The sequence below is a fragment of the Pseudobutyrivibrio ruminis AD2017 genome (genome assembly GCF_000424305.1).
GTDB lineage: Bacteria > Bacillota > Clostridia > Lachnospirales > Lachnospiraceae > Pseudobutyrivibrio > Pseudobutyrivibrio ruminis_B.
Map to the genome: position 1 here is coordinate 57,672 of NZ_AUJQ01000008.1, position 57,671 is coordinate 115,342.

The window sequence follows — 57,671 nt, forward strand, 5'->3', positions numbered from 1 at the left end:
ACCTCATGCATATTCTAATACATAAGTTTTAAGAATGTTTATTTTTCATAATCATTTAACAATATTCTAAAATATAGTAGTATAATTTCGTTTGATATATCTTTCTACCAAAGGAGAATACTATGAAATACAAAAATTATATCTTTGATTTATACGGAACACTTATAGACATACATACTGACGAGAATGAAATGATGCTTTGGGAGTTTATGGTAGATTACCTTAAAGAACATTTCGGTACTATTACAATTCCTGAAAAGCTTAAAGATGATTATATTAGAATTTGCGCGGAAGAAACTGATAAGCTTGCTGCAAAAAATGGCAGTTGCTACCCTGAAATTAAGATTGAATGGGTATGGCAACGATTAATTGGCTGTGATTGCAGTGATGATGAAATGCGTGCCCTTTGCGTAGCTTTTAGAGAGAAGTCCCGCAAGAAGCTTATTTGCTATAAGAACGTTCACAAGGTTCTATCTGAAATCAAATCATCTGGCAGCCATATTTATCTTCTTTCAAACGCACAGCGTCTTTTCACTGAAAAGGAACTGGATGATACAGGCCTCACTGAATATTTTGATGATATATTTATTTCTTCTGATATGGGAATAAAAAAGCCCGAGGCTGCCTTCATTAATAGCTTAATGAAAAAGCATGGGCTCATAAAATCTGAAACTGTTATGGTTGGAAATGAAATCAAGGCTGACATCGGCTCTGCCATCGCTGTTGGTGTAGATGGCATCTATCTAAACACCTACCACCACACCCCTGAGGAGCTAGACGCTGATTTGGCTGCTTGCAACTATGATAATTCTAATATAGAGCTTACTATCATTAATGATGGGGATGATTGCTTTAAATCGGTGATTTAATATCTCTTTTATACTACTATTTTGGCGCTGATATGCTGTACTATTCAGCTTCACTACTATCTATTTGAGCTTTTTCTTACACAGATAGTAGTTGTTAATATATTCACTACTATCTAATTCAATTTATAGTGTATAGGTTATTTTCTGTTACATTCTATCCACGATACAGCAAAATCTACCAATTCACGTTGGTTCATCAGCTTTATGTCAGCATTGCCCACTTTTACCTTACATGTAGTACAGGCTACTTCAAATGCCCTTCCTATATCTTTGAAGTCCTCTCCATCAACATACAATGTTTCATAAGCTTTCCAGACACGAACACCATTCTCCATGACTGCACTGTGTTCAATGCAGGTATGTTTGCTTGAGTATTCTGCACGCGCATCCGCTAAATGAATGGAAGTATTCTTATCATAATCAACTCCAATCAGTAAAACTTTCCCATCGAGTTTATAAAGCCTACCAATTGGTGATGAGTCGCCAAATATATTCGAAAGATCATGGTTCTCAGTTAAATACTTAGCATTCTTTCCCCAAGCCGCAACAGATCTAGCTGGATGGTCACTCCTTAATGTTCCAGGCCATGAACGGAACATTTCGGCAACCGCACCCATAGTGTTTGTCGGAGTAATCGCCTTATCATATGCCGGCCAGTTTTCGCGTATTGTATCCCAGTCAGCCTCATCTGCATCCCAATGAACTCCTGTTTCCGGATCAAGGTTTTTCCATGACTGTGTAGGCATCATAATAGTTCCATTCTGCCCCACAACATCAATCAAAGCTTCAATAATAGTCTGTGCACCACCACATACATATCCAATCTGTCCAAGTGATGTATGTACCATTACTGAATCACCATTCTGGAGCCCAACGCTTTTTAATGCACTTACTATATCTGATTTAATGATAGTCTTCATAATACTCTCCCCTGTTAGACATTTTAAACTGAGATATTATCTTACAACCAGCCGATTCTTGTCTTAAGAATTCGTTTTCTTAAGCTGTTGTCTAAATAATATATGTTTTCTTTTTCCTCATTTGCTACAATACAGCTATCATCCTATCCATATTTTCGACAAAGAGCCTTGTTAAATGCATAATGCGATACTCTCAATAACAGCATATCCACGATTCCAATTATTGAATGTGGTCAGGCACTTTGATTTCAAATTATCAATAATTCAAACAATAATCTAACTCCACATCCTTACCTATATGCTCAGGAGACCATGGGATATAATAATCTACAGGTACCCCTTTATGCGCAAGCCCTTTGCCATAATCAATTCTTTTGTCTCTAGACGTCGGATAAACAAATCTAAAATCATCAAAGGAAACCACATTACAATTTGAAAAATCTGTAATTCCCATAGTAGGTCTTCCAACTAAAGTCACTTTAGGAGAACATGACATAACCTCTGCGAATGCATCCCCAGAAGAACCACAGCTTTCATCCGTAATAATCAATACCTTTTCAGGACCTTTTTTCCCTATAATTCCACTTGCAAATTCGTCATCGTCATCAAGAAATCCTTTGCCCATATTTTCAGTGTTATTTGCAATCATTGTATTTAACATTGCTGTCATTTCTTCTGGTATATCCCCAACCAAATATTTTTTTAGATTCTCGATTCGAGCTTTACAATTTCTAACAGAATAATTAATTTCAATAGGATATTCTGGCTTATAATAGTCTGTAACGAATTCTCCTTCTGGAAAACAATACTCCAGGAGCGGTACAAATGCAGAATCTGCACCTCCACCATTTCCACGGACATCCACAATAAGTTTTTTACATTTTTCCAGAATGCACTTACATTTGCTTAATAACTGATTTATCGCATCCAAATCAGCAAAATCTGCAAATCTTAGATAAAGCGTATCATCATATTCTTCAAAAGAATAACATTCCGTCTCTGTCCCCTTTGTATTATGAATAATAGAAATATCTTCTTTTGAATCATCTGGATGAATAACAGTTAAAACGTTGTAAAACTTTAGCACTGCAGACCAAATTTTCCCTTCACGCTCCGCTATTTCCCCCATAAAAAATGTTTTTTCTCTTTGAAATAATTCTTTTATTGAAAAACCATCAATTGCAACTATTTTATCTCCCGAGACAAGCCCCGTATCTTTATTTGCCTTTATCACGTATAGTACATCGTCCTGCCTCATCACTGAAAAACCAATTTTTTCAAGACTGAAATCTGTAAATAAAAGATGTGCTTCTACACCAAAAGTAGCCAGATATTCCTGTACCAGATGTAAAAAATCCTTTCGATCCATGTCATCAGATATCTGGCTTTCATATTCCTGAGAATTACCCGTTCCGTAATCTTTACAGGTTGCGGAATCTTCTCGCATAATTTCTACTATTTCTTTAAATATTTCTTTATTAGTCATCATTTACTATGTTCAATTTTCCCTCCAATTAATTTGCATACCCAATTTACTTTATAACCTGCAATTTATAAATGCTGCATCCATCCCAATTCTTGCTCTGTAACATCCGCTTGATCTGAGCAATATTCCAAGAAATCTTCATACCCATGCATCGATGATTTATAATCCTTAGCATGATAATAATTATAGTTTACGGGAATAAGTATAGTCTCCGCCCTTTTGGAGTTCCTGTGTCCGAATAAGCATCTCTGGAATATCTTTATTCATACAAAAGACTCCTACAAACTTGGATTCTATCAAGTTCTTTATTCATTTTAGAGGTTTACAATGGTAATTCACCATTGTTTACGGCAATATCATGAGTTCTCCACATTTTTTCCGTAGACGCCTTACAAAAAAATCGCATAGTGTGTATTATCTTAGTCTTATAATGCACATCCTTCATAAAATGAGTATCATATATCAAATCATACACACCAGATGCCTGAAATGCTAGTAAATTCCTACGGAAAAACAAGCTTATCTATAAGTTTTTACCGTAATACACTAATAATTCTTAAATACAGTTTATGCGTTATGCCACAACTACCTTTTTTAGATAGATTTCATAGTGTCAAGTTGCCACTTCTACAAAAAAGCCTGGCAAGTTTAACGTTGCCGCTGTCTTTTAACACTATAAATTCATTCCAACTAAAAATACCCCTGATATTACCAAAAGAACTATAACAATCTTTTTTACAATTCTTTCATCCAAGATTTTTGAACTCTCCATTCCAGCAAACAATCCAATAATCATGAACGGAATAAGGATTACTGTTTGTTTCAATGAATTAAGCGTAAATACTCCAAGCAAATAATATGTAAAGATTCTTACAGTATTTTCAACAATAAAAACCGCGCTTATATTGGCTTTAAATTCATCCGTTGAATTAGTCACTCGCCCAACATAGGCAGCAAGCAACGCTCCTATCCCAAACAGGCCACATAATATACCAGACAGTACGCCAATGATACCTAGTAAAAGATTAGAATCCTTTGCATTTGTACGTTGATATTCTCTAAAAAACATTTCAACAGCTATAAGAATAACAACGATTCCAAAGAACACTTTTAAATGCCTAACATCAACACTCTTTAGAAGGATTGCTCCAGGAATACTACCACCCAAAACCAACAATGCTAAAGGAATATAGACTTTTCTCTCAAGCTTATTACGATTCTTCCAAGTCAATATTAGATTTGTCGGATACCCAAGTAATAATTCCACTGGCGATATATTAACGTTTGCCACTCCAAATCCTAAAATAGATGTAAAGACTAATGTATTTGCAAAACCACAAAGTCCCTTTATAAAAAACGCACACAGCGTGGCAATTATCCACAAAATCAAGCAATAATCCCCCTTATAAATCCAAGCTTATCATGTGTTTTCAAGTCGTGCCCCATCGTCATTTCTACTTGGTTATCGCTTTAACTTTTTAATGAAATTTACAATCAGTATTATTATCCCAATCCACAGTACAATATTTCCGACTGTCCATAGAACATTTACTAAATTTAAATTTATCACTATTTACACCTCTGGTTGTCCTTCTGCAATCCACTTTTCTGCTTCTTCTCTATTAAAAAATGTAATTACATTCTTATCTGGATATTTGGAAAATAGTTCCATCAACTTTGGTTTGTTCTTATGCTCGTAGTTCTGAACCAGTTCTACAAGTTCTGGATCAAGCTCGCTTTCTGTCCATGGCATATCAGGACGCTCCTGACCTACTCTTCCGATAATTCCATCCATGCAAACATTTTCTCCATAATCCAGGAAAAAGATGGTATCGCAAGCTTTAATACGGTTTTCATATGTTCTGCTGTAATCACCATCTATAATCCAAGTGTCACGCTTCACAACATCAGCAAGACTCGCATCAAACTCGTCTCTTGAAATATGTGTCCTGTCAGCATTCCACCAAATATTATCAAGATGATATAAAGGAAGCTTAGTCTTCTTCTGAAGTTTTATGGAGAATGTACTTTTCCCGCTGCCGGAGCAGCCTAAAACTAATACTTTCTTCATTCTATCCTCCTTTATGAATTGTAAATTTGATAGTATCAAGGTCCTATTATACCAAATATACTTTTTCCACAAAAGTACTATAGTGTCCTTTCTTCTTATAGATTTCCCAATCCTCTTTGTCTTATTTCCTCTAATTGCTCTGCGCTAAGCGTCCCTGCCTTGTAAAGCTTTAGATATTCATTTTCAATTGAGGAATCAAAAATAAGAAGATCATCAGTATTAATGGTGACTCTGACACCATTCTCTACTAACGTCTTGATTGGATGTGATTTATAATCCTTTACAAAACCCAGAATTACATTGCTGCTAGGGCAGACATTAACCTGTATCTGATTATCAGCAAGAAATCTCATGGTTTCTTTGGATGTTGATGCATTAATTCCATGATGAACTACTGACAGGCCTAAAGTCTCTACAGCCTTTCTAACATCCTCAGCCGAACCCGTTTCTCCAACATGCATCTTCTTAGTTAAATGGTACTTCTCAGCTTTCCTATATAGCGGCAAAAATGCTTCAAATGGCTGAACATTTTCTCCTGCACATATATCAATTGCCTTGAAGTATCCTGAACTAGCATATTTATCCAGTTCATCCGCCTCTTCTTCCACATTTCCAAAGGAGGGATATGTGAGCTCTGCTTCAAAGATACTATCAGGACAGTAGGTTTTATGAAAACCTTCAATAAGTTCTTGGAACTCTTGTACTGTTCCTACCTGATCAACTTCAGCGGTACCGAAGTTCATTACAAGACGAGTTATATTATTTCGCCTGGCCTCAGCAAAAGCACCTTCCCACCTAAGAAGCATATTTTCATAGCCATCACATACAGGTTTTATATTTGACCTGAACCAATTCTGCATACCTTCCAAGCCATCAAGGTGCTGTGGAGTCTCTGGAATACCAACCAAAAGTCGCTCTGCAAGCCACGCTCTTCTGCACCCCTTGGTCGAGTGATTATGGAGGTCACTTTTAGGTGCCGATAATAGTTTATTTATATTATTTTCTTTTAAGCCTTCCACAAAAATATTCTCCACACCAATCCTCCCTTTGAGTTTTTTCGGTATTGCAGTATTGTAACAAAAACAGATACTCCTCGTAAATAAATATACGAAAAAAAAGACCCGGCACAAATGTACCGAGCCTTTGAAATCTGCCATTGCAGATTGATTATCTCTTTGAGAACATTTTGAGGTGTTGAAGTGCCGGATTTGAAGCATTTTCACCTCAAGTTGCTGTTTACCTGCTGCGTACGATAGAAAGCTCAGGGCTACTGTATGCGGCTGATCACTCTATACTTTCTTTTGCACTGTTGATAAGACCAAGAAGGCCCGCCTCCTTGATGAGAGCTATACCCTTGAATTCATCTCCGAGGACGATCAGATTGTCGCCTGTTTTAATATCGAAGAGTTTTCTTGCCTTGGCAGGAATAACAATCTGACCCTTATCTCCCACTTTGACCATTCCAAAGATATGCTTTCCTTTCGGCGGTATAACACATCCCAGGTTGTCCGAATCATTCTTTTCATATGATATAAGGTCGTCCATGGTTACACCAAAAAGGTCAGCCAGCATCTTACATCTCTCTATATCCGGCAGCGACTCTCCTGTCTCATATTTTGAAAGCGTCTGTCTTGATACGCCTATCTTCTCCGCAATATCCTCCTGTGACAAGTTATTAAGCTTTCTCAATTCCATAAGATTATCTGCAAAACTCATTCTTTCTTCTCCTTTTTTATTCCCAGAACACACCACCTTATGAAAGGTATGCGGCTCATGATTTCATACAGAAGGTATGAACCTGCGAATGCTGCTAATGTAACCAACAGGTATACGATGACAGGGGCAAGGAACGGACATAATGTATGCAGATACCATCCGCTGACCGCTATCATCAGATAATGGAATACATAGAGCCCCCATGATTTCTGGCACATCCACTTTGAGAAAGCATTCTTAAAATTGCCCCATTTTTTCATGAAGGCAAGTATACCGAGAGTTCCAAACCATGCGTATACATTGCACATGATTGTATCCAGAACCACGTGATCCGGATATGGCTGACCTTTATATAAAATCACGAAGGCTATGCAGGATGCGAGAGCAAGGATGCTTAATAGCAGCCAATTTTTGCCAAGTCTATCCATCACGACCTCATGAGACAGTACAAAGTAGCCGATCAAAAAGCCCAGTCCGTAGATACCGAATCTGTATACCACTATTATCGGTGTGTTAAGTATCTGCGCCGCTCCATATACGGGTATGACAAGAAGTATAAGTATCAAAAGATTGGCTTTGCCACAGATATTATAGAATCTGTCTTTTTCAATCCTTCTGATCAGTACCAGCATTAGGCTAAAGAGCCAGAGCATCTGAATGTACCACAGAGGACCTGAGCCGCTGACTGCCATTATCAGGAAAAGAATTGGCCCCGGTACGTTGTTCATGGAACCAAATGCACCTGCCATCAGCATGTTGTAGTAGCCAAGAACCCAACCGAAAACCAGAAGGCCGATTGTTGATGGCACAAGATATTTTCTCGTTCTTACTCTGATGAATTCCTTTTCTGTTCGTTTAATTAGTTCATAGCGGGCTGACATACCGGATACCACAAACAGAAGTAACATGAACCAGGGATATACAATATACTGATATGTATCCTGGGGCTGATGTTCACTGAAAGGTCCGATGATTCCATGCTGTATTACGCCGTTAAATATGTAAATTACATGATAGATGACAACTAGCACTACTGTTATCCAACGAATATTATCCAAGTATATCTTTCTCATATTTATACCACCTTTGTTAAATATTATAACATTTTTCTTAATCATAAAAAAATAAGCTCCGCCTGTCTACCAAGCGAAGCTTACACATTTTGCTTTTTTTTGTTAAATGTGGTTGCGAAAGCATTATTACTGTCGCGCTATGAATACGAAAAAGGGATTGCTCCCCAGCAAGTAAACTTGCGGAAGCAATCCCTTTTTGTATTCGCATCGCTTGTAGAAACGCGCAGATTATCTCTTTGAGAACTGAGGTGCGCGACGAGCAGCCTTTAAGCCGTACTTCTTACGCTCCTTCATACGTGGATCTCTTGTAAGGAATCCAGCAGCCTTAAGTGTAGGTCTGTACTCAGCATCTACCTCAAGGAGTGCACGTGAGATACCGTGTCTGATAGCACCAGCCTGGCCAGTGTATCCGCCACCCTTTACGTTAACGATAACATCAAACTTATCTACAGTACCTGTAGCTACAAGTGGCTGACGAACAACTACCTTTAATGTCTCAAGACCAAGGTACTCGTCGATATCTCTCTTATTTATTGTAATCTTGCCTGTGCCAGGTACAAGATATACTCTAGCAACTGAAGACTTTCTTCTACCAGTTCCATAATACTTGTTTGTATTCTTAGCCATGATCTACCTCCTATTAAAATGTAAGCACTTCTGGCTTCTGTGCCTGATGCTTGTGATCTGGTCCAGCATAAACGAAAAGCTTTGTATACATCTGACGACCAAGTGGTCCCTTTGGAAGCATGCCCTTAACAGCGTGCTCGATAACTCTCTCAGGATGTGTATTAAGCATTTCCTTAAGAGTTGTCTCTTTCATACCACCAACGTAATCAGAGTGATTATAGTAAACCTTCTGATCAAGCTTCTTACCTGTAACCTTAATCTTCTCTGCATTAACTACGATAACATAGTCACCACAATCAGCGTGTGGAGTGAAGACTGGCTTATTCTTACCTCTTAAAACCTTTGCAACTTCTGCTGAGAGGCGACCAAGTGTCTGTCCCTCTGCATCAACTACATACCATTTTCTCTCAAGCTGAGATGGGTTTGGCATATAAGTATTCATGAGAATTCCTCCTTAAATAAATCTGTAAAAGATTCCTGCCGGTGATGTCCGGGCACCTGCACGGAATGTTATAGTAAACTTGTCTCTGGGCTAATAGACACAAGTCTCCTTACTACATCAACCGTTACATTGTACTATAGGAATATTGTTACGTCAACACAAAAATTGTATTTTGAAGTAACAAAAAATACCCTTGGTGTACAAAGTAACCAAGGGTATTTTAACATCATCTGCTATTCAATTTCAATGGAAATATTATCAACTGAGCCAACTCCATTAAAGCCGAACTCTACACTTCCACCATTTCCAATAGATGTGTTCCAATCTACTGGTGTAATAACATAATAGTCGCCAGATTCCTTAAGATTTACATTCCAAATTGAATCAATCTTTACCTGGCTCTTTTTGATTTTTGCAGTCCATCCGTTTACCTGATGGCCTGTAGAATTAGAAACCTTTACAGATGCTGTGTAGCCTGAGCCCCAGCTGTTTACTGTAGCAGTTGCCTCAAGCCCCTTTGTGCTTACAGATGGTGTAGGTGCTGGAGCTGGTGTTGGCTGAACAGTTGGATTTTCTGTCTGGGCAGCTGAAGCTGGGCCCTGACATGGCTCAAATATCCATTCCTGATTTGGGTTGCCATAATACTTCCACTGGCATACATTGGTTCCATCAGCGGTCTTGTGTTCATATACATCGATATACTTTGTAGCGTTTGAAACAAAGGTACCAATTGTATAAACTCCAGATTTCTTTGTATTCTTTACTACGTATTTTTGAGCATCATTCGCATAAGCATGATATATGCCAATGTTTGCTCCATCTTCATTTTTGCCATAGGCAATATCAAGCATAAAGTTTCCAAGGCCAGACTTTAATGTGATATATCCGTCAGATGTGTTTTCAACATACCACTTCTGTCCATCAGCGCCTGTTCCCCTGAAGATGCATACGTTTGTACCGGCTTCTGCCTTGTCGCCCTCAACAGTCAGATATCTCTGAGAATTTGTATTCTTCAAATAATACCAGCCGTTATCAATGTGAGCTGTGCTATTGTTATTGACATTCTCTGTGCTAGGCGCTGGTGCTGGGGTAGGTGTTTCTTCTACAGGGAAGAACTGCCAATGGTTGAAGTTCATCAACGAACCGCCATTGCCCTTAAATGCAAAATACAAATCGTGGCGTCCGCTGACATTATTTACATCACAGTATTCTGTAACATATTTCTGCCAGTTGCCTGTGTTAGGAACCTTGATTGTACCTACAATTCTTCCTGTAAGTGAATCAAGGTGAAGCTCAATTGTTCCGCCGCCTACTGGTGATGCAACTCTTGCTGCGAATGCCTTAGCGCCCTTGCCAAAATCAACGTTTCTTACTTTAATCCAATCATTGTTTTCGATGAAGGCTACATTCTGCGTACCCTCGCCGCAAGCCTCTGTTTTAACACCGCTAGAGAAGCAGATTGTTTCAGCCTCTACCCTTGTGTATGGGTTAAGAGTTGCTATTGGATTTGGTCCAGATGTAGACATCTTAATGGTTGGGAAGCTTCCATCTGGATTGTACTTGAACTCCTCCACTGCTACTGAACGAGCAAATCCGCTACCACCTGGAAGTGCTCCATTGTGATAGAAGAAATATGAGTGTCCCTTGAAATCTACAACACCACAATGATTTGTGAAGCTTCTGCCTTCTGTTGGCATTATTACGCCTCTGTAGGTCCATGGACCAGTTGGTGATGTACTTGTAGAATATGCGATGTGCTCTGGGATACCATTACCTGAGAAAAGCATATAGTAAAGGTTACCTCTCTTGTAGAACCATGGTCCCTCCTCATATGCACTGGCACGTCCAGGATATGGTCCAAAGCTCGCCGTTGATGTGTAAACTCTGTTGATTCCACCTGAATATGAAATCATATTTGGATTAAGTTTTACGTAGCATAAATTTGGATTTCCAAAATAGAGATATGCCTGTCCGTTTGAATCCACATAAACTGTTGGGTCGATGAAGCCATAACCCTGGCAAAGTGGATGTCCTATTGCATCCTTGAATGGACCTGTTGGACTATCGGATACAGCCACTCCGATAGAATTGCCACCCTGTTTTGCAATGACAGGAACATAATAATAGAATTTGCCGCCTCGTTCTACGACTTGGCCAGCCCAGGCATCAGACTTTGCCCAGCTGAAGGTGTTAAGTGAACAAACAGTTCCATGGTCTGTCCAGTTAACCATGTCCTTTGTTGAGTAGCAGTGCCAGTCTCTCATGTCGTAGTACTTGGCTCCGTCCTCATCATGACCGGTGTACACATACAGTGTGTCCTTGTACACCATTGGTGCGGGATCTGTGGAATAGATTGTTTGCACAATCGGATTATCAGCCTTTGCCACAGATGGATTAGCCCCAGCAAGAATAATTGCTGCGGCTAGTACCCCCACTATCCCCCTCATTTTTTTCATTTCTTTTCTCCCTTTCTCTCCCCTTATTTTTATTCATAACTCTCCTAGCGCCAATTATACCATAATGTTATTATTATGTGGTTCTATATAAAATATTTTTCATAATAAAAGAGCTTCCAGTAGTTGGAAGCTCTGCTTTATTCTTCGTATTCAATTCCTATCATGGTAAGGCCGTGGGCTGGGGCTGTTGGGCCAGCAAGCTCGCGGTTGCGACCACGTAAAATTTCAAGCATGTACATTGGTTCCATTTCACCGGCACCTACTTTGATAAGTGTACCTGCAATGATTCGAACCATGTTGTAAAGGAAGCCATCTCCTGTCAGGCGGATGTGAATTACATCATCTTCCTTGTATACCTTAGCGGTGTAGATTGTACGAACACGGGATTTTACCTGTGCCTTAACAGATGAGAATGATGTGAAGTCATGCTGACCGATTAAATAGGCAGCTGCTTCATTCATCTTATCTACATCTAAGTCGTAATAGTAATGGAAAGTATCCTTGCGCTTGGTTGGGTCTGGCATCTTGCGGTTTAAAATCTTGTATTCGTATGTCTTGCGGCAAGCAGCATATCTAGGATGAAAATCATCCTCCACCTGGCATGAATACTGAACAACAATATCATCAGGCAAACGCTGATTAAGAGCGAAGCTGATTTTATCAGCTGGCATTCTGGAATTAGTATCAAAAACTGCTACATTACCAAGTGAATGTACGCCTGCATCTGTACGGCTTGCGCCCATAATAGATATAGGCTCCTGCAAAAGATCTGTAAGAGCCTCGTTTAATTTCTGTTCTATTGTTACTCCGTTTGGCTGAATCTGCCAGCCGCTATAGTTTGACCCATCGTAGGCCACTACTATCATTACTCTCATATTATAAAACTACCTTTACTGCATAAAAAATGATTATGTATGCTACTATACAAATGTACGCCCTTTGGTCAAGTGAGCTGTATTTAAGTGGGCGCATCTTAGTTCTGCCCTCACCACCATTATAGCATCTTGCTTCCATTGCGTATGACAAATCGTTGGCACGTCTGAAGGCTGATACGAAAAGTGGAACCAAAAGTGGAACCATGTTTTTAGCCTTCTTGATAAGACCACCTGATTCAAAATCAGCACCGCGGGCCATCTGAGCCTTCATGATTTTATCTGTCTCCTCAATAAGAATTGGAATAAATCTAAGAGCTATCGACATCATCATTGAAATCTCATGAACTGGAACGTTAGCCTTTTTCATAAAGCCTAAGGATTTCTCCAAACCATCTGTAAGCTGATTTGGTGTAGTGGTAAGTGTCATTAATGATGTACCGATGATAAGAAGAATCATACGGCTAGTCATAAGCACTGCGTTCTTAAGTCCCACATCACTGATTGTTAAAAAACCAAATGAAAAGATGGTGATACCAGGTGTCAAAAACAAGTTGAACAAGCCTGCGATTATCAATAAAACTACAATGGACCTAAGCCCCTTAACCATAAAAGAAAATGGCACATGGCTCATTTTTATAATTCCAAAAAGTGTAACTAAAACTATTGCAAATAAAACAACATTATCCACAGAAAACAAAGTTATAATGAAAACTAATGTGGAAAACAGCTTCACTCTAGGGTCCAATGAGTGGAGAATAGACTTTGCTGGATAATATTGTCCTAATGTTATTTCTCTAAGCATATTTATAAATTCCTTTTTAAGTCAAATCCAAAACTGGTATCTGCTATTAATTCAACGCCTTTAAAATAGAATCTCTGGCCTCTGTAACTGTAGTTGCTGTTGCATCTACATCAAAGCCTGCATCTATTAAATCGTTCATTACGTATGTAACCTGAGGAGCTGCAAGTCCCATTTTTTCAAGCTCCTTGTAGTGAGCGAAAACTTCCTTTGGTGTACCATCAAATGCAGGCTGTCCTGCATCCATAACGATGATTCTGTCAACGTAGTTAGCAACATCCTCCATTGAATGTGATACAAGGATAACTGTATCGCCGCGTTTTTCGTGCATGTCCTTGATAAGACCTAAGATATCATCACGACCCTTAGGGTCAAGACCTGCTGTTGGCTCATCCAAAATAAGAACTGCTGGCTTCATGGCGATAACACCGGCAATAGCTGCACGACGCTTCTGTCCACCTGAAAGCTCAAATGGTGATGCCAGATATAATTCCTCTGGAAGCTTAACCAAAGTAAGTGCTTCGTAAGCACGCTTTATCTGTTCCTTTTCATCCAATCCCTGATTCTTAGAACCGAACTGAACATCCTTGAATACTGTAGTTTCAAAAAGCTGATGCTCAGGGTACTGGAATACCATCCCAACCTGAGTACGCAAATCCTTTATATCAAATTCCTTATCGTAGATATCCTGTCCACGATAATAGATATGGCCCTCTGTAGCTTTGATAAGTCCGTTCAAATGCTGAACAAGTGTAGACTTACCACTACCTGTGTGGCCGATAACACCGATGAACTCGCCCTCTTTTATTGAAAGGCTAACATCGTCTAAGGCTGTAACCTCGTAGGCTGTTCCTGGTGAATACTTATATGATACATGGTCAAGAATAAGCACATTGTCACCAAATGACTTTTTGTCTTCTGGCTGTGATGCAACTGGTGTCTGACCTGCTGATAGCTTGCGTAAGTTTAATTTTGTAAGAGCCTCTAACAGTTCCTTTCTTGTAAGGATACATTCAGGAATCTGAAGACCTGATTTTCTAAGCTCATGTGCTAACAGTGTAACCTGTGGCACATCAAGGCTGTGCTCCTTTAGAAGCTCAACATCCTTGAAAATCTCTCTTGGGGTGCCTTCCATGAAGACCTTACCCTTTTCCATTACAAATACATAATCGGAATCAACAACCTCTTCCATGTAATGTGTAATGAGAATAACTGTAATTCCCTTTTCACGGTTAAGAGTGTGAACTGCTCTAAGCACGTCTGCTCTTCCATCTGGGTCAAGCATGGCTGTTGGCTCATCCAAAATAATGCACTTTGGCTCCATGGCCATAACGCCTGCGATGGCAACACGCTGCTTTTGACCACCTGAAAGCTTGTTAGGTGAATGACTTCTGTATTTTTGCATTCCAACCATCTTAAGAGATTTGTCTACGCGAACAAGGATTTCTTCAGTTGGCACGCCGATATTTTCTGGGCCGAAGGCCACATCCTCATCTACAACAGAAGCAATTATTTGGTTGTCAGGGTTTTGGAAAACCATGCCGGCTGTTTGACGAACTGCAAATGTATACTCGTCATCAGAGGTATTCATTTCATCAACCCAAATAGTGCCCTCCGATGGAGTTAACAGAGCATTAATATGCTTTGCGAAAGTAGATTTACCAGAACCGTTATGTCCTAAAATGGATATAAACTGTCCTGGCTCTACATTAAGATTAACGTGGTCGAGGGCAGTGTGAATGCTTTCAACATTGCCCTCTTCGTCACGTCTTATATATTCATGTACTAAATCTTTAGATCTGATAATTGACATTGGTACCCACTATTCCTTCCAGTTGAGTCTATGTAAATTACCCTCGGTCTCTAAATCGAGGAAGTCGTTTTGTCTCAGTGCCTCGTATAAAACTACGGCAACTGAATTTGATAAATTAAGGGATCTGATATCATGTCCCATTGGTATACGAACACAATTCTCCTCATTCTCAACAAGGATTTCTTCAGGGATTCCTGCTGATTCCTTGCCAAACATTATGTAGCAGTCTGGTTCGTAATGAACATCTGTATGTTTTCTTTTGGCTTTTGTGGTAGCCATATAAACCTTAGCATCTGGATTCTTTGCCTTGAAGTCTTCCCAGTCATCATAACGGAAAACCTCTAGCTTATCCCAGTAATCCATGCCGGCACGCTTTACTGTCTTATCCGTAAGCACGAAACCTAGTGGCTCAATCAAATGAAGACGAGTTCCTGTAGCGCAGCATGTTCGCCCAATATTCCCCGTATTTGCAGGAATTTCAGGCTCATGTAATACAATATTTAACATTTTAAAACCTCTAATCTGTGTACAGAACGTTACGGCGACAATAAATTATACTCTTCCTTCGACTACATGTCTCATACAGAGTATAATTCATTGTCTCCTACATTCTGCTCTATACGTTTTTTTTATCAACTACGTCTTATAAACCTAACGAACAAAATCATCATAAACCTAACGAACATAATTCAGTTAACAATCTATTAGTGTTCCGAACGAGACATTCTAGTCGAGAGAGGAATTCTAATAGATTGTTAACGTAGAATTATGCACACAGCCTACGCTGATTTGTGCTCAGCCTACGATTTACGTAGTTCCTCCACAAATTCTTCGATGCGGTCCATGGCGCGCTTTAGGCTTTCAAGGGAGTATGCGTAGGAAATACGCACGTTGCCCTCTCCGCTTTCGCCGAAGGCTGTGCCTGGAACCACGGCAACCTCTTTCTCACGAAGGAGGCGTGTACAGAATTCTTCTGAAGTCATTCCAAATTCTGTGATTGACGGGAAAATATAGAAAGCTCCATATGGTTCGAAGCATTTGATTCCCATTTTCTTAAAGCGATTAAGGAGATAACGGCGTCTGTCATTATATTCCTCTCGCATGTGAGCTACATCCTCATCGCAGTCACGGATGGCTGTTACTGCAGCATACTGACTGGTGGTAGGTGCACACATAATAGCAAACTGATGAATCTTTGTCATCTGTTTTACGATTTCTTCCGGTGCACAAACATATCCAAGTCTCCATCCTGTCATGGCATGGCTCTTTGAGAAGCCATTGATATAGATGGTGCGCTCCTTCATACCTGGGAAGCTAGCAATTGAAACATGTCCTTCGCCAGTGTATGTAAGCTCGCCGTAGATTTCATCTGTAAGAACAAACAAATCGTACTTTTTAACAAGCTCTACGATTGGCTCTAAATCTTCCTTTTCCATAACAGCTCCTGTAGGGTTGTTAGGGAAAGGCATGATTAAAATCTTTGTTTTATCAGTGATGGCTGCCTCTAATTCCTCTGGCTTAAGTCTGAATTCGTTTTCTTCCTTAAGGTTGATTGGAACTGGCACACCACCAGCAAGTATTGTACATGGTTCGTAGCTTACATAGCAAGGCTGAGGAATAAGGACCTCATCTCCTGCATCAAGCATGGCACGAAGAGCAATATCGATACCCTCTGAACCACCTACTGTCATAAGCATCTCTGTAAGTGGATTATAATCCAAATTATAGTGACGCTTTAAAAAATCTGCGATCTCTACTCTAAGCTCCTTTAAGCCTGAGTTAGAAGTATAGAAGGTGCGGCCTCTTTCCAAAGAATAGATAGCCTCGTCTCTGACCTTCCATGGTGTATCAAAATCTGGCTCACCTACACCAAGTGAAATAGCATCTGGCATTTCTGCAACAATATCAAAAAACTTTCTGATACCAGATGGCTTTATTTTTTCGATAGTTTGATTTAAAGGGTTTCTCATAGGCTCACCTTCTCCCTCTCATCAACGTGCTTTTCTGCCATAATAATGCCGTGGTCCTTATATTTCTTAAGGACAAAGTTTGTCTGTGTTGAAAGCACTGAATCAAGTGGAGAAAGCTTTGCAGAAACAAAATCTGCAACCTCTCTAAGTGTATGACCTTCAATTGAAACCATGAAATCATAGCTTCCTGAAATAAGATAAACTGCATCTACCTCTGGATAATTGTAGATGCGCTCTGCAACCTTATCAAATCCCATGCCACGCTGTGGTGTAACGCGCACCTCAATAAGAGCTGATACCTTTTCAACGCTGGCCTTCTCCCAATTAATAAGAGTAGGATAACCGCAAATGATATGCTCGCTTTCCATAGCCTCCAGCTCATTCACTACTGTGGCCTGGTCGCAGCCAAGCATCATTGCCAAGTCCTCTAAATCAATCTTACTGTTATGCTCAATATAAGTTAAAATCTTCTCTCTCATTTCTTCACCCCTTATCCGCTATCCCTAGTGGATTATAAATATTATTATTCGCCACGCTTGCGCTCTTATTCGCTCATTGCCCTACATAAGATGCTGCTAAAGCACCATCTAAGTAGGGATGGCTCATCAAGGGCTCATTAATAACATTTATAATCCACTAGGGCTAGCTCATCTAAATATGTTAGTTACATAATTTTTTATTTTCGTTCTACGTTTGGTACGGAATATAGTGCGTCGGCTTTTGGTGGTTCGAGGAAGCGGACCTCGTCGCCGCTGATGACGCGCTTGTCGTTTGATGAGTTGGACTTTCCGATAATCGCGGCGGCTACCCCAGCGTCCGCAAGCTTTCTAACAAGTCCATTGCCATCGTTTGTAGCTATCAACATAGATCCTGATGATATAAGCTCATAAGGATTGATTCCAAAGAACTCACAAACCTCTATTGTTTCCTGTTTAACAGGGATAGCTTTTAAATCAACATCAATACCAACGCCTGATGCTTCTCCCATTTCCCAAAGTGCTCCAAATATACCACCCTCTGTAATGTCATGCATAGCTGCTACGCCATGCTCAACTGCAACGCGGCTTTCTGGAAGAACGCTTAAGTACTGGTCAAAGCCCTTAGCCGTATCTATAAGACCCTGAGGTAATCTGCTAAGTAGCTCCTCTTCGTGGTCTTTTGCAATAATGGATGTACCTTCAAGGCCAATCCACTTCGTAATTACGATATCCATATCAGGCTTAGCTCCGCCTGTTGATACCATGCAACCCTTTTTAACCTTACCGACAGCTGTAACTGAAATAAGTGGTTGATTAACTGCCTCTGTTACCTCTGTGTGGCCGCCCATAACCTGAACATTATATCTCTTGCAAGCATTGTCTACCTGCTCCATGATGGCCTTAAGCTTCGCCTCTCTCATGCGAGGGGTAAGAAGTACTGTAAGCAAAATTCCAATAGGTTCTGCTCCAGCGCTGGCCAAATCATTGATTGAAACAGTAACTGCAAGCTCTCCAATATCTGAAGCTGTTCCTGTGATAGGATCTGTTGACATTACGATTTCTTCGTCAGGGCCTACCTGAAGTGTAGCACAATCTTCACCGATTCCCGGTCCGTTTCCTACCTCAGGTCTCTTTACGTGTAATTGTTTTATAACTGAGCGCTTAAGAACGCTTTCTTTTAATTTTCCGATTTCCATAATTACATCCTAAAAACTAGTTAGCTGGTGTCTCTACTGCTGGTGCTGCATCTAATGCTGGCGCTGCCTGCTGTGTTGTGGCATCTGGTGCAGGTGCTGCCTCTTGTGCTGGTGCTTGACCATCTGCTGATGTAGCATCCTCAGGTGGATTTGTTATTTTATATTTTGGTGTGATTACAAATGGTGTTGAATTTGCTACTCCTGGAGCGTAAGTTGCAATTGCATTTGCAATAGTAGTTACATCCTGAGTGTTAACAGCCTGAAGCATTGCATATGAAAGATTTGGGTCTGCTGAAGCAATACCAACTGTAACCATTCTGTTAGATGGATTGTATTTGCTGTTATTATATACCTCTCTGCTAACTTCCTCACCATTTTCGTAAACAATTTTCCAAAGCTTAGCTGTATAGCCTGTATGACCGCTAACTGTTGTTGTCATCTTTCCAAGTGGTACGTTAGGATCTGCAACCCACTGTGTATTTTGAATATTTACACCAGTGATTTCTGTTTCGTATTTTACGCTGTGAGATGGATCATCCTCTTCCTTACCATAGATGTTAAAGTAAGCCTTGCTTCCGTCGCAATAGCCTTCGATATATATAGGATAGTTCTTGTTATTCTTAATCTGGAAGTCCTTACCGCCGGATTCAGCAATAGCTGCATCCTGTGATGGTGGAACGTAAGTTACTATCATGGAATGGCAAGAACGTGTAACTATACCAAGCTCCGCCTCTCTAACAGCACCATAAAGTGTTGTAGATACCTGACAGATACCACCGCCGTAGGTTTGAACTGTGGTTCCGTTTTCGTAAGAACCTGCAAGCATATATCCGTTTTCTGCTGAGAAAGGTGTGATTGTATTTAATACAGAAAACTCATCTCCTGGATAAAGGATAGTTCCGTTGATGAAGCCAACACCATTTGCAACGTTGTTCTTTCTTGCTGTAGATGATGAGCTGTAATCTGTGTTAAAGCTTCCTAATAAATCCTTTATTTCGGCAAGCTCTTCCTTACTTCCTCTAGGTTCTTTTACAACTGTAGCAAGCTCGATAGAAGCATCTTCCTTGTTCCAGTTATTTTCTATGTAGTCTGCAATAATTGCAACCGATTCGTCTATCTGAACAACAACACCTGCTGTTCCTTCGTGGAATACGAATTCACCGTTTTCTCTGGTGAGATAATCATCACTGGCTTCGTCGTTAACCTTTGATGCTGCCGATGATAAATAAGTGGTCAGTGCATTTCTATCTACGCCAAGGGTAAGCTCAAAGTTCTTACCTCTTCCTTCTTCCAAATCCTTGTTAGCCTTAAAACGCTCAGCTAAATTACCGTAAGTACCATATGCTGCTGCCTTTGAAACAACATCGCTGTTCTTAGCACCTATGCAAATGTCTTTTCCTGTTGCGGCTATTTCCTGGCCATTGGCTGATAATGTGAATTTAACATCATCATAATTTGCAAAATAATCATTAACTACAGATTTAGCATCTGCTACTGTCATTCCACCTACGGAAGTTCCGCCAATGGAAACTCCATCAGGAATAACTCTTGTATCATCATCTGAAACTGTTTCTGCTTCTTCGTTTGCTAATTCTTCTTCAGAAACTGCTGTTTCCTCTGAAACCTCTTGCGCATATACTGTGGCTGGCGTAAGGATTCCGGCTGTGAATGTTAATGATAAAAATATTGATAGAAATTGTTTTTTCATAAAGTAACCTCATCCGCCCTTCGATGCCTTCATTCAAAGTCTGAAGGCTAATTATTGACATGACTTATCTATTAAAATAAACTTAAATTAGAGCTGCTGCAAATGTAGTGAAAACCATGCAGATTACAACAACTACTAAGATAAATCCAGCTATAAGCTGATGTTTTTTACTTCTTTTCATAAATATACCTCACATAATAAAGGAGAAACCAATGGGCTTTCCAATTTTACCATTTTTCTTATTATTCCTTGTCTGGCTAACATTCAGAATCAAAAGCTTAGATGCCAAGCAGCAAAAGCGCGAAGATGAATTCTGGGCTAAAGAAAAAGCCGCTAATGTTACCCCTGCAAAGGATATATCTAACCTAAGATATATTACCATTCCAATAGAGAAATTTCCATTAAATTTTAGTGATGATGAAAAAGTTATTGAAATCGAAAAAGAACTTGAAGAATTGTCTACCCACAAGCTTTTAAACCTTTCTGGTGTTTCGAATACTGACTTAAAACTCACTTATGGCGTTCCTAATTTCGAAACAATGAGCCAAATTGGGGAGGATTTTGATAGAGTGTGCGTTCTATTAAACGCTTACGCAAAAGCTCTTCTTGAAGCAGGACGAGATGATGATGTGGTTAATGTGTTGGAATTTGCTGTTGGCGCTGGCACTGATATTAGCGAATCCTATATCATGCTCGCCGACCAATATAAAAAACGCTCACAGACAGAAAAGCTAAGTTTCCTTCGTGAGCGCATTTCAAACAGTACCCTACTGTTAAAAAATTCTATTTTAAATAATATCAACGACTCTGCTGAGGAGAATTTCGATACCTGCAGCCCAGAGTAATAATGCACCTGCTACATAAGCTATGGTCTTCTTTTCGAAGCCAAAGTGCATGCCTGTGTATAAACCGCCTAATACAACAAGTACTGATATCGCAAGGAAAAGTGCAATTATCTGCCAAACTGTATTTCCAACAAGTCCGCAGGCACAGCCAGCTGCAGCTGTATAAAAGCTAGAAACAATAACGATTCTAATATAATCAAATACGATTAATGCTTCTCTACGTCTTTCCTGAATAAATTCTCTCTTTAACGCCTTTAATATTAGTCTAATTCCAAGAAGGGCAAGAACGATAACAGCCAGCACCTCGCCTTGCTTAACCGGGTTAGCAATATATCCATTGACTGCTAACAATCTGCATATTACATATCCGCCAAAATAAAAAACCAATTCTGATGCTGCAACAACTGCACTGGCAACCACTATTGTTCTCTTTTTAAGCTTAGCAATCATTGCCCCCTGTATTTCCATAGCTGCAAAAACATCTAATAATATACCCGCTATAATTAGCAGGTTTTCCAACCAAGTCATACTTATATTTACTCCATTCTTTTACACTTTGCTAAATAATAATAGCTCAATACCTATCTACTTGAAATATTCAAATATGAAGCCATGTTCTATTAAAAGCTACATTAATTCAAATTTGTATTATTGCTTTTCATTAGTGATAACTTCCATGATAGGACTTCTGAAGATTTTGATGTAAACATCTGCCAGTTCTTCAACAGGCACATTCATGCCTCGCTTAATCCATTGAATAGTTACCCAGCTTATGGAATGTGCTAAAAAGTCTGCAACAAGCTCTTTCTTGAGCCATTTATAATCAGCCATTGCTGCAAGTCTTTCAACATCGATGTATTTAAGTACTGCTTTTGCAACACATCTGTTGTAAATCTCGTTAAAGGAGTTCTGCCCCTCAAGGGCTGCTGCTCTTTTGTAAAATTCCTTCTCGTGCTCCATGGTTGTAAGAATAAATGTAACTCCCTCCTTCAACATTCCATTTGAAAGAAGTGGGTCAACTGGTGCAAACAATTCGTTTACCGTAATCCATTCCAGTAGTTCGTATTTATCTTGGAAATGATTATAAAATGTAGGTCTAATCACTCCCGCTTTATCTGTTATTTCTTTTATTGTAATCTTATCAATCGGCTTTACTGTGGCTAGCTCCTTTAAGCTTTCAGCCAACACAATGTCGATTGCATTTTGTGATTGATTGTTCATAGTTCTCCTTAAGAATCTTGATACTCAACTGTCACATAGAATCCCTTAGGGGTCTCCTTAATATCTACTACCTTTCCTTCTGTCTTACCGTTTTGGGTTTTAACTCTCTCCAAGGTAGTATAATTAGCGGACATAGCATAGGACCTTCCTAATACATAATAATATGAATTAGAAAGGGCATATTCTGTAACTGGTAGCACATCTCCTACTTCAAGGAGTCCAGTGCGCTCCATTTTAAATTCCATCTGTCTCATATTAAATATCTTCCTCGCGGGTAATGGTTCCATCAACTACAGAGCCTGTAGCTTTTCTAACAGAATGGACAATTCCAAAATCTGTAATACCATCCCAAATAAGCATGATGCCTATTATTCTTGTAGCAAGACTAACTACCTGAAATGCTGCACCAATGCAGATAATTCCAAAGAGTATATTAACAGCCGCAAGTACAAAGCTAATCCAAAAATTAGAAGCCTTCGCTCTGGTAGCCTCAACCGCCATTCCTAAGTCCTGTACACCATGGATTACAAGAATTACGCCGATTGCAATTGGAATGATGCTTATTATCTTACCTGAGTCGTTAAAAAGCCAAATACCTACGATAAGTATCATCATACCAACAGCTATTCCAAGAGCATTATCTACGCCATGCTCAATAAGCTGATTTACAATAACAAATATTCCTGAAAGAATAATTATAGCTGCTATCACCTTGCTTATAGTGGCTAAGCTTTCAACAGGAAATACTAAAAGCAAAATCCCGATGACCATCGTAAAAATTGCAGGTATTGTGATGTTAAGTCTAAACTCTTTAATCTTATCTTTCATGACTTATTTCTCCTTTTTGTTACCCCAGAATCCTATAGCAACTGTACCAGGGCCAGTATGTGCACCAATAGTAGGACCAATATCGAAAATACGAACCTTTTCCTTCATGTTAGGGAAAGCTTCTTCTAACATATCTGCTACTTCTTTAGCATCTTCGTAACAAACAGAGTGAGTTATGAACATGTTCTGGTCATAATCTGCACCGTTTTCAACACGTTCCTTGATGGCTGCAAGACAAGCCTTTTTAACCATCTTCTTTCCACGACACTTCTGTCTAGGAATAAGCTTACCTTCGTCATTAATGTTAAGAAGTGGGCAGATGTTAAGAGCTGTCCCAAACCATCCAGAAACCTTTGAAATTCTTCCACCTCTGATGAAGAAGGTAAGGTCTGTTGTAAAGAACCATGTGTTTTGATTCTGGATATGTTCATTAGTCCAGTTTACAAGATCGTCAAAGCTCATTCCTTCATCACGAAGTGTTGCAAGCTTATCCATTAAAAGAGCGTAACCTGCTGATGCTGTTAAGCTATCAATAACAACTATCTTTCTGTCAGGAAACTCCTCTGAAAGCTCTTCTGCTGCAATACGTGCAGAATTAATAACACCCGAAATACCACTTGATAATGTTAAATGAAGAACATCTAATCCTTTTTCAAGGAAGCCTCTAAAGTATGCTGAAAATTCTTCTGCATTAACCTGCGATGTTCTTGTCATAGCTCCGTCTACCATTCTCTGGTAGAAATCCTTAGCCGAGATAGATTTAAACAAATCATCTGTATATGCCACATCATCTAAATAATAATGAAAGCAAATGTGTTCAAGATTTTTTTCCTTTAAGTATTCTTCTGTAGTATCTACAGTAGAACAACAACTGATAACATATTCTCCCATAATATTACCTATTCTTTCTATATACTATAACCTGTTTGAGTATACCCCAAACACCTATTTCAATGCAACCTTTCAAATTAACACCTGATATATAACAAATAAGCCGGTGAATTGCTTCACCAGCTTATTTTGATTTATTATATGGAAGGATTTATGAAAAAGAAATTTACTTTGTTAAGCGGATACTAACAACTGAGCACTTAGGGAGTGTAACTTTGATGCCTTCAGCTGTCTTTGCGTAATCCTTGAATTCCTGTTCTTTAACAACCTCTGGGTTCTCGAATGTGTTATGTGCAGCCATTGAGCCTGTAACATAAACAGCTTCGCAAACATTATATGAACCGCCGTCCTTTGTAAGCTGAATTTCTACATCATCTGTAGCCTCAAGAGAGTTGTTTGTAAGTGTAATTGTGATAACACCGTTCTCATCCTCAGATACTGATTCGAATACCTTTGGAAGCTCATTCTTTCCAGAGCCAACTGTACCGTTTTCAAGTAAGTCACTACCAAGAAGTGTTGCACCCTGGTGATGGCGGAACATTTTAAATACATAGTAGGTAGGGGTTTTAATCATCTTCTCGCCATCTGTAAGCATTACAGACTGAAGAACGTTAATCATCTGTGCAATACATGCCATCTTTACTCTATCAGCATGCTTGTTGAAAATGTTAAGGTTCATACCAGCTACAAGTGCATCACGCATTGTGTTCTGCTGATATAAGAATCCTGGGTTTGTGCCTGGCTCTACGTCTGTCCAGATTCCCCACTCATCAATCATAAGGCCAATCTTCTTTTCTGGGTCATACTGATCCATGATTGCACCATGCTTGTTGATAAGCTCTTCCATGAAGTAGCTACGCTTAAGTGTCTGGTAGAATACTTCCTCTGTGAAATCTGTAGCGCTTCCCTTAAAGTTCCAATCGTCCTCTGTCTCAGGAAGTGTATAATAGTGAAGTGAAAGGCCATCCATAAAGCCGTGGAACTGTGCTGGTGTATGGTCGAAGCAAGTATCAAGTACTTCCTTTGTCCAGTGATAATCATCTACATTAGCACCACATGCAATCTTTGCGATAGGCTTGTTTCCATTGTAGTTTCTTACATATGTCTGATAACGTCTGTACTCATCTGCATAGTGCTGAGGACGCATGTTTCCTCCGCAGCCCCAGTTTTCGTTACCAACGCCAATATAATCTACTACCCATGGCTCCTCGTGACCATTAGCCTTACGAAGATCAGCCATTGGAGAAACACCATTGAATGTCATGTACTCTACCCATTCGCTCATTTCGCGAACAGTGCCAGAGCCTAAGTTAGCATTTACATAAGTCTTACAGCCAAGTTGTCTACAAAGCTCGAAGAACTCATGAGTTCCGAAGCTGTTATCTTCTACAACACCGCCCCAGTGAGTGTTAATCATCTTCTTGCGGTTTTCCTTTGGACCAATTCCATCCATCCAGTGATACTCATCTGCGAAGCATCCACCTGGCCAGCGAAGTACTGGAACCTTCATCTCTTTAAGAGCTTCTACTACATCTGTACGCATACCATTAACGTTAGGGATGTCACTGTTTTCGCCAACATAAAGTCCCTCGTAGATGCAGCGTCCTAAGTGCTCAGAAAAATGTCCATAGATTTCTGGAGCAATTGTGCTCTTCTTGTTTTCATTGTTGATTACTAATTTTGCCATATTCTCTCCTTTAGTCCGCCATTTAATCAGCCAGTGTGTGAATTAATTTTTATCCCTTAACCGCACCTGCTGTCATACCATCGATGATGTACTTCTGGAAAATGAGGAAGATTATAAAGATAGGTAAAATTCCGAACATTGATCCTGCGATAAGTACATCGTAGTTGTTGCCGTATGGTGTTAAAAGTGTATTAAGTCCGATTGGAAGAGTAAACTTCTCTGCTCCCTTAAGTACAAGAAGTGGCCAAAGAATAGCGTTCCATGCACCCATTGCGCTAAGAATACCCATTGATGCAAAGGCTGGCTTTGCAAGTGGAAGGATGATTCTTACAGAAATACCATACTCGCTACATCCGTCGATACGTGCTGCATCAAGCAAATCCTTTGGAAGTCCTGAAAGGTACTGTCTAAAGAAGAAGATAGTTGATGCTGAACAAAGTCCGATGATAATAACACCTACATAAGTATCAACAAGCTTGAGTGCGATGATTTCCTTATATAATGGAAGCATAAGGATTTCAAAAGGTACCATCATTGTTGCAAGCACTATTGTGAAGAGAGCATTTTTAAATCTGAACTCATACATTGTTAATCCATAAGCTACAAAATAGCAAATAATAAGTGTAAGTGCTACCGAAATAATGGTAATTAATAACGAATTCTTGTACCACATGAAATATTTAATACTGTCGGCATTTCCGCTGAATAAATATTTGTAGTTATTAAGATTCATTGTAGATACATTCAAATCTACAGAAAGTCCTCTACGAATAAGTTCTGTACCAGGTCTGAATGATGCAAGTAAACCTGCGAAAACAGGAAATATAATAATGAAACAAAGGATAGCGAAAAATCCTGTTCCAAGTACTGTGCCTACTACTCTTTTAGGAGAGCTAGCCATAGTCTTTTGCTTTGCCATATTAATCCTCTCCCTTCTTGAATGTACCGTTCACGATAAGCTGTGCAAAGTTAATAATAAGAGCTACTACAAGAAGTACTACACCTACTGCACATGCGTATCCCATATCGTTCTTTTCAATACCACGCTTGTATAAGTAACCTACAATTGTAAGACCGATGTTGTTTGGTGATGAATTTCCCGCCCATAACATATATGACTCAAGGAACATTGCAAGACCAGCGTATACTGAAATTGTAAGAACGTAAACTGTTGTAGGCTTAAGAAGTGGAAGTGTTACATACTTGAACTTCTGCCATCCTGTTGCGCCGTCAATATCGGCAGCTTCATATAATGAAGTATCGATTGATTTAAGACCTGAAAGGAAATAGAGCATATTTACACCTGTCCATCTCCAGCAGGCTACGATTAAGAGGGCGAGCATACCTGACCAACCCATCTTTAACCATTTATATGTTCCAAGGCCTAAAGCCGCTGTAATCATGTTCATCTGACCTGTTGTATATTCTGTAAACATCAGGCGGAATAATGTACCAGAAATAACTACTGATGTTAAAGCTGGCATGTAAAGAATTGCCTTCCATACGCCCTTAGCTTTTACTAAATTGCTATCAAGAAGAACAGCAAAGAGCATTGGGAATGGAATAAGAAGGACTAATGTAAAGAACATGTATTTAACGCTGTTCCATACCGCAATATGGAATACATTATCCTTAAGAAGCTTTGCATAGTTAGCAAAACCAATCCACTCAGATTTAATTGCTCCAATATCCTGGAAACTCATTGTGAAAGCTGTGATAAGTGGGTAAACCCAGAAAATGAAAAAGCTTAAAATAAAAGGTAAAACAAATACATATGGTGCCACCTTTTGAGAGTATAAAAAGTTCTTGATTTTCATAATGCACCTTTCTCCATTTTTAAAAATAGGGATGCCTGCCTAGGCCGGCATCCCGTAAAAAATTACTGTTCCATATCTATCGCATCCTGTGCCTCTTGAAGGGCGTCATCGATTGAGTAGTCTGGATCTTCAAGTACCTCGTTAAGTGTTGTTGTGCAGAGATACTCATTGATTGTTGGGCTGATAGATACAACTGAAATCTTACCAATGTTATCCATTCCGATATCGCTTAATACATCGTATGGATAGTTGATAAAGAACTGGTTGTACTGGTTGTTATCATCATGAGCGAATGCTTCATCATCCCAAAGAGCTGTGTTACATACATCAAATCCAAGTGTATCCCAGATGTGCTGCTCACCAGCTTCTGACATCTTAGCCCAGCATGTAAACTCTGCTGCAAGCTCCTTGTTAGCTGACTGCTGTGTTACAACTGTACCTGTACCACCAATACCTACAGAGCACTTCTGTCCCTCTTTGAATACAGGACACTTAGCGATATACCAGTTACCCTTTTCATCAGGCATGTAGTTTGTGAAACGTGACATATACCACATTGCCTTAGGGAATGAAACAATGTTTCTATCCATAATGTTCTGGAAACCAGCTTCAAGGTCAACATGTCCATCTGGAGAAACCATTGCAAATCCTGACTTTAACCAAGACTGCTGCATTGAAAGCATTTCCTTAACTGAATCAAGCTGAACGTTTGCTGGATTGTCGAATCCGCCTGTCCAATCATCACCGTACTCAGCCATTGCAAGCCAGAGCCAATCAACTCCGCCTGTATCAACTGATGTAAAGTACTTTGTATCATCTCCTAAAGCTGTAAGGTACTCATTACCAAGTGCTTCGTAATCTTTCCATGTCTTAACTGCATCAATCTTTGCAATTACTTCATCCTGGCTAAGACCCATTGCCTCAGACATTGCTGCAACATTGTAATACATTACTGTTGCACCTACGTGATATGGAGCACCATAGTAGTTGCCATCTTCACCCTGATATGTTTCCATTCTTGCAGGAACCATTGTATCAAGGTAATCCTTAGCGTAATCGTTAAGTGGTACAAGCCACTGATCAAGACCTTCAACTACGTTAGGGAACTGACCAACCTCTACATCACAGATATCTGGAGCACCTGTGCCAGCCTCAAGAGCTGTAAGAAGCTTTGTATGCATATCACCATATGGATATGTTGTACATGTAATTTCGATTGTGTTGTCTGGGTGTTCCTTATTCCACTCCTCTGCCATAACACCGTAGTGCTGACCGTGAAGTTCAACGAATGTCCACATTTCAAGATGTGTTCCGTTTGGAGCACCAAATGTGTTTGTTACTACCTCTGACTCAGCTGAATCTTCAGCTGTTTCTTCTTCAGCAGCATCTGGATCTACCCCACCTTCTGATGCTGCTCCGCCACAGCCAACAAATAAGCTAGCTGCCATTGATGTGCAAAGTAAAGCACTAATCAACTTCTTCTTCATTCTTCTCCTCCTTTTGACTAAAGAATTGATTATTTAATAATTGCTAAGAGTCTTTAATTTGTAGTAAAATTGACAGAGGCTTGTAAGCCAATCTCACTGCTTTTCGTAAAACTCATCAACGATTATGTAATTATTATAAATCCCCTTTGTGATAAGTCAATAAATATTTTAGGTTTATCTAAAGTATTTTGGATATTCTTTTATTATTCACAATTTCGACATATTGTTTTTGTTGATTTTTAACAATTGATTTATTAATTATTGCTATAAAGCTATTTTGATATGTATAAATTTACTTTTTACTAAAATAATCATCTAGTTTAATCACCGTTTTATTGACAGTATATTGGAGAAAATTTATAATAAAGGAATAATATTTTAGAATAATTTAAAAAGGAGCAGTGTCATGATTCACATCACTTCACTGGATGATGGTCTTGAATTATTTAAAGCCTTAGGCTCTGACGTACGAATCCAGATTTTAAAAATACTATTAGAAAATGACCACATGAGCATGAATCAGCTTGCTACTGAATTAAAGCTTTCAAATGGTGCTCTTACAGGTCACATCAAAAAATTAGAAGAATGCGGCCTTATTTCTACTTCGAATGAATCTGCCAGCCATGGCAATTCCAAGATTTGTTCTGTAATCCAGGATAAAATCGTAGTAGAAATCGAAAAGCCAGAAGAGCTTACAAACGCGTTTACTACAGATATCAAGGTTGGACAGTTTTCTAAATATGAGATTTGCCCTACTTGCGGCCTAGCTAACAGCCAGTCTGTTATTGGTGAAATCGATGACAGCAGATACTTCAGTCATCCAGATCACTTCAACGCAGATATTTTATGGTTCACAAAAGGATATGTTGAGTACTCTCTTCCAAACCTTATACCTAGCAACAACCAAATCACTCAGATATCTATTTCCTTTGAGATTTCATCTGAGGCACCAGGCATTGATAACAACTGGCCTAGCGATATAACCTTCTCTCTTAATGGTAAAAAGCTTGGCATGTGGACCAGCCCTGGAGATTTTGGTGGTGACATCCGAGGAATGTTTACACCAGATTGGTTCCCACCTAACTGGAATCAATACGGCTTACTTAAGCTTCTTGTTGTTAACAAGCACGGTACATTTATTGATGGTCTACAGATTTCAGATATCACTATCGAGGATTTAGATTTAGCGCAGGGTGCGCCTCTTGATTTTAGAATTGCAGTAGAGGATGATGCAGAACATATCGGTGGTGTTACACTCTTTGGAAAGACCTTCGGAAATTATGGACAGGATATACGAGTTGCTATCAATTACTGTCCTATAAAATAATAAACCTTCCCCCTCTGGGGGAAGGCTTTTTTTTTACCATTTTTTCTTCGGGCAGCGGGATACTTTGGCTGTGGCGCGAAGCTCTACGTAGCAGCCGCATGCCATGCAGGTGCCTTCGTTTAGTTTATCGCAGGACTTGCATATATCCAGGCGGCTTTCATATTCTTCATCGCTAACTATATCTTCTGCCTTTAAAGCCGCCTTGTATTTTTCTATCATAGATGTGTCTGCATCTATCATATCTCTTAGCAGACATCTGGTACAAACTCGATTATTAATCATAACTAAATACTGGTTTTCCATCCTGCCACTTAAACTTCATAAGCATTGTATGGCGATTAGGATTGTAAAGTGGGTCTCCTACTATTTCTGTTTCTGTTCTGGCATGGTAAACAAGAATATCGTTACCATCCTCATCTACAGTAAATGAATTATGGCCTGGTCCATATACAACATGCTCTTTAGAAGACTTAAGTACTGGATAGCGTTCCTTTTTCCATGATAATGGATCAAGTAAATCGCTGTCTTCATCTGCTGTAAGCATACCCATGCAATAATTCACACCTGTATCGCTGGCTGAATATGTCATAAAGATTTTGCCATTACGCTTTATTACTGATGGACCTTCATTTACCCAAAAACCATGACGCTCCCAGTCATAATCAGGAGTTGTAAGTAATACCTGATCTGTTTCAAGGGTGTAGCCGTTCTTCATGCGGGCAATGTAAAGATTAGAAATCTGCTTACCTACACCAGTCTTCTCTGCCCAAATGTAATACCAATTTCCATGATTTTCAAAAACTGTAGCATCAAGTGAAAATGACTCAAATGAGAACTCATCTGTTTCTGCTCTAGTCATTTTACCTTTTTCAATCCATGGGTCACGCATTGGGTCGTCGCCCTGACATTCTAATACGTATGGACGAATCTTCCAGATATCCTCCATCTCGCCGCCAGCATAATAAATATACCATTTTCCAAAAAGGAAATGAAGCTCTGGAGCCCAGATGTGCTTAGACATTGGGCCAGATTCATGCTTATGCCAGATTTCAACTTCCTTTGCTTCCTTTAAACCTTCAAGTGTTCCGCTGCATCTTAAAACAATTTTGTCGTATTCTGGTACTGAAGCTGTAAAGTAATATTTACCATTTGTATGTTTGTAAACATATGGATCTGCGCGCTGCAAAATCCAAGGTTTGTTGTATTCAAAAAATTTGTCCATTTTAATTATTTTTCTCCTTCTATTCGTATTTTACTCCCCAAACAGATTCATTGCCGCCTACTGCTGAGAATGTGAACACATCTGTGCCAGCTTCATCCTTCATCTTGCAGAAGACTCCACTATAATCTTTGTCGGAAAGTGAAATATGCATGTAGTAGGTATTGTCCTTCATAGTCCAGGTTCCTGATACCTCTTCTCCTTCCACCGAACCATCTGCATTTAAATAGATGATTCTTGGATTTGCAATTTCATTAGAGATATCTGTACCTTGGTTGATAAAGTAGTATCTTCCTACCACATCATCCTTGCTATAGCCTGAATCAGAAACAGTCTCCCCCTGTGTCTGATATGGTAAATCGCAAGGCCAGCCTTCTTCATTCATTAGCATCTGATGAACTCTTGGAGAATGATTCTCTGTACCATCATTAAATCTAGTGTGATAAACTACATACATTTTGCCATCGTCATCTATAAAAGCTGAATTATGACCGGTTGCCATGTATGCTTTATCCAAGCTAGGAAGCTTGTAGTTACCTGAAAGCTTTAGTCCAAAGTTTTGGTGCATGGCACTCTTAGTAGGGTAAGAGCCATTCATATCTACATATTCTCCATCCACTGTCTTTGAACGGAATACTCTGATTTGGTATCCACCATTGCTGGTAAGACCGCCGTAGGAAACAAACAGATAATAGTAATCTGTTGCCTCGTCATACATAATGTAAGGTCCTTCTATAGAAATATGACCGCCACCTAAAAGCTTCTTTCCAAAGTAGGCATCCACATTGTTCGCTTCATCAGCTTTAGGATGTATTACAAGACCAGTTGTAGGGTCAATCTCTAACAGATAAATACCGCCTGACCATGAGCCGTAAACCATCCACATCCTATCATCCTTGTCATAGAACACTGTTGGGTCAATGGCGTTTGGGTAATCCTCATAGTTATAGGCGCCACCCTTAATGTAATGCTTTTTCACATAATCGGTTTCTACGTAATCTAGCACATCTGTTGATTCAACATTCTTGCTGGTAAAGCCTGAATAGATAAGTGAGCCCTGCCATTCAAATGGTCCCTCTGGCGAAGTGCTTGTACCAAAGCAAAGATTAGATGCATTAAAGGTGCTAGAGCAACAATAATACATGTAATAAAGCTTTGTTGTTTTGTTGTAGATAACATCTGGTGCCCATACATGGGTTCCACCATCATCTGTCTTAATAATACTGTCCTTCGAACCTGCAAAATTAAATGCATCGTCAGCCACATCATAAATCTGACCATAAACAGGATTTGTTTTCCTATATCCATCTGCAATGGTCTCCCAATTAAGTAAATCGGTACTCTTAGCAGCTGTCATGTGAGAACCGTATATGTAATATGTTCCGTCTACTTCTAATATGGATGGATCATGGACAGAAACGCCCGAAGATACGTCGCCTGTGGCGATGCCATCATAGCTAACTGTGAAATTTTTGTTTTCAGAACCTGAGCATGCCACAAGACTTCCCATCATAGAAACTAACAGAACACATGAAACAAATTTCTTCATGCTTCTTTCTTCCTCCATTTTGTCTTATTGCCTAAGCATCAAGCCCCTAATATATGCTTAAGCCTTTTGGTCGAAATATAACCTACCAAAAGTCTAAAAATAATATATCAGATTTGTTTTAGATATACAATAATTATTTCAGTATTATTTAAAATAAATGTAAGGCATAAAAAAAGAGCTCTGCGGTAACCGCAAAGCTCTAAACATGTTTATATTAAGATTATTTATTAGATCTTCTCCAGATGTGCATCTTCTCAGCCTCAGCAATAAGCTCATCTCTGAAATCAGGATGTGCAATGCTAATAATCTTTTCTGCACGCTCCCAAGCTGAAAGACCCTTAAGGCAAACCTTACCATATTCTGTAACAAGATAATGTGTGTTAGCACGTGTATCTGTAACAATAGAACCATCTGCAAGTGTAGGACGGATACGGCTCTTAACTGTGCCATCCTTTGTTGTGAATGTAGATGAAAGACATACAAAGCTCTTACCACCGTTTGAAAGATAAGCGCCAAGTACGAAGTCAAGCTGTCCGCCTGCACCAGAAATGTGCTTTGTTCCAGCTGACTCAGCATTAATCTGACCATATAAATCTACATCAACGGCGTTGTTGATAGAGATGAAGTTATCAAGTGCTGAAATCTGACGGATATCGTTAGTGTAATCAACAGGTGCGCTCATAAGCTCTGGGTTCTCATCCATGTAATCGTACATCTTCTTTGTACCAGCACCGAAAGCGTATGTCTGACGGAATCTGTCGATGTTCTTCTTAGAACCGTTAATCTTACCAGCCTTTGCAATATCTACGAATGCATCAACGTACATTTCTGTATGAACACCAAGATCCTTAAGGTCTGAATCAGCAATCATAGCGCCTACTGTGTTAGGCATACCACCGATACCAAGCTGTAAGCATGCACCGTTTGGAATCTCCTCAACGATAAGCTTAGCAACAGCCTTATCTACATCTGTAGGAGTGCTTGCACCACCCATCTCTGAGATAGCTGGGTTGCTGCCTTCTACAATTGCATCAACCCTTGAAATGTGGATGCCTTCCTCAAAACCGCCAAGGCAACGTGGCATGTTCTCGTTAACTTCTACGATGATGTGCTTAGACTTTTCAACTGCAGCCATAAGATGTGATGCGTTAGGACCAAAGTTGAAATATCCATGATTATCCATTGTTGTTGTCTGAATCATAAGAACATCGTTTGGCTCGATGTGCTCACGATAGTATCTTGGAAGCTCAGAATATCTGATAGGTGCATAGTATGAGCAGCCTCTTGCAATAAGCTTACGCTCGATACCACCCATGTGCCATGAGTTCCAGCAGAAATGCTCGCCTGCATCTTCTCTTTCGAAGATAGCTGGAAGCTTCATTAAAATACCACCACGAACCTTAACATCACGTAACTCATCTGTACGTGCTGCAAGTGCCTTATCAAGTGCGTCTGGTGTACCTGTACACCAACCGTAATCTACCCAATCTCCGCTCTTTACTACCTTAACAGCCTCTTCAGCTGTTGTGAGCTTGCTTTTGTATTCAGCCTGAAAATCCATAATAAACCTCCGCTCGTTAAAAAATTATCAATTTATTATATTTTATCACTTTACACCTCCCACTTCAATATTAGTGGTATAATAAAGATAGAATTTCATCAGGAGGTAAGACTATGGCTAAACAAGAAATTGAAGTTGCTGGTGCACCAAAACAGGTTACCATTACCCCTTTTGAGCATCACACAAAATATCATGAAACAGATTTACAGGGTGTTATTCACACATCTAATTATCTTAATTGGATAGAAGACGCCAGAATGAATTTGATGGAGCAGATGGGTCTTTCATTTAAACAGATGTTAGACATGGAGATTAGTTCTCCAATGATTTCCCACTCCATAGAATACAGAAGTGAAGTTAAATTTGACGAAACTGTTGTGGTAGAAACAAAGCTTTTGTCCTATGATGGGCATGAAATGGAGGTTACCTATCGTATTTACGATAAAGCTACTGGAGAAGACAGGGCCGTAGCAAAAACCACCCATTGCTTCGTAGATAGAAGTGGTATACCGATTTCTATGAAGCGTGCTTATCCAGAGCTGGATACGAAGTTCTTTGAATTTAAATAAAAAACGGATGAGGTGCTTTTTATACACACCTCATCCGGCCTTTGGCCACCTTCCCCTCAAGGGGAAGGCTTTTTTATTGTTTCGCTCCGATTTCCATCAAAAGGTTGATGAGTTCAATATCCGATTCCTGGACACGAAGGTTTGTCTCGATTTTTTCACCAGTTGGGTCGGTAACTGCGATTTCGATGATTGACCCTGGTGTCATTGCCTTTGTGCGGGCTGCACCAAAGAATGGTAACAGCTTTGGATGATTTTGATTAAACTTTGCTGCTGCACCTCTTACTCTTAATAAATCTGCTGGATTAAATGCCATAATTCTATTCTCCTACTACAATATATATTTACGCAGTAGCCTACGAAGCTCCTCTTCCTTAATTGGCTTTTCAATGTAATCATCAAAGCCTAAGCGCTCATACTCTTCCTTGGCGCCAACTACTGCATTAGCCGTTTGCATGATAAGAGGTGTGTCTTTGTTAGGATTGTCCTCAAGAGAATCTAAAATCTCCTTTAGATCCACACCATCCATGCCAGGCATCAAATGGTCAATGAATATAATATCATATTTTTCATCTTTTATCTTCCCAATCGCTTCAAGTCCACTGATAGCTGTATCTACAGTAATATCTGTGTTGCTTAGTAGCATAGAAAATACTCGAAGGTTGATGGCCACATCATCTACAACAAGAATCTTTCCAATCAAATCGAAGATTTCATGTCTATCAGCTATACGTCTATCACCGTTAGGTCCCATAGAGAAAATGCCGCATGGCTCGATAGAACGGATTTCCTGTGGAACAACAACAGTAAAGGTTGTACCCTTTCCAAGCTCAGATTCTACTGAAATGGAACCATCCATCAGTTCAACAAGCTGTTTTGTAATGGTAAGTCCCAAGCCTGTTCCTTCTATTCTTTTGTGCTGGAATTCCCCAACACGTTTGAAGGAATCAAAAAGATATGGGATGTTTTCTTTGGCAACACCAATACCTGTATCGCTAACCTGTACAATAAGAAGAAGTCTTCCTTCAAAAATCTTTCCCTTAACAGATAAAGTGATTCTACCCTCTGGCGTGTACTTTACTGCATTGGTCAACAGATTTGTGATAACTTGGATAAGACGTTCCTTATCTCCTCGAAGTACTGATGGCAAAACATCGCTCATATCAACCTCGAAAGCAAGCCTGCTGGCTTTTGCTCTTGGTCTTACCAAAGCGTAGCACTCTCTTACCATATCGATAAGTTCGTAATCCTCGTTAACTATTTCTATTTTGCCTGCATTAACCTTTGCAAGATCCAATACCTCATTAACAATACTTAAAAGATAATTTCCTGCACTATTAACATCTCTGGCGTACTCAAGGATATTTTCTTCCTTGCTCTCTCTAAGTATCATCTTATTCATACCCATGATAGCATTTATAGGAGTACGCATCTCATGCGACATTCTACTTAAAAATGCGGTACTAGCTTCCTGTGCCTGAACTGCCACATAAATATCTCGTTCCATGTTTCTTACATTGTGAAATGCTCTAATATAAGACATCACAATCATAAACAAAAGTCCCAACAGAATAATATTTCTATCGATTGTTGTTGGATGACTTCTGTAGGCATTTATTTGAATAATGCCAGCACCTACCGCTCCATATATACCAATCAATTCTGGCAAAAAGCCTTTTATGTAGCCCTGAATATAATCGCAAATGCTTGTTATTAGAAATATTCCTATAGATAACAAAATTCCAATGAATGAAAAGATAAGAGTTTCACTCAAATCAGTGTTGTTAAATAGCTGTTGGATGATGCCAATGTATGCAACAAACAAAACCAAAACTTCAGATATCATGTAAAGAATTCTGTATCGGCATTCCTGCAATCTGTCAAAATACATAGACATCACAAGCGGAATCATTATTAAGCTGATATAGGTTAAATATGAAATAAGTGAAAAATTAGGTGCTATAAACTGGCGGGCAGGTGATTCTGCCAGAGCCCACAAACCTGCACACATACCTCCCCAACCTGCATAGAACAAAGGCAATGTCTTATTGTAGGACAGTTTTACCATTGTACCTATGACAAAAGCGATAAAGCCCAAAAGCAAAAGCAATAAAGATAAGAATAAAGAAAGCTTTTCCTTTTCAAATGTATCATTTATTATTCCAAGCTGTGTTCCGATGCTTACTTTATCTAACACGCCCGTATAATTATTATTTCCTACAAACTCAATTCTAAGTGTTTTTCCTTCATCCGCCTTCTTAACAGGAACAAACATTAATGCTCCTGGACTGTTATTTCCAAAAAGTCTGGTTTCTTTAGTTGTATAAGAATATACAGGATTATCGTCTATATATGCGTATACATCCTGCTTTTCAGAACTGAATGTTACAAACAACCTATCTGCAAAAACATCTGATATTTCCTTTTGAATTACTAATGTATCTTTTGATGTAAGCTGATATTCTCCTGGAAAATGGATATCTACTAAGCTACCATCTGGGGCAACCCTTTGCCAGCCTGTACTATAATCCCTTAAAGAAAAATCTGAGTATGTTCTTTCGTCTGGAAGCACATGCTCTCCTATGACCATAAGAGCTATAACAAATGCAAACAAAACCAGTCCGCATGTAATAATAATCTGAAAGACAAATCTGTTCGTTTTCTCCATATCTATTCCCCATTTCTAAACTTTAGATTTATTGTAATATTTCAGCACATCTAAAACAACATGTTACGAAAATTGTCACAGAATTTTAAACATTATAACTACTATTAAATGATATACTGAATTTGTATGAAGTATCGTTGAGCTTGACATGAAACCAGGAGGAAAGATATGGCTAGTTCAGAACAGATTGCAAGAGAATATTATGATACGGGAATGGAGCTTATTCATGCAAACAGCATAGAGCCTGCTATCGATAATCTAAACATGGCGTTATCTATTTATGAGGAATTAGATGATAGCATTTCTTACATTTGGACCATACGTGGCTTAGCTATTGCCTATGGTATTCTTGAATACGATAGTAAAATGCTACACAAGTGCCTTTCTGCCCTTAACTACATTGACAAGAAAGGGGTTCAGGGCGCCAAGCATTTCTTTTATACTGCAATCTGCGATAGATATTTGATGCTGGGTGATTACGACAGCGCCATCAACTACGGTAAAATGGCTCTTCAAGATTTAGAAGATCATGGCAGTGAATTTCCTAACGAGCCTCATTCATTTATGGTTGCCTGTATGAACTTAGCTTACGCATATTTACACATTAACCGATTCACAGATGCTGAGGTTTTCTTGCATCGTGCAATGGAAATTGCAACTAAGAATGATTTGCATCACCATGACCTTAGTCTGTCTGTTTTGAATGCAAATCTTCATTATCGTATGGGCGATAATCAATATGTTTACGACCACATCGATGGATTGGTTTCATTTATAAGAAATAATAGAATAACAATTCAGGATTACATTCAGGATTTAAAGCTTCTTATAGAAACATTCTGCGGAATGCATGAATATGAAAAGGCTGAGGCTGTTGCAATCAGCTTAGAGTCATCTGCTACAATATCGAATGATGTTCACATGAAGCTTAATGCCGCGCAGCTATACATGATGGTTTACAAGATGAGTGGTGATACTGAAAAATATCACAATGCCTGTGTTAAGTTTGCTGAAGGCACTATTGCCGTTAAGGAATCAGAAGCTACTGAACATCTATTAGAGATGGACACTGAAATCGCTTTGTCTATTGCCGATACACCAACAGATTTATTATAATCTCTTTTATGGAGAGTAATGAATCATGAAGAAAAAACTTGGAATAACATTAATCATTATTATTGCAGTGGCAATATTCATCAAGGCGGAGCTTGATTATAACCCTTCTGTCAGGGTACTTGCCTCTGTTATCAACTTCTCTGAGTCAACACTCAAAAGTGATGACTACTTAGCTTACAATATCGACCTAAAGGATTTATTCAGAAACTACACCAATGCCGATATTAGATATTCCGGAAGCGCTTATATTAAAAAGCTAAAGGGCTTCCCTTATTCTATCAGCGGCAGCATCAAGGGTGAACGTTCGCCTGAGCAAAAAAAGTTTTCTTGCAAATCTGATTTGGATGTACTGGTATTAAACGTAGGCAAGATGGATCTTTATGCTGAAGATAGCAATATATATCTTGTAGCCCCTATGCTTGGAGATGCTTCCTTTGGTTTTGATACTGGCGAAAATCTATTTCTTAAAGCTCCAAATCTTAACAATGATATTAATAGAGAATGGTTCCACAGTAACAAAAAGAACATCTACAATTTTGTTAACAGCATTGAAATCAACAAGACAGGCGAAACATATGTAGATGAAGATGGAACTGAGGCTGATGAATTTGCTATCACCATTCCACAGGGTGAAGGTGATTTCATCTGGCAGCTGCTTGGAATGGATGCACCTGACCACGACATTAAGAGCTTTATCTACTTAGATAAATTCAATCATACCAGAAAGCTTGTGTTTGACCTTTCATATAAAACAAAGGGTGCCTACATTTCTATTTACGGCAAAAACTTAAGCACATTAGAATTATACAGCCCTCTTCCTGATAACGAAGAAGTAACTGCCACTATCAAACGTGATGGTAATTCTAATTACACCAACGCATATTTTGATAACATAACATACAAAACAACAGCTGGTGATACATTTACCGTAGACTGCGGAGTTCTTTTGAACTACATTGACGACGGCATCAAAATAGAAATGACCAATATTGATGTAGCAAAAAACGAAACTATCCTGGCCGAAGGATATGTTAAGGGTAAGATAAAAACTGTTGAAAATATGGGAGATGTATTTGAAAACGCCCATGCCGACCTAGATGATGTTACCATTATCGATTGGGACACAATAAAAAATGACACCGCCTCATTTGTAGACGATGTCATTTCAAAAGCTCGTGATAATGTAGATGTTTTGGATTTATTCGATTAACTAAGCTTCTTCAGGAAAGCTTCCTAAAATTTTATAAAGTAAGCTGTAAAGTTGCTCAGTTTCATCAGGCGATAGCTGAACACATTTGCCCATTTTAGCAGGTATTTCACATGCCTGCTTTTTTAATTCCAAGCCTTCCTTTGTTAAAGTAATAATAAGATTTCTCTCATCATCCTTTGAACGGCTTCGCTTAACATATCCCTTCTGCTCAAGCTTCTTAAGCACAGGTGTAAGTGTGCCTGAATCTAAGAAAAGCTTATCTCCAAGAGCCTTAACTGTAATCTCCTCTTCCTCCCATATAACCATCATTGTGATGTACTGTGTGTATGTAAGATCGATTGGATCAAGATATGGCTTGTATCTTTTTACAATCTCCTTTGAGCATGCATAAAGTGGAAAACATAGCTGATTTGAAATTTTTAAGCAATCGTATTTATCGCCCATTATTATTCACCTCTATTGATTATAAGTTTTTAGACACGAAATCTGAAAGAGCTTCCTTTGGAACGAATCCAACATTCATGTCTACCTTTTCCCCATCCTTTAAAACAACTACTGCAGGAATATTCATGATACCATATTCTCTAGCTAAATCTGGATTATCATCTGTATCAATGCTGTAGAATTTTGCCTTGCCATCAAGTTCCTCTGAAACCTCTTCAAGAACAGGTGCAAGCATCTTACATGGTCCACACCATGTAGCATTGAAATCTAAAACTGAAATTCCTGACTTATCAAGTGCCTTAAATTCATCCTGATTAATTTTCTTTACCATAGTATATCTCCTTTCAAATTAAATCAACAATTAATTCTCTTGCTTCTTAAGCTCTGCTAAATATGAAACAGCTGAAAGAGCTGCAACATTACCTTCACCTGCCGCCTTAATATACTGATATGGAGCACCAGTAATATCTCCACAGGCAAATAAGCCTTTGATGTTAGTGTTCATTTGTCTATCAACAGCAATGTGATTGCCATCCATTGTAAGTCCTGGAACAAGCTGAGATGGTGCTATCTGCTCCCTAAGGATAAATATTCCATCTGCCTTATAGGTGTCACCATCAGTTTCAAGTGTGGCTGTACCATCAGCGTATGCAATAGATGTTGGCTTAACGCCACATGTTACTTCGATGTTACCGCCAAGCTTTCCAGCATAATCATACTGAGGTAAGTAATAAACCTTATCTGCACGCTCTGCCAGAAATTCTGCTTCTTCCTCATCTGTTGCACTGTAAGCAACTATGATAGCTGTCTTTCCTTTGTAAAGGGCTGCATCACATGTTGCACAATAGCTAACACCTCTGCCTAAGAATTCCATTTCACCAGGGAAAGGCTTCATAGCTGTCATACCTGCTGCAACAATAACTGTGCTGGCTTCGTAATCACCACCATGGCATTGAATAGCAAAATACTTACCCATGGAATAAATTGCGTTAACCTTATCTTCTGTGATTTCAACGCCCATAGATGCGGCATGGTCTAAAAAAGCCTTAGCCATTGCATCACCTGCTACGTTAGGAAGACCTAAATAGTTCTGAATAGTGTGTGCCTTAGCTACCTTATCAGATGAACCCTTCTGACCAAGCAATAAGACTGTTTTATTTCTAACCTTAGCAGTGATGGCTGCCTCTAGTCCTGCTGGACCAGTTCCGATAACTGCAATATCATATCTTTCCATCTTACTATCTCCTTGATAAAAACCTAGAAAGCCTATTAGATTTTGTCCAATCTTTTAGGATGATTAAATTGTACACAATCTAATTGCCTTTGTCAACACGTTTTTTATTAAAAAAATAGAGCTCTAGGATTATTATCCTAAAGCCCTATAAAAACTACTAATATTATGCTTAAAGTAAAAGTAAAAACTATTTAGCTCTCTTCTTAGTATATACTGTAATACCTGCTACAGCACAAATTGCAACAATGATTACGATGATATACCATGGGAAGCCTGCTTCAGCCTTCTCTTCTACTGCAAGAGGAGTTTCCTCTTCTTTGATTTCAATTGTCTCCTCTTCTGGCTCTTCCTCTTCAACAACTTCTTCCTCTTCTTCAGAAGTGTTTTCAGATGCCTTTACCTTTGAACCAACTGCCTTAGCTCTCTTTGTGCTTTGTCCTGCTGTAGCTGATGCTGCTGCTGTAGGAACCTCAGCGTCAACAATCTGCAAGCCTGAAGCTGCTGTAAGTGTTGTTGAAACATCACTTAGGTTAGAAGCTCCTGAGTTGCTAGAACCGTTTGAACCGTTGAAACCGTTATTAGAACCGCCGTTGTTTCCACCGTTAGATGGATTTGTTTGGTCTGTTGGGTTTGAAGGCTGTACCTTCTTTCTATAAAGTGAGCTTGTGTCGTATTTAGTAGCTGTGCCAGTTGTGTTCTGCACAGATTTACCAGTAACATATGTCTTTGGTCCAATATAACCATTAAGTGCAGACATGTTCTTGATAGAGTTCTTTACAATAACTGGGAAGTTAAATGTCTTAGACCATTCGTTAATTGTAACCTGAACGCCTGAGTATACATAGTATGGTGTGTATGAAATGTTTCCATCTGCATCCTTTGTCATACCATATACTGAATTCCAAACATTAGCTGCTACTGTAGAGCAGTTATGTGTGAAAATGTTAAAGTAGCTTTCCTCAGCAAACTTCTGAAGAATTGCATCAGTCTGTTCCTGTGTAGCATCTAATTCGATGATTTCGTTAGGACCCTGATCGTACTCTAACTTCTGGTTGTAGAGCTCACGATTGATAAATACACCACCATCTGTGTGATCTGAAAGTACCATATCAACAAATGCTGTGCTCTCGTTACCGAGTGTCTGTAAAATCTCGTTGAAGTGCTCTGCAACATATTCTTCAGATACGTTCTCATCCTTGAACTCGTTCCAAAGCTGTGTAAGCTCAGGGATATGTCCCTTGAACATTACGATTGCTTTGTTCATGTAATCCTTAGCTACGTCATTCTTATTGGCCATACCGTAGTTACCGATAGAAACGTAATCACCACGGTCAAGCTTTACTGTAGCTCTTGATGGCTCGTTAAAGATATATTCTGTGTATAAGTCACTAGCTGCTTTCTGTCTGTCAGCCTTATTAGCGTCTGTAATCTCGTCTGCTGTGCTTCTCCATGATACGAATGTAGCATCCTGATTATCTGCAGCAAGCTGTGCTGCTTCCTGGAGCTCATCCTTGTATTCCGGATTTGTTGTGTAATAGCCATAAAGCTTATCGATAGAGATATAAAGGTCATTTACGTAGCTTGTGTAAACAATGTATACGTGACCATGTGTTGGGTTGTTAGTAGATTCATCATGACGTGCAACCAGTCTGACAGAACCAACTACACCACCTGCAAGACCTCTTGTGAATGGTGCTGTATCATCTGCATCGTTAATGCCATCACCATCTGTGTCAAGAAGTGTTGGGTCTGAATTAAGTACTGCATATTCTTTTCCGTTCTCAACCTTAACAGAAACTTCCTGTCCGTTAAGAAGACCATCACCATCTAAATCATTAGATGACTGAACGTCTACGTAAGAATAATTGCCAAATACCTTTTTGCCATCTGCTGTAAGGATTTCACCGTCGCATAAAAGCTTTGTGTATAAATCTGAAATGCCATCTTCGTTGAAATCTTTTCCATCTTCAGGCTCAATCAATTCAAACTCGTCAAGATTGATTTCCTCTTTTTCTTCAACTGTCTCCTCTGTAGGTTCTTCTGTAACTACTGTTTCCTCTGAAGATTCTACAGGGGCTGTAACTACCTCACCTGATTCTAAAGCTGTTTCGTCGATGATAGGTTCAACAACCTCATCAGCAACTTCTGTTGGTTCAGCTGTAGCTACTTCGTTCTCAGTAGACTCTGTCTGCTCTACAGGTTCTGTAGTAGCTTCAACAGCTTCGGTTGTCTCTGAGACATCGTTATCAGCCTGTGCTGATAATGGAGATACTGACTGAAAAAGAAGTGCGCCGGCAAGTGCCATCGCAACAAATTTACAGTGTTTCTTCATAATATTTATCCTCCCTCTAAACGTAACACAGAGTGTAATTATAGCACAGAACAAATGTTATGAAAACTATTTTATACGACATAAGTTTCCTAAAGCGTATAAAATTACACAAAATACACAAAAAAACCCAGGTCTAATTCGACCTGGGTGTAACAATTCAAAAAATTATGCTTCAAACATTTTATTTACTAGGCTTTCCTCGCTATCCATCTGTTTCTTCAAAGCCATGTTCTGGGCCTGATTTACAACCCTGCTGTTTTTCATTCTTGTTACTGCATCCGCAAAGTCTGCATCCTCCTTGCGAGACTGTGCTGCAGTAAGATTTTCAGCGGTGTTGTTGTTAACACTATAGGCTGCCTCTAAACCATTAGTTTCAGCTCCTATCTTGCTTCGCATAGATGAAAGCTTTGAATATGATTTATCCAACGCTTCTGTTGAAATCTGATCAGGATTTCCAGAAACATCAAAATTCTCTAAATCGGCAACTGCAGATTTAGCATCAGATTCAGTGATGGTAGAGCTAGCTGCACCTGTGTAAATATTTATATCTCCAGTATTTCCGTCTAATAGTTTCTTTTCGTTATACTGAGCCTGATTAATTGTCTGATTAATTGTAGCAACTGATTGTTTATTGGCTTCCTGAAGAATAGCTCTGTCGCTTTCTGAATAAAGGCCATTCATTGCACGAACTGTATTCTGTTCAATGTCACCCATCGAATCAGAAATATTTGCAAGAGCTCCGTCAGCAATATTTGTTGCATCAATTCCATAGGAAATGTTCTTGCTGCCCTGATTTAAGCTGTTAACTTCTTTTTCGATCTGCTTTGAAATAGCAAGTGCAACTGCATCATCAGCTGCTGAGTTTACTTTCTTACCTGTTGAAAGCTCCTTAGCGCTTTTCTTCTGCTGCTCCTCTGTAGCTTTCATGTGATTAACACTGTTTTGATATTGTGATGTATTTGGGTTAGATTGAATTTTCATATAACTCACCTCAATCTTTCGTTACATATATTTCATAAATTACCATTCTTAGCAAAAGTATAACACCATAATATCAAATTGTCTTGTGAAAAAACTGTTACTAATCCTCATCCTCGCCGTGTACGTTACCATATCTCTCAAGATTAGTATTCTGTCTATCTATTTCAGCCTCATAGCGAGTTTCCACTGTTTTCCAGTATTTTTCAAGAGCTGTATCGCCCCTTCTATCTGGCACCTTCATATCCTTTGAAAGAATATCTCCAAAGTATTTTGAAAGCTTTTCGGCACCAGCAAGATTAAGATGCAGGCCGCCGTCGTAGGTATCCTTTGTCCAATCTAATCCTATTTCATCCTGGACCTCAAGGAAATTAATATAAGTAAGATTATTCTCCTTGGCGTAATCTACAATCTGCTTGTCCCACTCTTCATACCAGTATGGATAAAGTGTTGGCGCCTTTACAAGCACCAGCTTCACATCATTATCCTTGCAAAGCTTTGTGAGCTTATCCAGATAATAGTAGGCATTGTCCCCAAACTGATAATCAGCAAGAGGTCTACCCTCTGGAACATCTGTGGCTTCCTTTACATCTACACGCATGTAATAGCCGTTGAAGGAAACCTTGTCTCTGTGAAGCAGGTATTTAAAATCGTCTGAGTTCAAATCGCTCCATCTGCTGTGGTAACGCAATATCGGAAACAGATACTCAATGAAATGCTCATCCTCCGTCATGGATGCGTTAATGGAACCCACCTTACTTTTAGACCATTTCATACCATCGATTGTCATTCGATTGTAGGCCTCGTTCTGTGGCTCGTTATATTTCATAGAAAGCACATTGAACACTATCATATCAGGATGCTCTCTTTTGATGGTCTCCTCTGCCAGATAGTATGACTGCCAGATAAGCTGTTGAGCGCTGCCACGTATATACGAATTGATGCCATAATTTTCCCACAGGTAAACAGGTGATATGTTTTCATATAGCTCGCAGTCGCCAATGAAAACCACATCGTGGTCTGTTGGGTCGTCGTAGTATTCACCTATCATTGCACCTTCTAGGATGCCTGTCATGTATTTAGGCTCTAGGAGTTTGGTGGTGAAGAATAGGCCTGTTAGGGTTATGGTGAGAATTAATATAATTGATATAAGTTTTTTCATTAAACACCTCATCAGTCAGCTTCGCTGACAGCTTCCCCTCAAGGGGAAGCCTTCATTTTTTTTAAAATTGGTTGTAAATGAACTGGCTGGCCGAATATCCGATGCCGTAGGCGCCGAAGATTAGGGTGGCCATAAATAATCCGTACCAGATGATGAAACGTACTGGGGCGGCGCAGGTTGCGATTTTGCCACGTACGCTTCCACTTCGACCTATTAAGCTTACTGTGATAAGAATAAGCATTCCTACAAATACAACAGCATAGTCAAAGCCTGTAATGCCCATTCCTGTGAAGGCTGCTGGTGTAAGCTGAGCTAAGCTTGAATCTGTAAAGATGCTTCCAAACATTTTGAAGGTAAGTGGCACATCTCTGTAGCAGTCAAACATACGAAGTGATGACATGATAAGGACTGTTCTGATTACCTGGAACAATCTCCAGCCGAAGGTGCCATCTACGTGAACCTTGCTGTGGAACCATCTGTAGAATGGCTCTAGCTCCTGGGAAATCATGATGACAACAAAGTTGCCAAGTCCCCATACAATAAAGTTCCAGCTGGCTCCATGCCAGATACCTGTAGTAAACCATACAATAAAGCTGGATAGATAAACTGGTACACGCTTGCCAAGATTATTTCCAAGGCGTGCTCTACTCTTTTTAGAAAGCTTCATCATAAACTGGCTGGCAGATATTGGATAGAAAATATAATCTGTAAACCAGGTTCCCATGGTGATGTGCCATCTGTTCCAGTATTCCTTGATATTCTTTGAGAAGTATGGGCGAATAAAGTTTTCTGTAACCTTAATTCCCATTGTCTCTGCCACACCGATAGTAATATCAATACCACCAGTGAAATCTGCATAAAGCTCTAAGGCATAGAACATTGCGCCAGCAAAGGCGTAGAAGCCATTATAGGTATCTGGATCTGCAATAATTGCCTGAACAGCCACAAGGATTCTATCTGCAATAACAAGCTTTTTGAAAAATCCCCAAAGGATTCGCTCCAAGCCAAAGCTTACTGTCTTTAAGTCGAATCTGTGCTCCTCGTAAAGAGTCTTGCTCAAATCAGCATAGCGACTGATAGGTCCCTGCACCAGCTGTGGGAAGAATGAAACAAAAAGTGCAAACTTGAACAGATTATCCTGAGCCTTGAACTTGCCATTGAATACATCGATAAGGTAGCCCATTGACTGGAAGGTATAGAAGGAAATGCCCATTGGAATAATCAAATCCACAAAGGAGATTCCATCTGGCCTTCCAAAGCTTGCCATAATGCCGTTGATATTTGCGATAGTAAAATTAGTGTATTTTGTAACCGCAAGAATACCTAAGTTCAAAAGAAGGCAGGCTAAGAATATCTTCTTTTCTGCAGAGTGCTCCTTAGCCTTTAGAGCTTTTCTTTCTTCCCTTTCATATTCCTTTTTATGCTCTTTAAACCATGCATCAAAGCTTTCCTTTTTATCGGAAATCTTTTTGGCGGCAAAAAAAGTAGTCACTGTAGTGACCATAATAAAAATCAAATATCTTGGGTCACACATAAAATAAAATGCGTAACTTGCAAGAAGCAGGAAGGACCATTGGGCCCTTCCTGGCAACAAATAATACATTATAAATACTACTAATAAAAATAATAAAAATTCGTAGCTTGTAAATAACATCTAATTAGTCCTCATCATCTAATTTAGCTTTAATCAAAGCATAGATTGTCTCTGCTGATGCAAAATTCTCAGGTGTGAGCTCTGCTGCACCAATTGTAACATCAAACTCCTCATTAATCTCCGAAATCAGTGACACAATATCAAATGAATCAAGTATTCCTCCTGTCACTAAATCCTTTGCAGTAGTGAAATCCACCTCTGGGTGTAAGTCTCCTAAAATTGTAAGTAATTCTTCCATGTTATTCCTCCTATTTTGTTCGCGGCATCCAAGTGTTCCGTGCTCCCGGAGGCCACCTCCCATTGCAGTCAAGGGAACCTCCCCTTCGGGGTCCCTCCTTAACTACATGGGGCCCTCCTCCTCGCGCTCGCCTAGGTTGAGTAGCCGCTTATTTAAAGCCTTTAGTTATAGGCTGATTATCGGTTTTTGTACATATTGGCCAGAGTAACTCTATCAATCTTACCATTAGCTGTAAACGGCATCTCTTCAAGGCGATTTACCTTGTTTGGTAGCATGTAGCGTGGCAGCTTTGTTTTAAGCGCTTTGATAAGGTCGCCTTCTGTGATATCGCCTACATAGTAAAGGACGATTTTGCCCTGTTCCTTGGCGTAGATGCAGCCGGAAAGCTTTATTTCTGGGACCAGGTTTACGTTGGCTTCGATTTCGCCTAACTCGATGCGGTGTCCCATGTGCTTTATCTGGAAATCCTTACGAGAGTGGAATATAAGCTCGCCGTATTCGTTGATGTGGCCCATATCTCCTGTGCGGTAAATGATTTCTGGATAAGCTGTGTTCAAAGGATTTTGAACATAGGCTTCGCTAGTCTTTTCTGGGTTGTTGTAGTAGCCAAGTGTAACAGATGTACCACGGATACAGATTTCACCCTGCTCTCCATCTTCTGCTAATGTGTTGTCATCCTTGAGTAAAAGAATTTCGGTGTTCTTGAATGGGAAGCCAACTGGGATTACTTCGTCATCTGCGAACTCTCGCTCAACTGGATAATAGCAGCACATACCAGTTCCCTCTGTAGGGCCGTAAAGATTGAAGAACTTTGCCTCAGGGCAAGCCTCTCTCCATAATCTAAACTGCTTGATTGGGAATACCTCGCTACCAAATGCGATAGTGCGAAGTGTGGTAGGCTTTACAGTATCAAATGTAGCAAAGGCACTAATCATTGTAAGTGCTGAAACTACCCAACAAACTGTATTAATATTGTGCTCATTAATATATTCCACCAGCTTTACTGGGAACATAAAATATGAGTGTGGAATCAAATATGTAGTTGCTCCAAACTTAAGAGTTGGATAAAGCTCCTTAAGGCAGGCGTCAAAATAAAGTGGTGTCTGATTTCCAAAGATAGTGTCCTCATTGAAGCCAAGTGTTTCTGATAGCTGCTCGATATAATCGATAACAGAACGATGGCAGGCGCACACACCCTTTGGCACGCCTGTAGAGCCTGACGTAAATACGATATAAATTGGATCTGTATCGATGGCCTTCTTTCTTACAAGAGCAAGTGCATCATAATCTGGCTTCGTATTTACGATATCTGAAAACAGAACAATGTCTGCTTTATAATCAAAGCCTTTTGCGATTTCCACTGTGCTATCATCGCAGATGATTACACGTGGCTTGCAGTTATCTAAAATAAGATTAATTCTTGTAGCAGGCATTTCGCTGTCGATTGGAACATAATAGCAGCCTGCGTTAATTACACCAAAAAAGGTTGCGATGGTGTTTGGACTCTTTTTCATGAACACGATAACTGGCTCACGCTTGCAGCCTTTGTTAATAAGACCTGTTCCTACGGAATCCATGATATTCTTTACGTCTGAAAAAGTAAGCTGTACCTCGTCATCGGCGTAGGCGATTTTGGTTGGTACTCGGTTTAAAGATTCGTTTAAATAGTCTAGTACGTTGTTTTGCATTTTTTTACCCTCATCCGCCCCTTCGGGGCACCTTCTCCCATGGGGAGAAGGCTTTTATTTTGTTATTAATTCTTCGTATTCTTTTCTTAGTTTTGCGCATTTTTTGACGCAGTCGGCGGCTAGTACGTCTATGATGTCTAGCACCTTATCTCCTACATTGTGGTCACGCTTTACTATAGATAGCTCTGTGCAGCCTAAGATTATTACATCGGCGCCTGCTTCTAAAAGCTCGGTTTTGATAAGTTCGAACTCTTTCATAGCAACCTTGCGGCCAGCTTTGACATCATCATAGATGATAGACATAACCAGCTTTTGGCATTCTGTAGATGGATAGATGCATTTGATGTCGTAGTCCTTGAAGACCGAATCAAATAGATGCATCTGGGCCGTGCCATCTGTAGCCATGATACCTACATTTTTAATTCCTCTTTCGTGTAGATACAAGGCAGCTTCCTTCACTCCATTCGATACAGGAACAAATACGCTGTCTGCTATTTGGTCATGGAAATAGTGGGCTGTTATGCATGGCATAGCTATATAATCAATATTCTGCCTCTCCAATTCGTGGGCTATGTCCAGTATCTTAGGAAGAGGACTCTCTTTGCTTTCTCCTAAGATGTAGCCTGTTCTGTCCGGAATGGTTGGGCAGTTGTATATAATCATTTCAATGTTATCCTGGTCTGTGGCAGCGTCCGTCATTTCGATAATGCGGCGCATGAAATAGGCTGTTGCCATTGGGCCCAGGCCACCGATTATTCCTAATTTTTTCATGTTTACCCTCATCAGTCAGCTTCGCTGACAGCTTCTCCCAGAGGGAGAAGCCTCATTCAATTAAAATAAGTATATATTTCTCTGTCGTAATTGTGGGAACGATAGTGGGCGTTGGAATATTCCATCAGCTCCTCGTCCGTTAAATAAAATCCTTTGAATTCCTTGTCTGTACGAGGTGTGGTGTCGAAATGTCTCCAGCCCTCGCCGCAATCTATTACATTCCAGAAATGATGGCGGGTGGCAGTTGGAATGATTTCGATATCCTCATTCTTAATCCCAGCCCTAGTCAGAAGAGCCTTGCTTACAGCAAAATAGTTGTAGCAATCACCATGACGATTTTTCAACCCATCGTAGGCTCCCTTAAGCCAATCACCTCTATCTTCGCTTTCGCTGTAACCAATGTTGCCTTTTACCCATACATAAATCGCGTGGGCCTTGTCATAATCAGACATATCTGGCTTTATGATTTGTGATAATACCTCATCCGCCAACTCGTTTACCTCATCCTCTGTATGCTCGGCAGCAATTACAGTAATGACGCCTTCCTTCAAATCCATATTTCCCATGGCATCTGAAGCGATATATTCAATAGGATATTCTCCTGGAACATCAAGATTAACTCTGCTGCTATCCACCTTAAGCTCGATGTCAGAATTCTGATTATCTGTCACAGTGATTCCCTGTTTAAAGCTAACAGACTGTCCAACGTAAACAGTCTTATCCAGCTGCCCTTCAATGACAGGTGGAACAATATCATATTCTTCTACCAAATGCAGCACCGTGTCTGCTTCAGTACGATTTCCTGATGGGTCCTCTGCAGCGATAGTAACTGGAATATCTCCATAATTATCAAAGCTGATACCGTTGCTAAAAAAGATATTAACGTTCCCAGATAAATCACTGGCTTCCGTAACAAAATCATTAGCTGTTGGAATTTCATTTTTAGTACAAGTGAGTTCTTTTACAGATAAGCTGGGTGCTACTGTATCCTCCACATCAAGAGTACATTTATATGTGTAAGGCTTACATTTGATTTCTACTTCGTAGGAGCCTGCCCTATTAATGTTGTAAACGCTTCCCTTAGTAAATTCTACATTTAGTCCTTCTCGTTTTAAAAAATCTTCTGGAGATATTTCGGTTCCAAGTTCTACAACGCAGTTTTTGTAAACTCGGCTTGAATAATCATAATAAAAGTAGGCCCCCAAACCTGAGCATACTACAACACCTGCAGCAACAACGGGAATGAAAAGCCTACTGCGCCTTCTTTTTCTTTTATGTTTTCTACGTCTAATATCATTTTCCATAATAAACATCATCTCCAGAGTGGATTTCACTCGAAGATAATTTTATCAATCATGGAACCTATAGTCAAATCTTGGAATTACTAATTATGTCAGTAACTACAAGGCCATTTTCAGATGCCACAAAGACTATATCAAATCCATGATATGCCATTTTAAAATCTCTGGATTTGCCCCTGTCATACCCTGCTCTAGGGTCCTGTGATAGCACCTGAATTGCAGACTGGCGAAGGTCCTTTGGAAGCTTGTTTAAAAACTCCTCCGGGAAATCCACCTGCACCTGATTGCCCTTTGATAAAGAATCTGTAAATCCACCTTTTGCATCAGGGTGAGCATCGGCGTAAGGAATATATGGTTTGATGTCGTAGATAGGAGTCCCATCTAACATATCCACACCACTTACCACTAACACCATTCCCTCTGATTCAGTGTCCTTTACCTCGATAAGCTTCACCGAAGACATACCGATGTTGTTAGGCCTGTATGGTGCTCTGGTGGCAAAAACTCCCATGTGCTTTTCACCACCTAAGCGTGGCGGGCGAACTGTGCCCCCTTCTAATGGCTTGTTCTTAGAAAAGCCCCACAACAGCCACAGATAATCGTAATCTGTAATGCCTTCTATGTATGTGGGATTTCTGAATTCTTTAGTAAAAACAATGTAGCCTATTTCATCTGCAAGACCGCTCTGTCTTGGGATGCCAAATTTCTGACTGAAGCCTGTTTTAATGTGTGCAATTTCTTTTAATTCCATAGTATCTGCAATCCTTAATAAAAAAAGGCAGTACCGCGAAAGTACTGCCAATAAATGTAAATATTATTTTCCTTCGTATGTAACAACTGATGATACATCATACTTAGCAAGCTTCTCACGTCCGTTAAGTCCTGCAAGCTCCATAAGGAAGATAATCTTAACAACCTCTCCGCCAAGCTCCTCAACAAGCTGAGCTGCTGCTTCGATAGTACCGCCTGTAGCGATAAGGTCATCTACGATAACAACCTTCTGGCCTGGCTTAACTGCATCCTTATGCATTTCGATAGTAGCTGTGCCGTACTCAAGGTCGTAAGTCTTCTCAATAGTTTCGCATGGGAGCTTACCCTTCTTACGGATAAGTACGAATGGTTTATTAAGTGCATAAGCAAGTGGTGCACCAAATATAAATCCACGGCTCTCAGCGCCTGCGATAACATCGCAATCAACATTTTCAAGTAACTTCTTCATCTCATCAATAGCGAGGTGGAAGCCCTCAGCATCCTGAAGGATACTAGTAACATCACGGAACATGATGCCTGGCTCTGGAAAATCCGGAATAGTTCTGATGTAATCTTCTACTTTTTTCATATGACTCCTTCTATCTGATGTGCCGCATAATTTCCATTGGAACGGCTAACAAAAACATTGGATAAAAAGATATTATCCTTATAAATTATACGGTTTTTGTATATATATTTCAAGTGCACATTACAAACTCAATCTATCTTCTATTTCTGCCTTTAAGAATATTTTAGTAGACTCTAAGTTCTTCACAGGATGAAGCTTATTTCGTTTTACTAAATCATTAACGTTTTGCCTACTACAGTCAAGACTTGCGCATACACCTGTTGTAGATATAGTTCTTTGTTCAATGAATAATTTAAAGTCCTCGTATTTAATATCCTGTAATTTTCCTGCTTCATATAGTTCTTCACAGGATATCTGTCTATCCTCATCCCAAGCAACACCATATCCTGATATGAGTGGCTTCATAGAATAATAGTAGTTCTCATTTATTGGCAAATATTGAATCCAATCATATATATCAGCGAAATCTCTTAAATCGCAAATCTTTGTTTCTCCATTATGAAAGAAAACTAACAATCTCATACCTGATAATAGTACAAAATCTTCAATTCTTTTTTGTAAGCGGTCCATTATATCAATCGGCATGTATTTAGCAGGAATAGGCTTAAGATAAAAATCATCTTGAGCACATCTGCCATCACTTAATACAAGAAGTTGATGTTCATCATAATAATCTAAGCCCGCCTCTTTTAAAATCAGACCGATGTTTTGGCGATCTTCAGGCACCAGTCTTTCTTTCAACCAAAGCTTTGTTATAAAGGGACCTACTGTTCGTTGACCTTTTTTTATGACTGTATCCAATAGCAATGGAGCATCCTTATATTCCAAATCATCCGGTAATTCTGTAATATACTGATTCAATTTTTCATCATAGATAATCACGCCATATAGTCTATCATCACCCTTTAAATCACTTCTTATTTCGAAGTATTTCATAAAAAGTCCACCTTTCAGATATCATTTCAGCAATCTTATCCACAAAGCCTGATATTAGGATGCCATCTAAATCTTCAAATAAAGATTCTACAATATCATTCTTATTTTTCGGTAATGATATCATTTTTTCCTTAGGAATCAATGCAAGATTTTCCATAGATATCTTAAATCCTGTAATTCTTTAACTACTTTCATTTGTTTTACCTTAAAAGGAGTATAACTCTAAAACTTGACCCTCGTCAAGTTTTAGAGTTTAAGCATAAAAAAGGGGTCCCGGAGGACCCCAATTTGTGGATAGTACTAAGCCTCATTTCGGGAAGCTTGTGTGTACCGATGCGTTTGGCCACGCTAATTACTGAAGTAATGAAAGAACACCCTGTGTTGCCTGATTTGCCTGAGCGAGCATTGACTGGCCTGCCTGAGCAAGAATATTGTTCTTGCTGTATGTAACCATCTCGTCAGCCATATCTGTATCACGGATACGTGATTCAGCGGCATCTGTGTTCTCAACTACGTTATCAAGATTTGCTATACTGTGCTCTAATCTGTTCTGGATGGCACCAAGGCTTGATCTCTGTGCTGATACCTTTGTTAAAGCATCAGCAATAGAATCGATTGCGTATGTTGCGGCTTTACCTGTGGCATCACTTACGTTTAGTCCCTGAATACCTAGAGCTGTTGCTGACATTGATTCGATATTTACGCTAATCTTATTTGTCATATCAGCGTCTGAACCTACATGCAAATTGAATGAAAGATCATTCTGAACTACTGCTGTTCCCTTCTGGATGATGAACTGAACCTTATCATTTGCGGTTGTAATCTCAGATGGTAGTTTATTGCTGTTTTGAGCAATTGTACTTTCTAATGCACCTTCTTTAATGATATCAGTTGTTCCAATCTTAACTGTTAATCCAGCAATAACAGCATCAGCACCAATTGATGATGCTGCTCTTAGCTCATTTGCCATCAGCTCGTATGCTTTCGCCTGAGTAATGACTGTTGTATTCTTAGAATCTACACCATTTTCCGTAACACCTGTTGTACCTGTAGTTGGACCATACTGTCCCATATCATTGAAGAGAGTCACTGACTTACCATTGTATTCAATAGTAGAACCGTTGCTGGCAAATTTGATAAACTCATCCTTGTTAAGCTCAGATGTGTTAACGTTTGTATTGTCAGCAATTGTAAATGACTTACCATCAATCTTAACTACAGAGCCATTAGTCAGGCTTGTTGCACCCAAAATAGCTAAACCATTGTTAATCATTGTTGCTGTTGATGCTCCAGCGACACCAATTGTGTACTTTGTACCACCAATTGTTACTGTGTCACCCATTGCAAGAGCTTTGATTGTAAATGTTGCCTTTGTGGTGTTCTGTGTAAGTGTGCCATCAAGGCCCGCATCATGCGCCTTAATTACTTGTGTCTTGGTGCCAAAGTCCCCCTTGAGAAGATAGGTCTCATTGAACTTAGTCGTCTCAGCGACACGGTCGATTTCTGTTGTTAACTGTCTAATTTCATCCTGAATAGATGAACGGTCATCTTCAGAGTTTGTACCGTTTGCTGCCTGGACTGCCAATTCATTCATTCTCTGTAACATAGAATGTACCTCTGTAAGGGCACCTTCGGCGGTTTGTACTGCTGAGATACCATCTGATGCATTTGTTGAAGCTTGATCCAGACCACGAATCTGCTTTCTCATTTTCTCTGAAATTGAGAGACCAGCTGCATCATCAGCGGCTCTGTTGATTCTAAAACCACTTGAAAGTTTCTCAGTAGACTTAGACTGAGCATTTGTTGTTATTCCTAACATTCTTGAAGCATTAGCTGCCTGCATATTGTGTTGTACTACCATAATTTCTACCTCCTTGTAGATACTCCCACGATTCCATTCATGAGAGATGCGATATTTTTTCGCATAACATTAGTTAATAATCTTAAAAGTTTCATGATTGAAAACGCTACATACTTTAGGCTGCATTTCCGTATCTATATTACAAGGGAGTGACCAACCTCCGCGTGTAATCAAGGAAAGAAATTAAAGTAGTTTAGCTTTATTAAATTGTAAAGCTACGAGTGTAGTTTAATCACTTTTCCGCGCGATTATGAAAAACGACTAAACTTAGGTGGACAACAAATACAATTTGTATACTGTTTCCATCTACTACAATTATCGGAAAAGATTTTCGAAACTTTAGAATAGATTTTAAAAAAATAGGACCTCCCGCCTGGAAGTCCTATTTCTATTTAAACAAATATTGGAACTTTCTTATTCGCTGATACATAATTGTTCTGACTCTCTCAACAATATCTTTAGAATAGAATGATTGATTGTCCAGAAGTCTATCAACATCTTTCTTATCAAAACTAAACTTTATATTACAACCGTATGCCCCCTCAATAGCATCCAGCTGTTCGTCAAAATCCGTACATATAGTTTTAGATTTAACTTCATCCATCATTTCCATTACATCACCATCTAATGGATAATCCAGCGTTATGTCAGATAATAACGCTGCTCCATTATCAAAAATGGGACACAGCTTGTAATTCCCAGAACCATCCATAAGAACAGCAATATTATGCATGTGTCTGTCCTCATTCAAGAAAAATGCATCAATAGTAAGCATTTTGCTTAAATAAACACCAAAGTCTTCTATACCAGTAAGCTTAATTACCTCATTAACAAAAAAACTAATTCTTTCCTCTACCGTCTTATGCTTCCAGACTGCCTGAAGAAGACTATTTCCTTTTTTTGATTTATATAATCTTTCAAGAGTTATAATCTGCCACCCATCCGGCAAGAAGTTAATGCTTCTTGCACCATTAAAAACTTTTCGTTTATATCTTATCTGTTCAAGATTATACGAAACAAATTCATCATTTCCTAGGGTTGACTTGAAGAGTAACTCGGAAACAATATATTCTGATAAAGCTTCATAACCAGCATAATCTGCCTTATACCAATAATTTCCATCTTGCCATTTCAATTGATTGCCTTTTGACGACTGTCTATCAAATATTTTTAACTGATTTTCATATAGTTCAATCATTTCTAATCCTCAATATATATCCAAAAATCATCCTCCGCCATAC

At 39.4% G+C, this 57,671-nt stretch carries 57 protein-coding genes (1 of these 57 only partly in view); 6 read left to right on the top strand and 51 right to left on the bottom strand.

Annotation, left to right across the window (positions count from 1 at the left end; translation table 11 throughout):
• Positions 1 to 122 precede the first annotated feature (122 nt).
• Positions 123 to 869 (top strand): HAD family hydrolase, encoded by a 747-nt coding sequence (locus G611_RS14235; RefSeq protein WP_051195145.1) that lies wholly within the window; start codon positions 123 to 125, stop codon positions 867 to 869.
• A gap of 137 nt (positions 870 to 1,006) precedes the next feature.
• Here the strand turns inward: G611_RS14235 and G611_RS0106895 are convergent, their stop codons facing one another.
• The 18 genes from G611_RS0106895 to G611_RS14245 form a co-directional block, all read right to left on the bottom strand.
• Entirely contained in the window at positions 1,007 to 1,789 is a 783-nt protein-coding gene (locus tag G611_RS0106895; protein WP_028242990.1) for an aminoglycoside N(3)-acetyltransferase, read from the bottom strand.
• A 256-nt stretch (positions 1,790 to 2,045) separates the two neighbouring features.
• Positions 2,046 to 3,278 (bottom strand): S41 family peptidase, encoded by a 1,233-nt coding sequence (locus G611_RS0106900; RefSeq protein ID WP_028242991.1) that lies wholly within the window; start codon positions 3,276 to 3,278, stop codon positions 2,046 to 2,048.
• Between the two features lie 670 nt (positions 3,279 to 3,948).
• Positions 3,949 to 4,665 (bottom strand): sulfite exporter TauE/SafE family protein, encoded by a 717-nt coding sequence (locus tag G611_RS0106910; RefSeq protein WP_242824265.1) that lies wholly within the window; start codon positions 4,663 to 4,665, stop codon positions 3,949 to 3,951.
• 183 nt (positions 4,666 to 4,848) lie between these two features.
• Complete coding sequence (locus G611_RS0106915; RefSeq protein WP_028242993.1) at positions 4,849 to 5,346, bottom strand: adenylate kinase; 498 nt, start codon at positions 5,344 to 5,346, stop codon at positions 4,849 to 4,851.
• A gap of 95 nt (positions 5,347 to 5,441) precedes the next feature.
• On the bottom strand, positions 5,442 to 6,380 hold the full coding sequence (locus tag G611_RS0106920; RefSeq protein ID WP_028242994.1) for a hypothetical protein: 939 nt from the start codon (positions 6,378 to 6,380) through the stop codon (positions 5,442 to 5,444).
• Between the two features lie 250 nt (positions 6,381 to 6,630).
• Entirely contained in the window at positions 6,631 to 7,062 is a 432-nt protein-coding gene (locus G611_RS0106925; RefSeq protein ID WP_028242995.1) for a helix-turn-helix domain-containing protein, read from the bottom strand.
• On the bottom strand, positions 7,059 to 8,180 hold the full coding sequence (locus G611_RS0106930) for an acyltransferase family protein (RefSeq protein ID WP_196801547.1): 1,122 nt from the start codon (positions 8,178 to 8,180) through the stop codon (positions 7,059 to 7,061). Before G611_RS0106930 ends, G611_RS0106925 begins: the two co-directional genes overlap by 4 nt.
• Positions 8,181 to 8,363: 183 nt before the next feature.
• On the bottom strand, positions 8,364 to 8,762 hold the full coding sequence (gene rpsI, locus G611_RS0106935; protein ID WP_028242997.1) for a 30S ribosomal protein S9: 399 nt from the start codon (positions 8,760 to 8,762) through the stop codon (positions 8,364 to 8,366).
• Positions 8,763 to 8,775: 13 nt separating this feature from the next.
• Positions 8,776 to 9,204 (bottom strand): 50S ribosomal protein L13, encoded by a 429-nt coding sequence (gene rplM / locus G611_RS0106940; RefSeq protein WP_028242998.1) that lies wholly within the window; start codon positions 9,202 to 9,204, stop codon positions 8,776 to 8,778.
• 233 nt (positions 9,205 to 9,437) lie between these two features.
• A complete protein-coding gene (locus tag G611_RS15975; RefSeq protein WP_081657000.1) occupies positions 9,438 to 11,660 on the bottom strand; it encodes a family 43 glycosylhydrolase in 2,223 nt (740 codons plus the stop codon).
• A 137-nt stretch (positions 11,661 to 11,797) separates the two neighbouring features.
• A complete protein-coding gene (truA, locus tag G611_RS0106950; protein WP_028242999.1) occupies positions 11,798 to 12,535 on the bottom strand; it encodes a tRNA pseudouridine(38-40) synthase TruA in 738 nt (245 codons plus the stop codon).
• Between the two features lies 1 nt (position 12,536).
• On the bottom strand, positions 12,537 to 13,337 hold the full coding sequence (locus G611_RS0106955) for an energy-coupling factor transporter transmembrane component T family protein (protein ID WP_028243000.1): 801 nt from the start codon (positions 13,335 to 13,337) through the stop codon (positions 12,537 to 12,539).
• A gap of 46 nt (positions 13,338 to 13,383) precedes the next feature.
• Positions 13,384 to 15,147 carry an energy-coupling factor transporter ATPase gene (locus tag G611_RS0106960; RefSeq protein WP_028243001.1) on the bottom strand — a complete coding sequence of 588 codons (1,764 nt, stop codon included), beginning with the start codon at positions 15,145 to 15,147 and terminating at the stop codon, positions 13,384 to 13,386.
• Positions 15,148 to 15,156: 9 nt separating this feature from the next.
• Positions 15,157 to 15,654 carry a tRNA (uridine(34)/cytosine(34)/5-carboxymethylaminomethyluridine(34)-2'-O)-methyltransferase TrmL gene (gene trmL, locus G611_RS0106965; RefSeq protein ID WP_028243002.1) on the bottom strand — a complete coding sequence of 166 codons (498 nt, stop codon included), beginning with the start codon at positions 15,652 to 15,654 and terminating at the stop codon, positions 15,157 to 15,159.
• 293 nt (positions 15,655 to 15,947) lie between these two features.
• On the bottom strand, positions 15,948 to 17,117 hold the full coding sequence (locus tag G611_RS0106970; RefSeq protein ID WP_028243003.1) for a pyridoxal phosphate-dependent aminotransferase: 1,170 nt from the start codon (positions 17,115 to 17,117) through the stop codon (positions 15,948 to 15,950).
• On the bottom strand, positions 17,114 to 17,596 hold the full coding sequence (locus tag G611_RS0106975) for an Lrp/AsnC family transcriptional regulator (protein WP_028243004.1): 483 nt from the start codon (positions 17,594 to 17,596) through the stop codon (positions 17,114 to 17,116). The genes G611_RS0106970 and G611_RS0106975 overlap by 4 nt, the downstream gene beginning before the upstream one ends.
• Before the next feature lie 197 nt (positions 17,597 to 17,793).
• The gene (locus tag G611_RS0106980; protein ID WP_028243005.1) at positions 17,794 to 18,792 is read right to left on the bottom strand and encodes an AIR synthase family protein; all 999 of its coding nucleotides are present in this window, start codon (positions 18,790 to 18,792) and stop codon (positions 17,794 to 17,796) included.
• A 16-nt stretch (positions 18,793 to 18,808) separates the two neighbouring features.
• Positions 18,809 to 20,500: a VanW family protein gene (locus tag G611_RS14245; RefSeq protein ID WP_051195146.1), complete on the bottom strand. Its 1,692-nt coding sequence runs from the start codon at positions 20,498 to 20,500 to the stop codon at positions 18,809 to 18,811.
• Between the two features lie 212 nt (positions 20,501 to 20,712).
• Between G611_RS14245 and G611_RS0106995 the strand changes: the two genes are divergently transcribed.
• The gene (locus tag G611_RS0106995) at positions 20,713 to 21,345 is read left to right on the top strand and encodes a hypothetical protein (protein WP_028243006.1); all 633 of its coding nucleotides are present in this window, start codon (positions 20,713 to 20,715) and stop codon (positions 21,343 to 21,345) included.
• Here the strand turns inward: G611_RS0106995 and G611_RS0107000 are convergent.
• The 9 genes from G611_RS0107000 to G611_RS0107040 form a co-directional block, all read right to left on the bottom strand.
• Positions 21,289 to 21,873 (bottom strand): manganese efflux pump, encoded by a 585-nt coding sequence (locus G611_RS0107000; protein WP_028243007.1) that lies wholly within the window; start codon positions 21,871 to 21,873, stop codon positions 21,289 to 21,291. The genes G611_RS0106995 and G611_RS0107000 overlap by 57 nt on opposite strands.
• Positions 21,874 to 21,993: 120 nt before the next feature.
• The gene (locus G611_RS0107005) at positions 21,994 to 22,566 is read right to left on the bottom strand and encodes a TetR/AcrR family transcriptional regulator C-terminal domain-containing protein (RefSeq protein ID WP_028243008.1); all 573 of its coding nucleotides are present in this window, start codon (positions 22,564 to 22,566) and stop codon (positions 21,994 to 21,996) included.
• A gap of 8 nt (positions 22,567 to 22,574) precedes the next feature.
• Positions 22,575 to 22,820 (bottom strand): hypothetical protein, encoded by a 246-nt coding sequence (locus G611_RS0107010; protein ID WP_028243009.1) that lies wholly within the window; start codon positions 22,818 to 22,820, stop codon positions 22,575 to 22,577.
• 1 nt (position 22,821) lies between these two features.
• On the bottom strand, positions 22,822 to 23,394 hold the full coding sequence (locus tag G611_RS0107015; protein ID WP_028243010.1) for an HdeD family acid-resistance protein: 573 nt from the start codon (positions 23,392 to 23,394) through the stop codon (positions 22,822 to 22,824).
• 3 nt (positions 23,395 to 23,397) lie between these two features.
• Entirely contained in the window at positions 23,398 to 24,285 is an 888-nt protein-coding gene (locus tag G611_RS0107020; RefSeq protein ID WP_028243011.1) for a DegV family protein, read from the bottom strand.
• A 166-nt stretch (positions 24,286 to 24,451) separates the two neighbouring features.
• Complete coding sequence (locus G611_RS0107025) at positions 24,452 to 25,972, bottom strand: alpha-N-arabinofuranosidase (RefSeq protein ID WP_196801548.1); 1,521 nt, start codon at positions 25,970 to 25,972, stop codon at positions 24,452 to 24,454.
• Between the two features lie 49 nt (positions 25,973 to 26,021).
• Positions 26,022 to 26,891 (bottom strand): carbohydrate ABC transporter permease, encoded by an 870-nt coding sequence (locus G611_RS0107030; RefSeq protein WP_028243013.1) that lies wholly within the window; start codon positions 26,889 to 26,891, stop codon positions 26,022 to 26,024.
• A 1-nt stretch (position 26,892) separates the two neighbouring features.
• Positions 26,893 to 27,789 carry a carbohydrate ABC transporter permease gene (locus G611_RS0107035; protein ID WP_036948544.1) on the bottom strand — a complete coding sequence of 299 codons (897 nt, stop codon included), beginning with the start codon at positions 27,787 to 27,789 and terminating at the stop codon, positions 26,893 to 26,895.
• 62 nt (positions 27,790 to 27,851) lie between these two features.
• Entirely contained in the window at positions 27,852 to 29,276 is a 1,425-nt protein-coding gene (locus tag G611_RS0107040; protein WP_028243015.1) for an ABC transporter substrate-binding protein, read from the bottom strand.
• 406 nt (positions 29,277 to 29,682) lie between these two features.
• Here G611_RS0107040 and G611_RS0107045 point away from each other — a divergent pair, with 406 nt between their 5' ends.
• The gene (locus G611_RS0107045) at positions 29,683 to 30,603 is read left to right on the top strand and encodes an ArsR/SmtB family transcription factor (RefSeq protein WP_028243016.1); all 921 of its coding nucleotides are present in this window, start codon (positions 29,683 to 29,685) and stop codon (positions 30,601 to 30,603) included.
• 33 nt (positions 30,604 to 30,636) lie between these two features.
• Here the strand turns inward: G611_RS0107045 and G611_RS0107050 are convergent, their stop codons facing one another.
• From G611_RS0107050 to G611_RS0107065, 4 genes are all read right to left on the bottom strand, one after another.
• The gene (locus G611_RS0107050; protein WP_028243017.1) at positions 30,637 to 30,885 is read right to left on the bottom strand and encodes a DUF6171 family protein; all 249 of its coding nucleotides are present in this window, start codon (positions 30,883 to 30,885) and stop codon (positions 30,637 to 30,639) included.
• Positions 30,878 to 31,825 carry a family 43 glycosylhydrolase gene (locus G611_RS0107055; protein WP_028243018.1) on the bottom strand — a complete coding sequence of 316 codons (948 nt, stop codon included), beginning with the start codon at positions 31,823 to 31,825 and terminating at the stop codon, positions 30,878 to 30,880. The genes G611_RS0107050 and G611_RS0107055 overlap by 8 nt, the downstream gene beginning before the upstream one ends.
• Before the next feature lie 19 nt (positions 31,826 to 31,844).
• Positions 31,845 to 33,371 (bottom strand): glycoside hydrolase family 43 protein, encoded by a 1,527-nt coding sequence (locus G611_RS0107060; protein ID WP_155942265.1) that lies wholly within the window; start codon positions 33,369 to 33,371, stop codon positions 31,845 to 31,847.
• Positions 33,372 to 33,591: 220 nt separating this feature from the next.
• Complete coding sequence (locus tag G611_RS0107065) at positions 33,592 to 34,932, bottom strand: butyryl-CoA:acetate CoA-transferase (RefSeq protein WP_028243020.1); 1,341 nt, start codon at positions 34,930 to 34,932, stop codon at positions 33,592 to 33,594.
• A gap of 113 nt (positions 34,933 to 35,045) precedes the next feature.
• On the opposite strand from G611_RS0107065, the gene G611_RS0107070 reads away from it, so the two are divergent.
• Positions 35,046 to 35,501, top strand: coding sequence for an acyl-CoA thioesterase (locus tag G611_RS0107070; RefSeq protein ID WP_028243021.1), 456 nt, complete (start codon positions 35,046 to 35,048; stop codon positions 35,499 to 35,501).
• A 73-nt stretch (positions 35,502 to 35,574) separates the two neighbouring features.
• Here G611_RS0107070 and G611_RS0107075 read toward each other — a convergent pair whose 3' ends face one another.
• Together G611_RS0107075 and G611_RS15315 are read right to left on the bottom strand one after the other, a co-directional pair.
• Positions 35,575 to 35,814, bottom strand: a complete 240-nt coding sequence (locus G611_RS0107075) for a hypothetical protein (protein WP_028243022.1) — start codon at positions 35,812 to 35,814, stop codon at positions 35,575 to 35,577.
• A 15-nt stretch (positions 35,815 to 35,829) separates the two neighbouring features.
• A complete protein-coding gene (locus G611_RS15315; RefSeq protein WP_051195147.1) occupies positions 35,830 to 38,166 on the bottom strand; it encodes a hybrid sensor histidine kinase/response regulator in 2,337 nt (778 codons plus the stop codon).
• A gap of 168 nt (positions 38,167 to 38,334) precedes the next feature.
• On the opposite strand from G611_RS15315, the gene G611_RS0107085 reads away from it, so the two are divergent.
• Both G611_RS0107085 and G611_RS0107090 read left to right on the top strand, forming a co-directional pair.
• Complete coding sequence (locus G611_RS0107085; protein ID WP_028243023.1) at positions 38,335 to 39,282, top strand: tetratricopeptide repeat protein; 948 nt, start codon at positions 38,335 to 38,337, stop codon at positions 39,280 to 39,282.
• Positions 39,283 to 39,307: 25 nt separating this feature from the next.
• The gene (locus G611_RS0107090) at positions 39,308 to 40,492 is read left to right on the top strand and encodes a hypothetical protein (protein ID WP_028243024.1); all 1,185 of its coding nucleotides are present in this window, start codon (positions 39,308 to 39,310) and stop codon (positions 40,490 to 40,492) included.
• On the opposite strand, the gene G611_RS0107095 is transcribed toward G611_RS0107090, so the two are convergent.
• From G611_RS0107095 to G611_RS0107180, 18 genes are all read right to left on the bottom strand, one after another.
• Complete coding sequence (locus G611_RS0107095; RefSeq protein ID WP_028243025.1) at positions 40,493 to 40,936, bottom strand: MarR family winged helix-turn-helix transcriptional regulator; 444 nt, start codon at positions 40,934 to 40,936, stop codon at positions 40,493 to 40,495. It lies immediately after the preceding gene.
• Between the two features lie 19 nt (positions 40,937 to 40,955).
• Complete coding sequence (gene trxA, locus G611_RS0107100) at positions 40,956 to 41,267, bottom strand: thioredoxin (RefSeq protein ID WP_028243026.1); 312 nt, start codon at positions 41,265 to 41,267, stop codon at positions 40,956 to 40,958.
• 30 nt (positions 41,268 to 41,297) lie between these two features.
• The gene (locus tag G611_RS0107105; RefSeq protein ID WP_028243027.1) at positions 41,298 to 42,170 is read right to left on the bottom strand and encodes an NAD(P)/FAD-dependent oxidoreductase; all 873 of its coding nucleotides are present in this window, start codon (positions 42,168 to 42,170) and stop codon (positions 41,298 to 41,300) included.
• A gap of 187 nt (positions 42,171 to 42,357) precedes the next feature.
• Entirely contained in the window at positions 42,358 to 44,502 is a 2,145-nt protein-coding gene (locus tag G611_RS0107110) for a hypothetical protein (RefSeq protein ID WP_028243028.1), read from the bottom strand.
• A 165-nt stretch (positions 44,503 to 44,667) separates the two neighbouring features.
• Entirely contained in the window at positions 44,668 to 45,483 is an 816-nt protein-coding gene (locus G611_RS0107115; RefSeq protein WP_028243029.1) for a flagellin, read from the bottom strand.
• Between the two features lie 100 nt (positions 45,484 to 45,583).
• Positions 45,584 to 46,642, bottom strand: a complete 1,059-nt coding sequence (locus tag G611_RS0107120; RefSeq protein WP_242824266.1) for an SGNH/GDSL hydrolase family protein — start codon at positions 46,640 to 46,642, stop codon at positions 45,584 to 45,586.
• Positions 46,643 to 46,703: 61 nt separating this feature from the next.
• Positions 46,704 to 48,146 carry an MBOAT family O-acyltransferase gene (locus G611_RS0107125; RefSeq protein WP_242824267.1) on the bottom strand — a complete coding sequence of 481 codons (1,443 nt, stop codon included), beginning with the start codon at positions 48,144 to 48,146 and terminating at the stop codon, positions 46,704 to 46,706.
• A 154-nt stretch (positions 48,147 to 48,300) separates the two neighbouring features.
• Positions 48,301 to 48,534 (bottom strand): acyl carrier protein, encoded by a 234-nt coding sequence (locus G611_RS0107130; RefSeq protein ID WP_028243032.1) that lies wholly within the window; start codon positions 48,532 to 48,534, stop codon positions 48,301 to 48,303.
• Positions 48,535 to 48,710: 176 nt separating this feature from the next.
• Positions 48,711 to 50,222, bottom strand: a complete 1,512-nt coding sequence (locus G611_RS0107135) for an amino acid adenylation domain-containing protein (RefSeq protein ID WP_028243033.1) — start codon at positions 50,220 to 50,222, stop codon at positions 48,711 to 48,713.
• A gap of 54 nt (positions 50,223 to 50,276) precedes the next feature.
• Positions 50,277 to 50,993, bottom strand: coding sequence for an aspartate/glutamate racemase family protein (locus G611_RS0107140; RefSeq protein WP_028243034.1), 717 nt, complete (start codon positions 50,991 to 50,993; stop codon positions 50,277 to 50,279).
• Positions 50,994 to 51,049: 56 nt separating this feature from the next.
• Complete coding sequence (locus G611_RS0107145; RefSeq protein WP_028243035.1) at positions 51,050 to 52,297, bottom strand: transglutaminase-like domain-containing protein; 1,248 nt, start codon at positions 52,295 to 52,297, stop codon at positions 51,050 to 51,052.
• Positions 52,298 to 52,361: 64 nt separating this feature from the next.
• Positions 52,362 to 53,045 carry a tRNA (N6-threonylcarbamoyladenosine(37)-N6)-methyltransferase TrmO gene (gene tsaA / locus G611_RS0107150; RefSeq protein WP_028243036.1) on the bottom strand — a complete coding sequence of 228 codons (684 nt, stop codon included), beginning with the start codon at positions 53,043 to 53,045 and terminating at the stop codon, positions 52,362 to 52,364.
• 63 nt (positions 53,046 to 53,108) lie between these two features.
• A complete protein-coding gene (locus tag G611_RS0107155; protein WP_028243037.1) occupies positions 53,109 to 53,633 on the bottom strand; it encodes an adenine phosphoribosyltransferase in 525 nt (174 codons plus the stop codon).
• 120 nt (positions 53,634 to 53,753) lie between these two features.
• A complete protein-coding gene (locus G611_RS0107160; RefSeq protein ID WP_028243038.1) occupies positions 53,754 to 54,569 on the bottom strand; it encodes a hypothetical protein in 816 nt (271 codons plus the stop codon).
• On the bottom strand, positions 54,544 to 54,726 hold the full coding sequence (locus G611_RS0107165; protein ID WP_028243039.1) for a hypothetical protein: 183 nt from the start codon (positions 54,724 to 54,726) through the stop codon (positions 54,544 to 54,546). The genes G611_RS0107160 and G611_RS0107165 overlap by 26 nt, the downstream gene beginning before the upstream one ends.
• 195 nt (positions 54,727 to 54,921) lie before the next feature.
• The gene (locus tag G611_RS0107170) at positions 54,922 to 56,430 is read right to left on the bottom strand and encodes a flagellin (RefSeq protein WP_028243040.1); all 1,509 of its coding nucleotides are present in this window, start codon (positions 56,428 to 56,430) and stop codon (positions 54,922 to 54,924) included.
• Positions 56,431 to 56,818: 388 nt separating this feature from the next.
• Positions 56,819 to 57,565, bottom strand: a complete 747-nt coding sequence (locus tag G611_RS0107175; protein ID WP_330362035.1) for a hypothetical protein — start codon at positions 57,563 to 57,565, stop codon at positions 56,819 to 56,821.
• A gap of 65 nt (positions 57,566 to 57,630) precedes the next feature.
• On the bottom strand, positions 57,631 to 57,671 hold the end of the coding sequence (locus G611_RS0107180; RefSeq protein WP_028243042.1) for a helix-turn-helix domain-containing protein. It continues 493 nt past the right edge of the window; 41 of the gene's 534 nt are visible here — the last part of the coding sequence; its start codon lies off the right edge, out of view; the stop codon is at positions 57,631 to 57,633.

Coding starts and splice junctions, on each gene's coding strand:
- G611_RS14235 (WP_051195145.1), top strand. CDS start 123: ATGAAATACAAAAATTATATCTTTGATTTATACGGAACACTTATAGAC.
- G611_RS0106895 (WP_028242990.1), bottom strand. CDS start 1,789: ATGAAGACTATCATTAAATCAGATATAGTAAGTGCATTAAAAAGCGTT.
- G611_RS0106900 (WP_028242991.1), bottom strand. CDS start 3,278: ATGATGACTAATAAAGAAATATTTAAAGAAATAGTAGAAATTATGCGA.
- G611_RS0106915 (WP_028242993.1), bottom strand. CDS start 5,346: ATGAAGAAAGTATTAGTTTTAGGCTGCTCCGGCAGCGGGAAAAGTACA.
- G611_RS0106925 (WP_028242995.1), bottom strand. CDS start 7,062: ATGAGTTTTGCAGATAATCTTATGGAATTGAGAAAGCTTAATAACTTG.
- G611_RS0106930 (WP_196801547.1), bottom strand. CDS start 8,180: ATGATTAAGAAAAATGTTATAATATTTAACAAAGGTGGTATAAATATG.
- rpsI (WP_028242997.1), bottom strand. CDS start 8,762: ATGGCTAAGAATACAAACAAGTATTATGGAACTGGTAGAAGAAAGTCT.
- rplM (WP_028242998.1), bottom strand. CDS start 9,204: ATGAATACTTATATGCCAAACCCATCTCAGCTTGAGAGAAAATGGTAT.
- G611_RS15975 (WP_081657000.1), bottom strand. CDS start 11,660: ATGAAAAAAATGAGGGGGATAGTGGGGGTACTAGCCGCAGCAATTATT.
- truA (WP_028242999.1), bottom strand. CDS start 12,535: ATGAGAGTAATGATAGTAGTGGCCTACGATGGGTCAAACTATAGCGGC.
- G611_RS0106955 (WP_028243000.1), bottom strand. CDS start 13,337: ATGCTTAGAGAAATAACATTAGGACAATATTATCCAGCAAAGTCTATT.
- G611_RS0106960 (WP_028243001.1), bottom strand. CDS start 15,147: ATGTCAATTATCAGATCTAAAGATTTAGTACATGAATATATAAGACGT.
- trmL (WP_028243002.1), bottom strand. CDS start 15,654: ATGTTAAATATTGTATTACATGAGCCTGAAATTCCTGCAAATACGGGG.
- G611_RS0106970 (WP_028243003.1), bottom strand. CDS start 17,117: ATGAGAAACCCTTTAAATCAAACTATCGAAAAAATAAAGCCATCTGGT.
- G611_RS0106975 (WP_028243004.1), bottom strand. CDS start 17,596: ATGAGAGAGAAGATTTTAACTTATATTGAGCATAACAGTAAGATTGAT.
- G611_RS0106980 (WP_028243005.1), bottom strand. CDS start 18,792: ATGGAAATCGGAAAATTAAAAGAAAGCGTTCTTAAGCGCTCAGTTATA.
- G611_RS14245 (WP_051195146.1), bottom strand. CDS start 20,500: ATGAAAAAACAATTTCTATCAATATTTTTATCATTAACATTCACAGCC.
- G611_RS0106995 (WP_028243006.1), top strand. CDS start 20,713: ATGGGCTTTCCAATTTTACCATTTTTCTTATTATTCCTTGTCTGGCTA.
- G611_RS0107000 (WP_028243007.1), bottom strand. CDS start 21,873: ATGACTTGGTTGGAAAACCTGCTAATTATAGCGGGTATATTATTAGAT.
- G611_RS0107005 (WP_028243008.1), bottom strand. CDS start 22,566: ATGAACAATCAATCACAAAATGCAATCGACATTGTGTTGGCTGAAAGC.
- G611_RS0107010 (WP_028243009.1), bottom strand. CDS start 22,820: ATGAGACAGATGGAATTTAAAATGGAGCGCACTGGACTCCTTGAAGTA.
- G611_RS0107015 (WP_028243010.1), bottom strand. CDS start 23,394: ATGAAAGATAAGATTAAAGAGTTTAGACTTAACATCACAATACCTGCA.
- G611_RS0107020 (WP_028243011.1), bottom strand. CDS start 24,285: ATGGGAGAATATGTTATCAGTTGTTGTTCTACTGTAGATACTACAGAA.
- G611_RS0107025 (WP_196801548.1), bottom strand. CDS start 25,972: ATGGCAAAATTAGTAATCAACAATGAAAACAAGAAGAGCACAATTGCT.
- G611_RS0107030 (WP_028243013.1), bottom strand. CDS start 26,891: ATGGCAAAGCAAAAGACTATGGCTAGCTCTCCTAAAAGAGTAGTAGGC.
- G611_RS0107035 (WP_036948544.1), bottom strand. CDS start 27,789: ATGAAAATCAAGAACTTTTTATACTCTCAAAAGGTGGCACCATATGTA.
- G611_RS0107040 (WP_028243015.1), bottom strand. CDS start 29,276: ATGAAGAAGAAGTTGATTAGTGCTTTACTTTGCACATCAATGGCAGCT.
- G611_RS0107045 (WP_028243016.1), top strand. CDS start 29,683: ATGATTCACATCACTTCACTGGATGATGGTCTTGAATTATTTAAAGCC.
- G611_RS0107050 (WP_028243017.1), bottom strand. CDS start 30,885: ATGATTAATAATCGAGTTTGTACCAGATGTCTGCTAAGAGATATGATA.
- G611_RS0107055 (WP_028243018.1), bottom strand. CDS start 31,825: ATGGACAAATTTTTTGAATACAACAAACCTTGGATTTTGCAGCGCGCA.
- G611_RS0107060 (WP_155942265.1), bottom strand. CDS start 33,371: ATGAAGAAATTTGTTTCATGTGTTCTGTTAGTTTCTATGATGGGAAGT.
- G611_RS0107065 (WP_028243020.1), bottom strand. CDS start 34,932: ATGGATTTTCAGGCTGAATACAAAAGCAAGCTCACAACAGCTGAAGAG.
- G611_RS0107070 (WP_028243021.1), top strand. CDS start 35,046: ATGGCTAAACAAGAAATTGAAGTTGCTGGTGCACCAAAACAGGTTACC.
- G611_RS0107075 (WP_028243022.1), bottom strand. CDS start 35,814: ATGGCATTTAATCCAGCAGATTTATTAAGAGTAAGAGGTGCAGCAGCA.
- G611_RS15315 (WP_051195147.1), bottom strand. CDS start 38,166: ATGGAGAAAACGAACAGATTTGTCTTTCAGATTATTATTACATGCGGA.
- G611_RS0107085 (WP_028243023.1), top strand. CDS start 38,335: ATGGCTAGTTCAGAACAGATTGCAAGAGAATATTATGATACGGGAATG.
- G611_RS0107090 (WP_028243024.1), top strand. CDS start 39,308: ATGAAGAAAAAACTTGGAATAACATTAATCATTATTATTGCAGTGGCA.
- G611_RS0107095 (WP_028243025.1), bottom strand. CDS start 40,936: ATGGGCGATAAATACGATTGCTTAAAAATTTCAAATCAGCTATGTTTT.
- trxA (WP_028243026.1), bottom strand. CDS start 41,267: ATGGTAAAGAAAATTAATCAGGATGAATTTAAGGCACTTGATAAGTCA.
- G611_RS0107105 (WP_028243027.1), bottom strand. CDS start 42,170: ATGGAAAGATATGATATTGCAGTTATCGGAACTGGTCCAGCAGGACTA.
- G611_RS0107110 (WP_028243028.1), bottom strand. CDS start 44,502: ATGAAGAAACACTGTAAATTTGTTGCGATGGCACTTGCCGGCGCACTT.
- G611_RS0107115 (WP_028243029.1), bottom strand. CDS start 45,483: ATGAAAATTCAATCTAACCCAAATACATCACAATATCAAAACAGTGTT.
- G611_RS0107120 (WP_242824266.1), bottom strand. CDS start 46,642: ATGAAAAAACTTATATCAATTATATTAATTCTCACCATAACCCTAACA.
- G611_RS0107125 (WP_242824267.1), bottom strand. CDS start 48,146: ATGGTCACTACAGTGACTACTTTTTTTGCCGCCAAAAAGATTTCCGAT.
- G611_RS0107130 (WP_028243032.1), bottom strand. CDS start 48,534: ATGGAAGAATTACTTACAATTTTAGGAGACTTACACCCAGAGGTGGAT.
- G611_RS0107135 (WP_028243033.1), bottom strand. CDS start 50,222: ATGCAAAACAACGTACTAGACTATTTAAACGAATCTTTAAACCGAGTA.
- G611_RS0107140 (WP_028243034.1), bottom strand. CDS start 50,993: ATGAAAAAATTAGGAATAATCGGTGGCCTGGGCCCAATGGCAACAGCC.
- G611_RS0107145 (WP_028243035.1), bottom strand. CDS start 52,297: ATGGAAAATGATATTAGACGTAGAAAACATAAAAGAAAAAGAAGGCGC.
- tsaA (WP_028243036.1), bottom strand. CDS start 53,045: ATGGAATTAAAAGAAATTGCACACATTAAAACAGGCTTCAGTCAGAAA.
- G611_RS0107155 (WP_028243037.1), bottom strand. CDS start 53,633: ATGAAAAAAGTAGAAGATTACATCAGAACTATTCCGGATTTTCCAGAG.
- G611_RS0107160 (WP_028243038.1), bottom strand. CDS start 54,569: ATGAAATACTTCGAAATAAGAAGTGATTTAAAGGGTGATGATAGACTA.
- G611_RS0107165 (WP_028243039.1), bottom strand. CDS start 54,726: ATGGAAAATCTTGCATTGATTCCTAAGGAAAAAATGATATCATTACCG.
- G611_RS0107170 (WP_028243040.1), bottom strand. CDS start 56,430: ATGGTAGTACAACACAATATGCAGGCAGCTAATGCTTCAAGAATGTTA.